Source organism: Niallia sp. MER 6, assembly GCF_023714395.1.
GTDB lineage: Bacteria > Bacillota > Bacilli > Bacillales > Cytobacillaceae > Niallia.
On the sequence record NZ_JAMAUK010000003.1, the window covers coordinates 346029 to 402014 of the forward strand.

65 protein-coding genes, 1 tRNA gene, 1 other RNA gene, 1 pseudogene and 1 riboswitch (2 of these 69 running past the window's edge) are annotated in these 55986 nt (G+C 39.4%); of the genes and pseudogenes, 52 read left to right on the forward strand and 16 right to left on the reverse strand.

Annotated features, from left to right (window positions below):
- The 5 genes from M3600_RS06355 to M3600_RS06375 form a co-directional block, all read left to right on the forward strand.
- On the forward strand, positions 1-587 hold the 3' portion of the coding sequence (locus tag M3600_RS06355) for a hypothetical protein (RefSeq protein ID WP_233313155.1). Its footprint begins 40 nt before the window's first position; only the last 587 of its 627 coding nucleotides appear in the window; the start codon falls outside the window, past its left edge; its stop codon occupies positions 585-587.
- 68 nt (positions 588-655) lie between these two features.
- Entirely contained in the window at positions 656-805 is a 150-nt protein-coding gene (gene rpmG, locus M3600_RS06360; RefSeq protein WP_101175018.1) for a 50S ribosomal protein L33, read from the forward strand.
- Between the two features lie 94 nt (positions 806-899).
- Entirely contained in the window at positions 900-1478 is a 579-nt protein-coding gene (locus tag M3600_RS06365) for a 5-formyltetrahydrofolate cyclo-ligase (protein ID WP_233313156.1), read from the forward strand.
- Positions 1462-2238, forward strand: coding sequence for a DUF92 domain-containing protein (locus tag M3600_RS06370; RefSeq protein ID WP_251644971.1), 777 nt, complete (start codon positions 1462-1464; stop codon positions 2236-2238). Before M3600_RS06365 ends, M3600_RS06370 begins: the two co-directional genes overlap by 17 nt.
- Positions 2239-2299: 61 nt before the next feature.
- A complete protein-coding gene (locus tag M3600_RS06375; protein ID WP_233313158.1) occupies positions 2300-2494 on the forward strand; it encodes a hypothetical protein in 195 nt (64 codons plus the stop codon).
- A gap of 68 nt (positions 2495-2562) precedes the next feature.
- Here the strand turns inward: M3600_RS06375 and M3600_RS06380 are convergent, their stop codons facing one another.
- Positions 2563-3435, reverse strand: a complete 873-nt coding sequence (locus M3600_RS06380) for a hypothetical protein (protein WP_233313159.1) — start codon at positions 3433-3435, stop codon at positions 2563-2565.
- 241 nt (positions 3436-3676) lie between these two features.
- Between M3600_RS06380 and M3600_RS06385 the strand changes: the two genes are divergently transcribed.
- The 6 genes from M3600_RS06385 to M3600_RS06410 all read left to right on the forward strand — a co-directional run bounded on the left by M3600_RS06385 (position 3677) and on the right by M3600_RS06410 (position 8471).
- A complete protein-coding gene (locus M3600_RS06385; protein ID WP_233313160.1) occupies positions 3677-3880 on the forward strand; it encodes a YqgQ family protein in 204 nt (67 codons plus the stop codon).
- Positions 3881-3896: 16 nt separating this feature from the next.
- Positions 3897-4856 carry an ROK family glucokinase gene (locus tag M3600_RS06390; protein WP_233313161.1) on the forward strand — a complete coding sequence of 320 codons (960 nt, stop codon included), beginning with the start codon at positions 3897-3899 and terminating at the stop codon, positions 4854-4856.
- A 147-nt stretch (positions 4857-5003) separates the two neighbouring features.
- Positions 5004-6191: a M14 family metallopeptidase gene (locus M3600_RS06395; protein WP_251644973.1), complete on the forward strand. Its 1188-nt coding sequence runs from the start codon at positions 5004-5006 to the stop codon at positions 6189-6191.
- 108 nt (positions 6192-6299) lie between these two features.
- Positions 6300-7412 (forward strand): YqgU-like beta propeller domain-containing protein, encoded by a 1113-nt coding sequence (locus M3600_RS06400; RefSeq protein WP_251644975.1) that lies wholly within the window; start codon positions 6300-6302, stop codon positions 7410-7412.
- Positions 7413-7492: 80 nt separating this feature from the next.
- On the forward strand, positions 7493-7807 hold the full coding sequence (locus M3600_RS06405; RefSeq protein WP_233313165.1) for an MTH1187 family thiamine-binding protein: 315 nt from the start codon (positions 7493-7495) through the stop codon (positions 7805-7807).
- A gap of 28 nt (positions 7808-7835) precedes the next feature.
- Positions 7836-8471, forward strand: coding sequence for an MBL fold metallo-hydrolase (locus M3600_RS06410; protein WP_237942321.1), 636 nt, complete (start codon positions 7836-7838; stop codon positions 8469-8471).
- 34 nt (positions 8472-8505) lie between these two features.
- On the opposite strand, the gene M3600_RS06415 is transcribed toward M3600_RS06410, so the two are convergent.
- The 4 genes from M3600_RS06415 to M3600_RS28865 form a co-directional block, all read right to left on the reverse strand.
- Complete coding sequence (locus tag M3600_RS06415; protein ID WP_233313166.1) at positions 8506-9225, reverse strand: helix-turn-helix transcriptional regulator; 720 nt, start codon at positions 9223-9225, stop codon at positions 8506-8508.
- Between the two features lie 226 nt (positions 9226-9451).
- Positions 9452-9523: transfer RNA gene (locus tag M3600_RS06420), tRNA-Gln, on the reverse strand.
- 59 nt (positions 9524-9582) lie between these two features.
- Entirely contained in the window at positions 9583-9678 is a 96-nt protein-coding gene (locus M3600_RS06425; protein WP_233313168.1) for a YjcZ family sporulation protein, read from the reverse strand.
- 135 nt (positions 9679-9813) lie between these two features.
- On the reverse strand, positions 9814-9948 hold the full coding sequence (locus M3600_RS28865; RefSeq protein ID WP_282581400.1) for a hypothetical protein: 135 nt from the start codon (positions 9946-9948) through the stop codon (positions 9814-9816).
- Positions 9949-10101: 153 nt separating this feature from the next.
- Between M3600_RS28865 and comGA the strand changes: the two genes are divergently transcribed.
- Genes comGA through M3600_RS06465 form a run of 8 tightly spaced genes read left to right on the forward strand, consistent with a single transcriptional unit; the run spans position 10102 to position 14300 of the window.
- Positions 10102-11163, forward strand: a complete 1062-nt coding sequence (gene comGA / locus M3600_RS06430) for a competence type IV pilus ATPase ComGA (protein WP_233313169.1) — start codon at positions 10102-10104, stop codon at positions 11161-11163.
- Complete coding sequence (gene comGB / locus M3600_RS06435; protein ID WP_251644986.1) at positions 11138-12190, forward strand: competence type IV pilus assembly protein ComGB; 1053 nt, start codon at positions 11138-11140, stop codon at positions 12188-12190. Before comGA ends, comGB begins: the two co-directional genes overlap by 26 nt.
- Before the next feature lie 11 nt (positions 12191-12201).
- Positions 12202-12504, forward strand: a complete 303-nt coding sequence (gene comGC, locus M3600_RS06440) for a competence type IV pilus major pilin ComGC (RefSeq protein ID WP_233313173.1) — start codon at positions 12202-12204, stop codon at positions 12502-12504.
- On the forward strand, positions 12501-12944 hold the full coding sequence (comGD, locus tag M3600_RS06445; RefSeq protein WP_233313175.1) for a competence type IV pilus minor pilin ComGD: 444 nt from the start codon (positions 12501-12503) through the stop codon (positions 12942-12944). Before comGC ends, comGD begins: the two co-directional genes overlap by 4 nt.
- Positions 12928-13248: a hypothetical protein gene (locus tag M3600_RS06450; RefSeq protein WP_233313176.1), complete on the forward strand. Its 321-nt coding sequence runs from the start codon at positions 12928-12930 to the stop codon at positions 13246-13248. The genes comGD and M3600_RS06450 overlap by 17 nt, the downstream gene beginning before the upstream one ends.
- Positions 13202-13684, forward strand: a complete 483-nt coding sequence (comGF, locus tag M3600_RS06455; RefSeq protein ID WP_251645025.1) for a competence type IV pilus minor pilin ComGF — start codon at positions 13202-13204, stop codon at positions 13682-13684. The genes M3600_RS06450 and comGF overlap by 47 nt, the downstream gene beginning before the upstream one ends.
- Entirely contained in the window at positions 13681-14061 is a 381-nt protein-coding gene (gene comGG, locus M3600_RS06460; protein WP_233313178.1) for a competence type IV pilus minor pilin ComGG, read from the forward strand. Before comGF ends, comGG begins: the two co-directional genes overlap by 4 nt.
- Before the next feature lie 59 nt (positions 14062-14120).
- Positions 14121-14300 (forward strand): YqzE family protein, encoded by a 180-nt coding sequence (locus M3600_RS06465; protein WP_233313179.1) that lies wholly within the window; start codon positions 14121-14123, stop codon positions 14298-14300.
- A gap of 47 nt (positions 14301-14347) precedes the next feature.
- Here the strand turns inward: M3600_RS06465 and M3600_RS06470 are convergent, their stop codons facing one another.
- Together M3600_RS06470 and M3600_RS06475 are read right to left on the reverse strand one after the other, a co-directional pair.
- A complete protein-coding gene (locus M3600_RS06470; protein ID WP_251644988.1) occupies positions 14348-15145 on the reverse strand; it encodes a YqhG family protein in 798 nt (265 codons plus the stop codon).
- Complete coding sequence (locus M3600_RS06475; protein WP_233313181.1) at positions 15114-16823, reverse strand: DEAD/DEAH box helicase; 1710 nt, start codon at positions 16821-16823, stop codon at positions 15114-15116. The genes M3600_RS06470 and M3600_RS06475 overlap by 32 nt, the downstream gene beginning before the upstream one ends.
- A 371-nt stretch (positions 16824-17194) precedes the next feature.
- Positions 17195-17285, forward strand: a riboswitch (glycine riboswitch).
- A 275-nt stretch (positions 17286-17560) separates the two neighbouring features.
- Here M3600_RS06475 and gcvT point away from each other — a divergent pair.
- Genes gcvT through gcvPB form a run of 3 tightly spaced genes read left to right on the forward strand, consistent with a single transcriptional unit; the run spans position 17561 to position 21472 of the window.
- Positions 17561-18658 carry a glycine cleavage system aminomethyltransferase GcvT gene (gene gcvT / locus M3600_RS06480; protein WP_237941695.1) on the forward strand — a complete coding sequence of 366 codons (1098 nt, stop codon included), beginning with the start codon at positions 17561-17563 and terminating at the stop codon, positions 18656-18658.
- A 20-nt stretch (positions 18659-18678) separates the two neighbouring features.
- Complete coding sequence (gcvPA, locus tag M3600_RS06485) at positions 18679-20025, forward strand: aminomethyl-transferring glycine dehydrogenase subunit GcvPA (RefSeq protein WP_251644991.1); 1347 nt, start codon at positions 18679-18681, stop codon at positions 20023-20025.
- Positions 20018-21472, forward strand: a complete 1455-nt coding sequence (gcvPB, locus tag M3600_RS06490) for an aminomethyl-transferring glycine dehydrogenase subunit GcvPB (protein WP_285854717.1) — start codon at positions 20018-20020, stop codon at positions 21470-21472. Before gcvPA ends, gcvPB begins: the two co-directional genes overlap by 8 nt.
- Positions 21473-21557: 85 nt before the next feature.
- Here the strand turns inward: gcvPB and M3600_RS06495 are convergent, their stop codons facing one another.
- Entirely contained in the window at positions 21558-21938 is a 381-nt protein-coding gene (locus M3600_RS06495; protein WP_233313184.1) for a rhodanese-like domain-containing protein, read from the reverse strand.
- A gap of 191 nt (positions 21939-22129) precedes the next feature.
- Between M3600_RS06495 and M3600_RS06500 the strand changes: the two genes are divergently transcribed.
- Together M3600_RS06500 and splB are read left to right on the forward strand one after the other, a co-directional pair.
- Positions 22130-22966, forward strand: coding sequence for a lipoate--protein ligase family protein (locus tag M3600_RS06500; protein WP_233313185.1), 837 nt, complete (start codon positions 22130-22132; stop codon positions 22964-22966).
- Positions 22967-23085: 119 nt separating this feature from the next.
- The gene (gene splB / locus M3600_RS06505; protein ID WP_233313187.1) at positions 23086-24111 is read left to right on the forward strand and encodes a spore photoproduct lyase; all 1026 of its coding nucleotides are present in this window, start codon (positions 23086-23088) and stop codon (positions 24109-24111) included.
- Positions 24112-24153: 42 nt separating this feature from the next.
- Here the strand turns inward: splB and M3600_RS06510 are convergent, their stop codons facing one another.
- Complete coding sequence (locus M3600_RS06510; protein ID WP_233313189.1) at positions 24154-24357, reverse strand: spore coat protein; 204 nt, start codon at positions 24355-24357, stop codon at positions 24154-24156.
- 202 nt (positions 24358-24559) lie between these two features.
- Here M3600_RS06510 and M3600_RS06515 point away from each other — a divergent pair, with 202 nt between their 5' ends.
- Entirely contained in the window at positions 24560-25444 is an 885-nt protein-coding gene (locus M3600_RS06515) for a patatin-like phospholipase family protein (protein ID WP_233313190.1), read from the forward strand.
- A 110-nt stretch (positions 25445-25554) separates the two neighbouring features.
- Here the strand turns inward: M3600_RS06515 and M3600_RS06520 are convergent, their stop codons facing one another.
- Complete coding sequence (locus tag M3600_RS06520) at positions 25555-25929, reverse strand: SA1362 family protein (RefSeq protein WP_233313192.1); 375 nt, start codon at positions 25927-25929, stop codon at positions 25555-25557.
- A 171-nt stretch (positions 25930-26100) separates the two neighbouring features.
- Positions 26101-27039, reverse strand: a complete 939-nt coding sequence (locus tag M3600_RS06525; protein WP_251644993.1) for a DUF1385 domain-containing protein — start codon at positions 27037-27039, stop codon at positions 26101-26103.
- Positions 27040-27245: 206 nt separating this feature from the next.
- On the opposite strand from M3600_RS06525, the gene M3600_RS06530 reads away from it, so the two are divergent.
- The 4 genes from M3600_RS06530 (at position 27246) to ssrS (ending at position 29811) form a co-directional block, all read left to right on the forward strand.
- Positions 27246-27794, forward strand: coding sequence for a YqhR family membrane protein (locus M3600_RS06530; RefSeq protein ID WP_233313194.1), 549 nt, complete (start codon positions 27246-27248; stop codon positions 27792-27794).
- A gap of 126 nt (positions 27795-27920) precedes the next feature.
- Positions 27921-28982, forward strand: coding sequence for a M24 family metallopeptidase (locus M3600_RS06535; RefSeq protein WP_233313195.1), 1062 nt, complete (start codon positions 27921-27923; stop codon positions 28980-28982).
- Positions 28983-29003: 21 nt separating this feature from the next.
- Positions 29004-29561, forward strand: a complete 558-nt coding sequence (gene efp, locus M3600_RS06540) for an elongation factor P (RefSeq protein WP_233313196.1) — start codon at positions 29004-29006, stop codon at positions 29559-29561.
- Between the two features lie 57 nt (positions 29562-29618).
- Positions 29619-29811, forward strand: a non-coding RNA gene (gene ssrS, locus M3600_RS06545) — 6S RNA.
- Positions 29812-30051: 240 nt separating this feature from the next.
- On the opposite strand, the pseudogene M3600_RS06555 reads toward ssrS, so the two are convergent.
- A pseudogene (locus tag M3600_RS06555) lies at positions 30052-30450 on the reverse strand (M23 family metallopeptidase); the annotation flags it as partial.
- Between the two features lie 108 nt (positions 30451-30558).
- Positions 30559-31932 carry an alkaline phosphatase gene (locus M3600_RS06560; RefSeq protein WP_251644995.1) on the reverse strand — a complete coding sequence of 458 codons (1374 nt, stop codon included), beginning with the start codon at positions 31930-31932 and terminating at the stop codon, positions 30559-30561.
- 190 nt (positions 31933-32122) lie between these two features.
- On the opposite strand from M3600_RS06560, the gene spoIIIAA reads away from it, so the two are divergent.
- The 20 genes from spoIIIAA to spoIVB all read left to right on the forward strand — a co-directional run bounded on the left by spoIIIAA (position 32123) and on the right by spoIVB (position 50181).
- Positions 32123-33049, forward strand: coding sequence for a stage III sporulation protein AA (gene spoIIIAA / locus M3600_RS06565; RefSeq protein WP_396953786.1), 927 nt, complete (start codon positions 32123-32125; stop codon positions 33047-33049).
- 3 nt (positions 33050-33052) lie between these two features.
- Positions 33053-33568 carry a stage III sporulation protein SpoIIIAB gene (gene spoIIIAB / locus M3600_RS06570; protein ID WP_233313198.1) on the forward strand — a complete coding sequence of 172 codons (516 nt, stop codon included), beginning with the start codon at positions 33053-33055 and terminating at the stop codon, positions 33566-33568.
- 18 nt (positions 33569-33586) lie between these two features.
- Complete coding sequence (spoIIIAC, locus tag M3600_RS06575; RefSeq protein WP_127737492.1) at positions 33587-33793, forward strand: stage III sporulation protein AC; 207 nt, start codon at positions 33587-33589, stop codon at positions 33791-33793.
- An 11-nt stretch (positions 33794-33804) separates the two neighbouring features.
- Positions 33805-34197: a stage III sporulation protein AD gene (gene spoIIIAD, locus M3600_RS06580; protein WP_233314711.1), complete on the forward strand. Its 393-nt coding sequence runs from the start codon at positions 33805-33807 to the stop codon at positions 34195-34197.
- 28 nt (positions 34198-34225) lie between these two features.
- Positions 34226-35443 (forward strand): stage III sporulation protein AE, encoded by a 1218-nt coding sequence (spoIIIAE, locus tag M3600_RS06585; RefSeq protein WP_233313199.1) that lies wholly within the window; start codon positions 34226-34228, stop codon positions 35441-35443.
- A gap of 9 nt (positions 35444-35452) precedes the next feature.
- Positions 35453-36079, forward strand: a complete 627-nt coding sequence (gene spoIIIAF / locus M3600_RS06590; protein WP_311315886.1) for a stage III sporulation protein AF — start codon at positions 35453-35455, stop codon at positions 36077-36079.
- 7 nt (positions 36080-36086) lie between these two features.
- Positions 36087-36761 carry a stage III sporulation protein AG gene (gene spoIIIAG / locus M3600_RS06595; protein ID WP_233313200.1) on the forward strand — a complete coding sequence of 225 codons (675 nt, stop codon included), beginning with the start codon at positions 36087-36089 and terminating at the stop codon, positions 36759-36761.
- 13 nt (positions 36762-36774) lie between these two features.
- On the forward strand, positions 36775-37350 hold the full coding sequence (locus M3600_RS06600) for a SpoIIIAH-like family protein (protein WP_233313201.1): 576 nt from the start codon (positions 36775-36777) through the stop codon (positions 37348-37350).
- A gap of 241 nt (positions 37351-37591) precedes the next feature.
- Positions 37592-38071: an acetyl-CoA carboxylase biotin carboxyl carrier protein gene (gene accB, locus M3600_RS06605; protein WP_233313203.1), complete on the forward strand. Its 480-nt coding sequence runs from the start codon at positions 37592-37594 to the stop codon at positions 38069-38071.
- Positions 38072-38089: 18 nt separating this feature from the next.
- The gene (gene accC / locus M3600_RS06610) at positions 38090-39448 is read left to right on the forward strand and encodes an acetyl-CoA carboxylase biotin carboxylase subunit (RefSeq protein ID WP_251644998.1); all 1359 of its coding nucleotides are present in this window, start codon (positions 38090-38092) and stop codon (positions 39446-39448) included.
- A 14-nt stretch (positions 39449-39462) separates the two neighbouring features.
- On the forward strand, positions 39463-39870 hold the full coding sequence (locus tag M3600_RS06615) for an Asp23/Gls24 family envelope stress response protein (RefSeq protein ID WP_233313205.1): 408 nt from the start codon (positions 39463-39465) through the stop codon (positions 39868-39870).
- Between the two features lie 280 nt (positions 39871-40150).
- Positions 40151-40540: a transcription antitermination factor NusB gene (nusB, locus tag M3600_RS06620; RefSeq protein ID WP_233313206.1), complete on the forward strand. Its 390-nt coding sequence runs from the start codon at positions 40151-40153 to the stop codon at positions 40538-40540.
- 110 nt (positions 40541-40650) lie between these two features.
- A complete protein-coding gene (gene xseA / locus M3600_RS06625) occupies positions 40651-41997 on the forward strand; it encodes an exodeoxyribonuclease VII large subunit (protein ID WP_311315887.1) in 1347 nt (448 codons plus the stop codon).
- Positions 41998-42003: 6 nt separating this feature from the next.
- On the forward strand, positions 42004-42237 hold the full coding sequence (gene xseB, locus M3600_RS06630) for an exodeoxyribonuclease VII small subunit (protein WP_233313209.1): 234 nt from the start codon (positions 42004-42006) through the stop codon (positions 42235-42237).
- Positions 42238-42241: 4 nt separating this feature from the next.
- Positions 42242-43129: a polyprenyl synthetase family protein gene (locus M3600_RS06635; RefSeq protein WP_251645008.1), complete on the forward strand. Its 888-nt coding sequence runs from the start codon at positions 42242-42244 to the stop codon at positions 43127-43129.
- 417 nt (positions 43130-43546) lie between these two features.
- Positions 43547-45439: a 1-deoxy-D-xylulose-5-phosphate synthase gene (gene dxs / locus M3600_RS06640; RefSeq protein ID WP_233313211.1), complete on the forward strand. Its 1893-nt coding sequence runs from the start codon at positions 43547-43549 to the stop codon at positions 45437-45439.
- Between the two features lie 7 nt (positions 45440-45446).
- Entirely contained in the window at positions 45447-46268 is an 822-nt protein-coding gene (locus M3600_RS06645) for a TlyA family RNA methyltransferase (RefSeq protein ID WP_251645010.1), read from the forward strand.
- 256 nt (positions 46269-46524) lie between these two features.
- Entirely contained in the window at positions 46525-46974 is a 450-nt protein-coding gene (gene ahrC / locus M3600_RS06650) for a transcriptional regulator AhrC/ArgR (RefSeq protein ID WP_233313215.1), read from the forward strand.
- A gap of 15 nt (positions 46975-46989) precedes the next feature.
- The gene (recN, locus tag M3600_RS06655) at positions 46990-48678 is read left to right on the forward strand and encodes a DNA repair protein RecN (RefSeq protein ID WP_233313216.1); all 1689 of its coding nucleotides are present in this window, start codon (positions 46990-46992) and stop codon (positions 48676-48678) included.
- A gap of 216 nt (positions 48679-48894) precedes the next feature.
- A complete protein-coding gene (gene spoIVB, locus M3600_RS06660; RefSeq protein WP_396953788.1) occupies positions 48895-50181 on the forward strand; it encodes a SpoIVB peptidase in 1287 nt (428 codons plus the stop codon).
- A 35-nt stretch (positions 50182-50216) separates the two neighbouring features.
- Here the strand turns inward: spoIVB and M3600_RS06665 are convergent, their stop codons facing one another.
- Positions 50217-51134, reverse strand: a complete 918-nt coding sequence (locus tag M3600_RS06665; protein ID WP_237941688.1) for a 1,4-dihydroxy-2-naphthoate polyprenyltransferase — start codon at positions 51132-51134, stop codon at positions 50217-50219.
- Positions 51135-51553: 419 nt separating this feature from the next.
- Between M3600_RS06665 and spo0A the strand changes: the two genes are divergently transcribed.
- The gene (spo0A, locus tag M3600_RS06670) at positions 51554-52351 is read left to right on the forward strand and encodes a sporulation transcription factor Spo0A (protein ID WP_233313221.1); all 798 of its coding nucleotides are present in this window, start codon (positions 51554-51556) and stop codon (positions 52349-52351) included.
- Positions 52352-52466: 115 nt separating this feature from the next.
- On the opposite strand, the gene M3600_RS06675 is transcribed toward spo0A, so the two are convergent.
- Together M3600_RS06675 and M3600_RS06680 are read right to left on the reverse strand one after the other, a co-directional pair.
- Positions 52467-52952 carry a hypothetical protein gene (locus M3600_RS06675; RefSeq protein ID WP_251645015.1) on the reverse strand — a complete coding sequence of 162 codons (486 nt, stop codon included), beginning with the start codon at positions 52950-52952 and terminating at the stop codon, positions 52467-52469.
- A 183-nt stretch (positions 52953-53135) separates the two neighbouring features.
- Entirely contained in the window at positions 53136-53456 is a 321-nt protein-coding gene (locus tag M3600_RS06680) for a winged helix-turn-helix transcriptional regulator (protein ID WP_233313224.1), read from the reverse strand.
- Positions 53457-53696: 240 nt separating this feature from the next.
- Between M3600_RS06680 and M3600_RS06685 the strand changes: the two genes are divergently transcribed.
- Positions 53697-55394 (forward strand): NAD-dependent malic enzyme, encoded by a 1698-nt coding sequence (locus M3600_RS06685; RefSeq protein ID WP_233313225.1) that lies wholly within the window; start codon positions 53697-53699, stop codon positions 55392-55394.
- 203 nt (positions 55395-55597) lie between these two features.
- A protein-coding gene (locus tag M3600_RS06690) for an AEC family transporter (RefSeq protein ID WP_233313226.1) crosses the window boundary here: on the forward strand, positions 55598-55986 show its start. Its footprint extends 568 nt past the window's final position; only the first 389 of its 957 coding nucleotides appear in the window; the start codon lies at positions 55598-55600; its stop codon lies beyond the right edge, outside the window.

Below are 55986 nucleotides of genomic sequence, written 5' to 3' on the forward strand. Positions count from 1 at the left end.
TCGGCAAAGAAATGACAAGAGGAAAATTGGTCAATACTCCAGGCATTTGGATTAACGGCAAAATCTGCTGGCTTCAGAACGGTTATGAGAAATTACTGCCAGAATACGCAGTCTCTGTTCATGTAAAGAGCGTTCAAAAACATTCTAAAGTCCAATATAATGAGATATTTGTAAGAAATCATTCGAAAGAGGCTATAGATGTGAAGGTTCTGCTGCTAAGTTATTACTCCCAATCAAATCAGGACCACCTCGCCTTCGTTTCACCGACAGACAATGTTGTCTTCCATTCTGTCGATGACCAGCTAATACTAGTAAATGGCGAGTTTAATGGGAAGAGCTTGGAACAGAGAACCGTTCAGCCACTATGGAACGTTCATACAGATCTAATTTGGAAGAATCAGCAAAAAGGCAGCTTAAAATACTTACCAATGGGTAAAGGTGGATATGTCAGCATCTGTTCCCTTAACATGAATCTAGCAGCTCAAACCTCGAGTACGAGCAGAGCATGGACTATATATGGGAAAGATAAAGAAGAGCTTATGGATTTAAATCACATTCTATTGAAAAACAGTACTAGCATTTCGTGAAAAAAAATGTTATCATATAAAAGTCGTATGCACGAACTAGTATAGCAATAGTTTGGAGGGAAATAACCATGCGTGTCAACATTACGTTAGCTTGCACAGAATGTGGAGATCGTAACTACATTTCTAAAAAAAATAAACGAAATAACCCAGACCGTCTTGAGCTTAAAAAATATTGCTCAAGAGAAAAACGCACAACAACACATCGCGAAACAAAATAAGACAGAGGGGGGTATCCCTTCTGTTTTTTTTGTATATAAAAAAAATCCTAAAGCATTACATATGAAAAAAGCATAACCAAGGAGTGAAATCAAGATGACGGAGACAAAAAAAGAGATAAGAACAAGAATACTCAAAGAATTGCAGTCTTTATCTAAGCCTGTATATGAGCAGCTATCCTACGAAATTGCCCAAAATTTATACAAGCATCCATTGTTTCAAAATGCTCGTCATATTGGTTTAACCATTTCCAAATCACCAGAAGTGGATACACTGCAAATAATCCGCACAGCCTGGGCCGAAGGGAAAAAAGTCAGTGTGCCAAAATGTCTGCCGAGCACGAAAGAAATGGTATTTCGGCAGTTAGACCGTTTTGACCAGCTTGAAACTGTATACAGCGGGCTTTATGAACCAATTGAATCAGAAACAGCTTTAACAGAAGGCGATGAAATGGATCTGGTGCTTGTACCAGGAGTTGCTTATGCAGCAAACGGTTATCGAATTGGGTTTGGTGGAGGCTACTATGACCGCTATCTCCTAAATTATCATGGAAATACGATTTCATTAGCGATGGATTGCCAATTGGAAGATTCTATCCCGGCAGAAGCTCATGATATTCCTGTACAGCATTTGATTACAAATAAAGGAGTAATTGCTATTGGGACAAATAATTAGCATTCTCATTATCCTTATTGCTGTATACCTAGCATGGAAGGAAGGGTTTCTTAACAAAAGCGGCAGTATTGCAGCCTTTTTTGTCGGTCTAGGTATCCAATTAGGTTTCCACTATCAAGGATTTATCCTCCTAGGTGTTTTTTTTCTTACCTCCAGTCTTTTGTCAAAATATAAAAAAGACAAAAAAGCAAGAGTGGAAGAAATGCATGAAAAAGGCTCTACAAGAGACTATATGCAAGTACTTGCAAACGGTGGTGCAGCAGCACTAGTCAGTCTTTTTTACGGCTGGAGCGGAAGTTATGAGCTGATTATTCTTTTCGCTGTCCTGCTTGCCGCAGCCAATTCTGACACTTGGGCATCAGAAATTGGCCCTCTAAGCAAAAGCAAACCATTCTCGCTTAGAACCTTTAGCAGAGCAAAAGCTGGCACATCTGGGGCAATGAGTTTACTCGGTACAATAGCAGGTTTTTTTGGTTCCTTGTTGATTGGTTTTTGCGCTTATTTGCTATTCCCTATAAGTGTAAATGAATTTCTGCTGATTTCTTTATTTGGATTTATCGGCAATATTATTGACACCTTACTGGGGGCTTATGTTCAAGCAGAATATCAATGTACAGTTTGCGGAGCAAAAGTAGAAAAACGAGTGCATCATGCTAGAGAAGCAAAACAGATAAAGGGTTTTTCTTTTCTTAACAATGATGCTGTCAATATTTTGTCAGGTGTGCTTGCAGCCTGCCTTGCTGCTTTATTTGTTCTTTAAGCAAAAAAGTTTGGATAAAAAAGAGCGGCTTTTCCTAAACTAATCAATAGGAGGGATGAAAATGCCGAAAATTTTATCCATTTTATTGATTGGTATTGGCGGTTATTTTTTGTTAACTAGAAGATACCGAATTATTAACACGGTGTTAAAAAGTCCGATGATTAGACAATATTTAATCAAAATTGTCATGAATCTCCCAGGCTTACGCAACAAAATGATGAGCAATGTTTTCTCAAAACCAACTGTTTATCAATAAAAGACCTATTTAGGTCTTTTTTACTTGCTTAGTTCAACAAGAAAACCCCCATCACAGGGGGCTGAGGACTATAATGTGGAAATTTGCTGTCTTAATAGGACAGGCTGATTATCTCCCGTTGTAAACACTACAAGCAGATGATCTTTTGCTAACAGAATAACTGGAACAGTACTCCCAACAGGTTTTGTCACAGTTCCATCCTCTTTTGTAATTCCCAGGAAATAATTTTTATATAAACCTTCTGTAAGCTGACCGATAATCTTTGCCGTTTGTTCTTGTGTAAAACCTGGAATAGGTTTGTCATTATAGTCTGCAAGCTCTGTTAACAGTATTCTGTTTGGATATTCTGCCAAAGGTATAGAATAATGTTTTACAGCCTCATTTAATTGATACTCAATCACATCTGCTGTTTCGTCATCTAAAGTATTTTTCCATTGTTTTTCTGCCTCTGTCCGCGGTGCTGTAAAGCCGAGAGGGGTTTGGTCGAATTTTGAATTGATGACATACAAATGATTAGCGGAAAGTTTTTGAGAGCTGAAGATATTGTCATTTTCATCATGAATTTCGGCATAATGAAAGGCGACTGCCTGGAACAGGCGGCTGTCTCGTTCGACGACCGTCTTATGCTCTGTCAGCTCCATTGTATTTTGCTTCCACGCTCCCATCGTGTTTATAAGTCGGCCGTTTGCATATAACAACCCCATGTTTTGTCTTAAATAGGCCTTTTTATTTACAATGCTTTTTGTCTCCCATTCGACACTATATTCATCATATCTTTGCTTTCCAAGCTGTAAATTCGTAACTGCTGTCGGAAAGGATACGCTCGGGTCAATTGGAAAATATGTAATGCTCTCTTTTGCAATTTGGTTTTGCTGAAAAAAATAAACGGAACTTATAATGATAACAAGGCAAATGCTTAAAACGATAAAATCTTTTTTCAATAGCAGCACCACTTTTCCTGTTAGATAAACATTTTCAGGACAACCTTATACTCTTGTTCCAATATATGAAGAATCAGGTGCAGAAATTCGTTATTTTTGCAGATTTCCCTAGCAGACATAAATGAAAATGATTAATATCTCGTTCTTGAGTAAATGCGATATTTGAATTATACTAAAAAATGAAAACGATTTAATTAGGAAGGATATTCCCTGATGTTTAGGGAGGTTTTTAGGGATAGAAATGAAGACGATATACGATGTGCAGCAATTTTTGAAAAGGTTCGGTACCATAATATACGTAGGAGACAGATTAGGTGATTTGGAGCTGATGAAAGCAGAATTAGAAGAGCTCCGTCATACAGAAATCATAGAGAAACAAGATTTTGATATGGCTGTTCTACTACTAAATCAAGGAATACAACAATTAAAAGAGAAACAGAAATAGAATGGGGAGAATGCAGATGCAGGAAAAATGGGTGGTTGGAATCGATCTTGGCGGTACGACTGTGAAAATTGCTTTCTTGACAACAGATGGCAATATGATTGATAACTGGGAGATCCCTACAGATAATTCAAATGAGGGTGCGAACATCACTAGTGATATTGCTAAATCTGTTCATGAGAAGCTTGCTGAATGGAATCATAACAAGGAAGATGTGCTTGGTGCGGGTATGGGAGCACCAGGTCCGTTTGATTATAAAACAGGTATCATTTACAATACAGTGAATCTTAGCTGGCCGGATAATTTTCCGCTGAAGGCTAATTTAGAGAGAGATCTTGGCTTGCCTGTCATCCTTGATAATGACGCAAACTGTGCAGCCCTTGGTGAGATGTGGAAGGGTGCAGGTGAAGGTTATAAGAATCTTGTTTGCGTCACATTAGGCACTGGAGTTGGCGGCGGTATTATCGTTGATGGAAAGATTGTTCAAGGGGCCAAGGGAGCTGCTGGTGAAATCGGCCACATTACTTCCATCATCGAAAATGGTGCACCTTGCAACTGTGGAAAAACAGGCTGTCTTGAAACGATCTCGTCTGCAACAGGAATTGTTCGGATTGCCAGAGAGCGATTGAATGAAAATCCTGATAGCAGTCTGCACCAAATCCTAACAAATAACGGTACAATCTCTGCAAAGGATGTATTTGATCAAGCAAATGCCGGAGATGAACTTGCAAATGAGGTAGTTTCCTTTGTAGCTTCACATCTAGGTTTAGCCCTTGCTAATATTGCAAACACATTAAATCCGGAGAGAATTGTGCTTGGCGGCGGAGTGTCAAAAGCAGGAGATATTTTATTAAAGCCTGTTAACGAGTACTTCCAGAAATATTCTTTCAAAGCTGTTGCCCAGTCAACACTTATCGATGTAGCTACATTGGGGAATACTGCAGGTGTCATCGGCGCAGCATGGCTTGCAAATAAATAATATTATTTTGATCTGTTCATATGAACAGATCTTTTTTATGTTACAGTTGGTATAAATTAGGTGTTGTTAGGAAGCGGATGTTTCATGAAGATGAATCGTTTTCTCCTTTTCATCATAAATATAGAGTGATGAAAGGAGTGTATATTTATGGAGGTTATAGCAAGAAACGGTGACACTCTATCGTACTACAGCAGATTGTTTATGATCCCGCTCCAGCTTCTTGCTGACAGCAATCAGCAAAGTGCTAAGGATGCTCTTAAAAAAGGCGATTGCATTCATATTCCAGGCTTTCAAGCAGAAACACTTCAACTGAAGACGGGCGATGCTTTATGGAAAATAGCCGGAAGCAGAAATATCTCTGTCGACTGTCTTCTTTTACTGAATCAAAACAAGAATATAAATGAGCTCCAAACAGGGGATGAAATGATTGCTCCGAAACGAATTATGGAAAGATTAGTGAATGCACGCAAAAAATATGATTCTCAGTCATTGCAAAATGATCTGGAAATTCTAAAAGAAAATTATCCTTTTATTCAAATTAATACATTGGGAAAAAGTGTTCTTGGCAATGAAATTCAAGAAATTCGAATCGGCCGCGGCAGCAAAAAAGTACATATGAACGGAAGCTTTCATGCTAATGAATGGATTACAAGTGCAATCCTGATGTCGTATGTAAATGATTTTCTGCTGGCCATTACAAATGGCGGAAAGATAAACAATATTGACACATTGCCTATTTATAGAAATGTAGACCTATCTCTTGTGCCAATGGTAAATCCTGATGGCGTGGATTTAGTGCTGAATGGACCTCCAGAGCATATGCGGTCGAAAGTGATTGCTATTAATGAAGGCAGCACAGATTTTACAGGCTGGAAGGCGAATATAAATGGTGTTGATTTAAATAATCAATTTCCTGCATTTTGGGAGATTGAGAAAGAGAGGAAGGAGCCAAAAACCCCTGCTCCTCGTGATTATCCTGGAGATGCACCACTTACAGAGCCAGAAGCAGTAATAATGGCACAGCTTGCAAACCAGGAGAAATTCAACAGAATGATAGCATTCCATACTCAAGGCAAGGAATTTTATTGGGGGTATGAAAATTTTGAACCATCTGAATCAGCACTAATTGCAAACGAGTTTTCCCGATTAAGCGGATATAAAGCGGTTCAAAATGTTGACAGCCATGCCGGCTATAAAGATTGGTTTATTCAGGAATTTAGACAGCCAGGTTTTACTCTCGAGTTGGGGAAAGGAATAAATCCTCTGCCATTATCACAGTTTGATGATATTTACAAAGATGTTTTAGGAATATTTGTGGCATCGTTATATTTGTAAAAAATAATGTTCAAGAAAATTAATGGTTTAGCCGATTTAATTCGGCTTTTTTATGTTAATATTCAATATAGTAAACACCAAAAAACATAATAAAAGGGTGTGAAAAGGATGACAGACCTTTCAAAGAGAAATGCGCATGGGTTTTTTCTTCTCTTGCTCATTTTCACACTTGTTTTATCTGGATGCTCCCATAAACAGAAGGAAACAACGAGTAAAGAGGAAGAGAAAGATAATCAAAAAAAAGAGAAAATCCAAGCATTGGCATTGCCGATGGAAGTGGATAATGGGGAATTTGTGGAAGTGTCTGGATGGCTTGATACCCATACAATATGCTATATCACAAGCAAGGGTAACAGCTATTATGTTTATACATTTGATATTTATTCAGGACAGCATAAACTTTTATATACGAGTGATTCTGCTATAACAGCAGTGAAAATAAGCCCTGACTTATCCAAATTGCTCGTATTTACAAATGAAGAGGACTTTCAAGGCAACATAGTGTTAATGAATAAAGAGGGAAAACAGCTATTTTCTAAACAGCTGCAAAGCTATGATGCTGAGTTTGTCTGGAATCCATATGACGAAGATCAAGTGCTTGTTTCCTCTTTTACAAAGGAATGGGCCAGCACCTCCTATCTCTTATCTATAAAGAATGAGAAGCTCCAGGAAGTCGAGCTTGACAATCCGTTTATCGTTTGGGCAGACAAGGAAACAGTCGCCTATTTAGGCTGGAAGGAAGAGACTTCTTTGTCGTCTCCTGTAACAACTAAAAATATAAAAACTGGTGAACAAACAGTAATTAGCGAAAATAACGCCTACTCTATAGGCAGTAATGGCCAAGAGATTTTTACAATTTCCGATGACTCGCAAGATATGCAGATGGCTCAATATACATTCTATGACAAGCTTAATGCCAAAGCTGCTATTTCTCTGCCCCGCTTGTCCAACTACTCGGATTGGCTTATCCCATATAATGATGCAGCAGACGATCAGCTGTTTACATTTTATCCAGAGAGTTCCGGTGATGCGACAAATTATACAGAAGGTTACTCATTTGTCTCCATAGACACGGGTAGTGGAGAAAAGCCTAAAGTGATAAAGGAAGGGTTGGAGAACGAACCAATCAGTATATCACCTGACGGCAAGTGGGCATTGTATGGTTTTTATCTGGAGAAACTGATTAATCTTGAGACAGGGGAAGTTATTCCCCTGTCTTAACTAAATGAAGCAGATGCTTGAGATTCCCAGTAAATTATGACATCATAAAAGAATATGGAAAGCTTTAAGGAGGACTTACAGTGGCAATAGTAGATGTAACAGTTATCCCAATTGGGACGGAGACACCAAGTGTCAGTGCCTATGTGGCAGATATCCAGAAAGTATTAAAAACATACGAAGAAAAAGGGGCAATCAGATTTCAGCTGACGCCGATGAATACGATAATTGAAGGAGAATTACCTGTTTTGTTTGAGGTAATCCAAGCAATGCATGAGGTGCCTTTCTCTAAAGGGCTAGTTCGTGTTGCTACAAATATACGGATAGATGACAGACGGGATGTAAAAAGGAAGATGGAAGAGAAAGTCGACAGAGTGCTTAGCCATCTTAAAGACTAATCATAAAAAGAAAAGTGGTGACATGATGATTCAATATAAGCAGATGCCATTGGGGCCAATTCAGACAAATTGTTATATAATCTGGAATGATAAAAAGGAATGCTTGATTGTAGACCCAGGCGAGAATGGGGGCAAAATTACGAGCACAATCAGCGAAATGGGGCTTCAGCCAATTGCGATTTTGCTGACACATGCTCATTTCGATCATATCGGTGCTGTGGAAACAGTTCGCAATGAATATAACATCCCTGTCTTTATACATAGCAAAGAAGATAAGTGGCTGAGTGATCCAAAGCTAAACGGTAGTTCTGCATTCAGACTGCCAACACCTGTGGTCGCACAGCCTGCAGATCATTTTCTTGACGAAAATCCAGCGATGACTATTGGCGGTTTTACTTTTGCCGTACTGGAGACACCGGGCCATTCCCCTGGCAGTGTTACTTTTTATTTCCCGGAAAGCGGAGTAGCATTTTCAGGAGATGCTTTATTTTATGAAAGCATTGGCAGAACAGATTTGGCAGGAGGTAATCATCGCACCTTGCTTGCAAGCATTCACGATAAACTTCTTACACTGCCAGAGGAAACCGTTATTTTGTCAGGGCATGGCAGAAGTACAACCATTGCCCACGAAATGGATCATAATCCTTATATTAATGGATTTTAATAAATAAGCGGAAAGGGTATCTTTCCGCTTATTTTTACTTAGTTATGTGAGCTGGTTCACATACATACGCCTTATAGGCACATTGTTGGCAGCCTGTAATCATATTTCGCCGCTCTGACAGCAATACATCAGGGAAAACAGCTTCAAACATGCCAATAAAAAACTGCTGGTGCATCATACACACCTTATCCTTATGCTCGTTTGCCGCTTCCTTAAAGGGACAGTTGAAGATTTCAAAATATATGCTTTGTTCGTCGTCATCCCATTCCAATTCTGGTTTTAACCCGGATATGAGGGCAGCTTGCTTTAAAAGGTGCAGCTTATCTTGCTTAGAAAGAGCTCCTGAATTTAGGGGACTGCGGGCAATTTCCTGCTCCATCATCTCTTTACCAAAGGCGAATCCAGTTTCATACAATGCTTTGCTTCCATCTGCTCCGAGCTTTTCTAAAGATTTTAAAAGGATGCTGCTCAGCAGCTGATAGTTGCGGAAAGGAAAACTCAATTGAATAACTTCAGATGAGAGACGGTATAATTTACTTGGCCGGCCGCCTCTGCCGGTTTTTTTCGTCTCAGAATGAAGCATACGAACATCTTCAAGTTTGGAAAGATGAAGTCTTGCGACATTTGGGTGGATGGAGAATTGATCAGCAATCTCCTGAACAGTTACATCGCGGTGGCGGTTTGTTATATATTGATAAATATAAAACCGAGTTGGGTCGGATAATACATTAGTGATTTTTAGTGTCTGTTCCATAAGTTCTTACCTCCGTTTTTTCAGTATTTTTGTTCATTATAATATAGCAATCCACCATAACCACGGTAAGAACTATTTGTTTAGAAAATGTTCACATCTTTTCGACAGGAAAATTCACAAAATATACATTTTTACAGCATAATCACGATTTTCATATTGTTAACTTAGTTAAAACATGATGAATACAGAAAAAAAGCGTGAAAAGGGGATGCTTTTCACGCTAAAACTGGGCTAGCTGGATTCGAACCAACGAGTGACGGAGTCAAAGTCCGTTGCCTTACCGCTTGGCTATAGCCCAAAAATATAATCTTATAATATTATTATGGATATTTATAACTCAAAATATACACTTTTTAATTAATAAACATATGCAGACCCGATAATGATCAAAAGGATAAACAACACAACAAGCAATGCAAAACCGCCGCCAAATTCAAAACCTGCTTCTCCCATTTGTGAGCACCTCCAACTTTAAACATAATGTATCGTATGCCCTTACAGGATAATTGTTTTTTAAATAGGCTTATCTCCCTTCAAAATGGACAGCAGCCCAAGCAAGACTGCTGTTCAACTCAAAGGTCTGCCTTATTATTTATCCTCTTTTTTAATTTTTACATGATCAGGCCGCTTTGGATATGTTGCTTTTCCTGCATCCGGCCCAGTAAGTGTATTCCGCTTATCAAGAACTCTTCCTGAAAATTCAACTGGATCTCTTCTTTCCACAAGTACCACCCCCTTTTCTTAGAATGGTCAGCTAGCAGAAAGGTAATGCATATATTGCTTGAAAAAAAGCTAGAAGAATTGACGAATAATAGAGGGAATAAAAAAAGTCTGTCGAAATATAGAATGAACCAAAAAGAAAGGATGTGCAGACTTTTGATTTCTATTGAAGCTTTAGCGAACCGTATTATTCGGGAAGCTGTAGAAGCGAATGCCACAGATATTCACATTGTTCCGAAAGGAAAAGAATCGCATTTGCAATTTCGTATTTCCCACTCTTTATACCCCAGAATGACACTCCCTGTGAATCAATGCGACAGACTTATTTCCCATTTTAAGTTTACCGCCTCTATGGATATTGGCGAAAGGCGGCGCCCGCAAAACGGTGCTATCCGTACAAGTGCAAACGGGGAAAACATCAGCCTCCGACTGTCCACCTTGCCTGCAAGTCCCCATGAAAGCCTCGTCATCCGTCTGCTGCCAGACAAGAATAGTATACCGCTCACCCGTATATCTCTTTTCCCAAACACCACTAAAAAGCTTCTGTCACTGCTTAAACATGCCCATGGGCTTGTTATTTTCACAGGGCCGACTGGGTCAGGCAAAACAACAACCCTTTATTCTCTTCTCAGCAGCAGCTCCTATCTGTACAAACGAAAAATCATTAGTCTCGAGGACCCAGTTGAAAAGCCGCAGGATAACGTGCTTCAAGTGCAGGTTAATGAAAAAGCAGGCATTACGTATTCAGCGGGGCTAAAGGCAATATTGCGCCATGATCCAGATGTAATTATGGTTGGCGAAATAAGGGATGCAGAAACAGCTCGAATTGCTGTCAGAGCCTCGTTAACAGGGCATCTAGTGCTTGCGACGATGCACACAAGAGATGCGAAAGGGGCAATCTATCGACTCATGGAATTCGGCATCAGCAAGTGTGAGGTGCAGCAAACTTTAATTGCTGTTACAGCGCAAAGGCTTGTCGAGCTTGTTTGTCCTTTTTGCGGTCCTGTTTGTCTGCCCTTTTGCTTTCAGCTTCAAAACCGCATAAACAGAGCCAGTGTTTTTGAAATAATGACAGGGAGGACCATTCAGTCCATTCTCGCTGAAACCTTTGCTGAAAAGCTTAATCCTCGTCCTGATTTAAGAGAGGCTATTAATAAAGGAGTTGCCCTGGGATTTGTAAAGGAGACAGAGTATGGTCGCTGGATTTATGAAGATTAATAAAGACAGCTGGAGCTTACAGGAGCAATCGATGTTTTTGAAAGTTATCGGAGAGCTGCTGACACAAGGATATTCCCTTTCCGAAGGGGTTCGCTCAAGTGTTTACTATTTGCCTGCCAACAAAAAAGAGGATATTATGTCTGTGCTCGGATCTTTAAAAGGGGGAAACTCCTTTTGCGATAACCTGGCAAGACTTAAATTTAATCAGCAGACGATCAGTTATGTATATTTTGCAGAAAAGCATGGCGGCTTTGCAGGTGCGTTTATGGATGCGAGCACTATTATGGAAAACCGGCTGCGAACAATTCAGCAATTGCAGAAAATCCTCTATTATCCTCTTTTCCTCATTATTTTTACCCTAGTTTTATTCTATTTTGTCCACCAAGTGCTGCTTCCCCAATTTTCTTCTCTCTTTTTAACAATGAAACTGGAAACAAATCTGTTTATGGTATTCATTATCGGTGCAGGAAAAGCAATGCCTATTCTGATGTTGTCAGCTGTTTGTTTTGCATTGACTTTAGTGTTTTATTATTTCAAGTTCTTTCGGAAGAAAGATGCACTCGAAAAACTGCGCCTGTTTACAGCCATTCCAATTGCGGGCAAATGTTTTTCCCTTTATTACACCCATGTGTTTTCTCTGCAGCTTAGTCACCTGTTAGCGGGCGGTTTTTCTATTTACGAAGCATTAACATTTTTTCAAAATAATAATCAGCATGCCTATTTTTCTTTGGCTGGAAAGAAGGTCATCGAACAACTGAAGAAAGGGGAAAGAATGGAGCATGCATTTGTTGTGCTAACCTTTATGGAGAAGGAGTTTTGCCGAATATTACAGCATGGACAAGAGAACGGCAAGCTTGACCGGGAGCTTCTCTTTCTCAGCCGTTTCTGTATGGAAAACCTTCAAGACAGGGTTGCTGGACTTTTAAAGAAAATTCAGCCAATCATTTATGGTTTTATTGGCATCCTAGTTATTTCCATCTATCTTGCTGTGCTGCTGCCAATGTTCGAATTATTAAATGGATTATGAAAGGAGAAAAGATGAAAAACGAAAGCGGATTTACGCTAATAGAAATGATGATAGTCCTTTTAATCATCTCGATATTATTGATTATCACACTGCCTAATATTACGAAGCATAACTCAAAAATCAATTCGACTGGCTGTGAGGCCTTTGTGAAAATGGTTGAAGCAGAGGTGCAGGCCTATTATATGGATAAAAACAGTTATCCGCAAAGCATGAATGCCTTGGTGGATGAGGGTTATTTAAAGGAAGGGCAGACGACTTGTCCGAATGGAAAAGAGCTGTCCATCGAGAATGGTGAAGTAGAAGTGCAGAGATGAAAATAAATTCTCAAAGCGGCTTTACTTTGCTGGAAATGCTTGCTGTTCTATCTATAGTACTTGTCCTCCTCGCAGTTACTCCTATTTTATTAAAGCCTCAATCTGAATTGCTTCAGGAAAGAACCTTCTTTACTCAATTGCAAACAGACCTGTTCTACGCACAAAACTATGCGTTAGCTCACCAGAAAACTGTTTACGTCCAAATTAACCCGGCCGATAAAAGATACTATATTCGCGGAGATTTGAAAACAGGGAGAATTGTAGACAGGATTTATCATGACAGCATTAAGATAAACGAGGATGCTGTTCCCATTTATTTTACGATAACACCAAGCGGCAATGTTTCTAAATTTGCGTCCTATCGGATTAGTATTGGCAGCAAGAAATACCTTTTTACCATTCAAATTGGGAGAGGGAGGTTTTATGTTAAAAAACAATAGGGGATTTCTCCTTCCTGAGTTTTTTCTGGCTATTGGTACATGGCTAATTATTGCCTGCTTTTTTATACCTGCATACATTCATTTGCTTCAGCAAATGAAAGCAATCGAACAGGATTTAACAGCACACCAGCTATTATATGAATGCTTGTTGAAATGGAGGGCTGAGGAGTCTGTCCGCCCCTTAACGCAGACAATCGAGAAGGAAAATATCGTTTATAAGATCAGCTGGAAAGACGGAAAGGAGGCGTGTATTGAATATGTGGATGTATTTAAAAAAACACAGGCAATCTGTGAAGATAGTTAAAGGGGAGAAAGGATTTCTGCTAACAGAAATGCTTGTTGCCTTGTCTTTGTTTTTAGTATTTTGTGCTTTTTTTCCCTTCGCTATCAAATTAACAACAGATGGAGCAATCATTTCCAGCAGTCTTCGCAGTCTTGAATGGGATGTGTTTTTGCATCAGTTAAAAAAAGAGGTGCGATTAGCTGAATCTGTCCGCGTAACAGAGCAAAAGCTCCATCTAACTGTTGAGGAAGAGAATATCCACTATGAGTTATATGGAAATAAAATCAGAAGAAGAGTTAATGGAACAGGACATGAAGTATGCCTGCAGGAAGTAAAGGCAGTTAAATTTGAAGCAATCCAAAATGGTGTCATGATAGCTGTGACAGACAGCCTTCAGATTAAACGGGAGGCTGCTGTCTACTCTTTTCTACGGCTGGCAGAGGAAAGCCCATTATGATTAAGACAGAAAATGGCTTTATATATCCTGTTACCTTATCTGTTTATCTGCTAGTGATCTGTTTTTTTCTAGTCATAACAGGTATCTATATCAATGAGAAAAGAATTTACAACGACTCGAAGCTGCTTCTTATTCAAGAATATTATTTTATGAGTACAGTAAAGCAATTGGAGGAAGAGCTAAGGGCAGATCGACATATGTTAACGGGAGAGTTTCATTATCGAACAGGAGAGGTTGCTTATACAGTTGAGCAAGTATCGGACGATGTATTAAAGGTGGAATACCGTTTGTTTGCAGACAAAATGGAACCAATGAAAGCCTACAGCTATTTTGACAGGGGAGAAAACCGCATGACAAAGTGGGTAGAGGTTAAATAAAAAGGTATAGAGTAAAGATAGGTTGGTTAAACTAATCGGTAAAAAGATTAAGGTGAGTTATGAAAACAAATGATTATGTAAAATATTTAACGCAGACATTTGTACAGTACATGGACCAACCGAAAGAGGAACGTCAAAAAATAAAGGCGGCAAAGCGTGGGGAAAAAGAGCCGTTTATGCTGAGATGGTTTGGAATACTTCCGTATGTGTTCGTTTATTTTTTCAGGAAAAAATATTAATAGGCAAAAGGATGAATCCTAAGATGTTTGGGATTCATCCTTTTTATTTATACGGCATCAGAAGCTAAATAAAACAGTCCGCCATTTATGATAGAAACATTGATTTTTGGTTCATATTGTTCTTTTAATGCCAGCCGTTCAATCTCCAAGCTTTCCATCCGGTCTTCTTCTGCGTCTTCATAAAAATGCTCCAGCAGCTTTAAGTCCTTCGACCATCTTCCTTTCGCTTCTTCCGCCCATTGATGATCCTCTTGGAGGATAGTTTGTTTAATTGTGTTCTCAATCCTTATCATCCCGCTTTTAGGCATTATTAACGGTGAAAGTGTGAAGGCATAGTCTGGTATTTTGGCAGAAAGATTAAGCTTATTCACCGTTTGATGAAAGTTATCGACTAGCTGACCGTTAATAAGCTGCAGTCCAATAGAGCGAAACACATCCCTTTTGCGGTCGCATTGGTAAGAAATTTTCACGTTCATAGACAGCCAAGGACGCAGTGGTGTGTGCATATTTTTTTGTCCTGGAATATTCTCATATAAACGAATATATCCAGATAGTCTTTTGGCGCAGGAAAACAATTGATGCAATCTTGGAGACCCAAAATGAATCAGCTCTCCTTTTAAATCCTGTGGTGCTTTATTTGGATCTGTTATTAATGTAAGTCTGGCGGGGTTAGGGACACCGCCAGTTTTTTCTACATAGTGCCAATAAAAGGGGCGGTTCATCAGCTCTTTATCTAAATCAATTGTCAATTGTACAATCATATAGCCCTCATTTTCTTCTATCAGCTCACAATCATTTGCCTGAAAAAACTGTTTAAGAAATTGATGAATTTCTTGCTGCTTCATAGTTGTCACCATCCTTTAGATTTTGCGCAAATTCTATCATACTTGTGAGGTTATCCATCTTAATGCGCATCTCTCCCTCTGAATTTGAATTGGTGAATATATCATCCATATATTCTTCCATATTGCCAAAGTCCAGTTTTGTGAGAATATCGTCCAAATCGCCGATAACTTTTTCAAAAAGATGAATTTTTTCATACAATAATTTAAGAATATGGTCTTCAACAGTATCTCTTATAGCAAAGTTGTAAATCATCACATCCTTTTTCTGACCGAGTCTATGAATCCGGCCAATCCGCTGTTCAAGTCTCATTGGATTCCAAGGAAGATCAAAATTGATGATATGGTTGCAAAATTGCAAGTTAATGCCTTCTCCGCCTGCTTCAGTGGCAATCAACACTTGAGCATGGTTTTGGAACAAGTCACGCATCCAGTCCTTTTTCCCTCTTTTAAATCCGCCTCTAAAAGGAACGGAAGTGATGCCATGCTGCTTTAAGTACCATTGAAGATATAACTGAGTTGCTCTGTATTCTGTAAAGATAATCACCTTATCATCGACATTTTTTATGAGCTCGAGCGCTTTTTCTGCCTTGGAGTTTTTCGTGATTGCCATGATTTTGCTGCCGAGCAGCTGGATTTTATCTTGAAACTCCTGAGTGGGATTTTCGGTTTTTTTCATCATGTTCTGCAATGTATAATACACAGCTTCTCTGCTGCTGCAGGCTTCTCTCTGTAATGTTATCATCGAGAATGGACTTCTTGTGCCCGCTTTCTCATCGTCAGCCTCATAGCCTTTGAGAGATTCAATAGTGTTATAAAGTTCTCTTTCTTCCTCTGTAAAATCAATCGTAACGGCTTCAACAACCCGTTTTGTCCACTCAATTCCCGTATCGCTCCTGCGATTTCGAATCATTACCTTATTAACAAGTTCTTTTAAATGCTCATCATCATTAACAGAGCGTGAATCCTTTTTATATTTTTCGTAAAAGGCGGTTTCACTGCCTAAATGTCCAGGCTTCAATAAGGAAACAAGATTGAAAATTTCACTCACCCTGTTTTGAATAGGGGTTGCTGTCAGTAATAAACAGAATTTCTTTTTAAGATTTTGGACAAATTCATAGTTTTTTGTTTTATTGTTTTTTAATTTATGAGCCTCATCAATGATGACAAGGTCATAGTCCAAATTGTTGATGATACTTCTATGTGGTTCTCTTTTAGCTGTATCAATAGAAGAAACGACAATATCACACTGTTCCCAAACATAGCTTTTCCTTTGCGACACAGCCGGAATGAAAAATTTGCTGTTTAACTCCATTGACCATTGTGTGACAAGGGAGGCAGGAACAAGTATCAGCACTTTTTTTACTAACCCTCGAATCATATATTCCTTTAGAATAAGCCCAGCCTCAATGGTTTTTCCTAACCCGACCTCATCAGCCAGGATTGCTTTCCCGTTCATATCCTCGATTACTTTTTTGGCAACCTCCAACTGATGGGGCAACGGTGTCAAATCAGACAAATGCTTTGGTGCCTGCAAGCCTTCAAATTCAGGAATGATTGTATGCTGTTCTACTTCCAAAGCTAATTGGAACAGCTCCCAATTAGACCATGGACCATCATCATTCATTTTTTTCAGCAATTCTTCCTTCCAGGTTTGGTCGAAGTTGATGTTAATTGTCATATGCTGCCATCCTTTCTGTTATTTACTGGTACGTATGAACGATATAGAACATCTTGAATTATCAAAAAATATTCAAAAATCATAAAAAAGTTATTGCCTTGATATGATTGTAAATGTTAGGATAGTGGTGTAAAAAGTTTTCTGTTTTGTCGTATTTTTGGATATTTTGTCGGTAAAACATGAACGAATTTAGCGTTATTGTATAAAAATAATCGTCTTTACTAAAAAGAACGATTTTTAAGAATTTTTCATAGTTATCTATTAGTATGGCCATATTGAGGCAATCTATCCATTTGAACAGGAGAGCATTGCTAAAAAAACCAATAAAACCTTAGAAGTTTTATTATTTAAATTTTATATATACATAGCGGATGATAAATAGGGGAGAGACTACATTATGTAGCGCCGAAGGAGCAAGCAAATCCTTGTGAATCTCTCAGGCAAAAGAACTCTATTTTGACGCAGCTCTGGAGAGTGCTGAGATTTCAGAAATATTGGAATCAGCTAAAAAGTAAATCTACTTTTTGACAGCCACCAAAGGGGACACCCGATTCATTTCGGTAAACTTTCAGGTGCAAGGACAGAGACCTTTCTTTATCCAAAGGATATTAGGGGAGGTTCTGTCCTTTTTTGCGTGCTTTTACAGTCCCCCCTAAGATAGGATAAACGTAAAATCCGGTTAAGCAGTGGATCTTATCATGCAATAGGAAGATAAATAGTGGAATGGGGATGAGAGGATGAATGAATTAAAACAGACCCCTTTGTATGAACTGTACAAGGAGTATGGAGGCAAAACGATTGATTTCGGCGGATGGGATTTGCCTGTTCAGTTTTCCAGTATTAAAGAAGAGCATGAAGCAGTTCGCACAAAAGCTGGATTATTCGATGTTTCTCATATGGGAGAGATTGAGGTAAAAGGTAAAAACAGCTTAGATTATCTGCAAAAAATGCTGACAAACGATGTCTCTAAAATCCAAATCGGCAAAGCGCAATATTCAGCGATGTGCTATGAAAACGGCGGAACAGTCGATGATCTTCTCACATACAAGCTTGGCGAAAACCACTATTTGCTCGTGGTTAATGCATCCAATATCGATAAGGACTTCGCATGGCTTGCAAGCCATGTAGAGGGAGAAGTAGAGCTGTCAAATCTATCAAGCGATTATGCTCAATTGGCTCTGCAAGGCCCGTTGGCAGAAGAGACGCTTAAGAAAATCAGCAGCGCTAATATAGCTGAACTCGGTTATTTTCAATTTCAGCATACAACTGTCAGCGGCAAGGAGGTACTGTTGTCAAGAACAGGCTATACAGGCGAGGATGGTTTTGAACTATACTGCAACAAAGAGGATGCTGCCCATCTGTGGAGAGAGATTTTAGATGCTGGGAAGGATTCCGGTGTTATTCCATGCGGTCTAGGTTCAAGAGATACGCTTCGCTTTGAAGCGACTTTAGCTTTATACGGCCAGGAGCTTAGCAAGGATATTTCTCCATTGGAAGCAGGGATTGGATTTGCCGTAAAGCTGAATAAAGAAGCTGACTTTATCGGCAAAGCTGCCTTGAAAGAACAGAAAGAATCTGGATTGCAAAGAAAGCTTGTTGGGATTGAAATGATAGATAGAGGGATTCCACGACATGGCTACAAAGTCTATGCAAACGGTGCTGCTATCGGTGAAGTAACAACAGGAACACAATCACCGACATTAAAGAAAAACATCGGTCTTGCGCTGATTTCCAGCAATTATGCAGAAGTCGGTAAGGAAGTGGAAGTGGAAATAAGAGGGAAGCTTGTAAAAGCACAAGTGACAGCTACTCCATTTTATAAAAGGAACAAGTGACAATGACAGGAGGAATAAGAATGAAACACCGCTATTTGCCAATGACTGAAGAAGACAGAAATGCCATGCTTAAAGCAATTGGGGCAGATTCTGTTGATGAGCTGTTTTCTGATATCCCTGAAAGTGTACGGTTTAAAGGGGAATACAATATTAAAAATGCGAAAAGCGAATCTGCACTATTAAAGGAACTAAGCAAGCTGGCTTCAAAAAATGCAGACAGCAAGTCAAATGTCTCCTTTTTAGGTGCAGGAGTTTACGATCATTATGCTCCTGTTATTGTCGATCATGTTATTTCAAGATCGGAATTTTACACAGCATATACGCCGTATCAGCCAGAAATTTCCCAAGGGGAATTACAGGCAATCTTTGAGTTCCAGACAATGATTTGTGAGTTGACAGGCATGGATGTTGCCAATTCCTCCATGTATGATGGTGCAACTTCACTTGCAGAAGCTGGAATGCTCAGCGCCGGTGCAACAAAAAGAAAGAAAATTCTCCTGTCAAGCTGTGTTCATCCTGAAGCAAAAGAAGTCGTAAAAACTTATGCAAAAGGCCAGTATATTGAAGTGATTGAAGTGCCGCATAAGGATGGAATTACAGATGTGGAAGTGCTGAAAACTCATATGGGTGATGATGTAGCAGCAGTTATGATTCAATATCCTAACTTCTTTGGCAGAATCGAGCCTTTGAAGGAGCTCGAAGAAGTCATCCATGCCAATAAAGCAATGTTTGTTGTATCAAGCAATCCGCTAGCTCTTGGAGCATTAACACCACCTGGAGCGTTTAAGGCAGACATCGTCGTTGGTGATGCGCAGCCTTTTGGAATCCCACAAGCATTCGGCGGACCGCACTGTGGATATTTCGCTGTTACTTCTAAATTGATGAGAAAGGTGCCAGGAAGACTTGTCGGACAAACGGTTGATGAGAACGGAGCTGTCGGTTTTGTTTTGACACTTCAGGCTCGTGAGCAGCATATTCGCCGTGATAAAGCGACGTCCAATATATGCTCCAACCAGGCGCTGAATGCTTTAGCTGCGTCTGTGGCAATGACTGCACTTGGAAAACTTGGGGTTAAGGAGATGGCATTGGCCAACATTCAAAAAGCTCATTATGCAAAGATGAAATTGAAGGCAGCTGGCTTTGAGATTCGCTTTGAGGGACCTTCTTTTAATGAATTTGTAGTAGATTGCAAGTCTCCGGTTGCTGCTATTAACAGAGCATTGCTGAAAAAAGATATAATTGGCGGTTATGACCTCGGCAGGGACTATGAGGGAATGGATCATTGCATGCTGGTTGCTGTAACAGAGCTGCGTACAAAAGAAGAAATCGACGAATTTGTCAAGGAATTGGAGGATTATCATGGATAAACATCAACCCCTCATTTTTGAAAACAGCACACCCGGGCGAATCGGTTACAGCCTGCCAGAAATGGATATCCCAGAACTAGACGTAAACGAGCTGATTCCAGCAGAGTATATTCGCACGGCACCGCCAGAACTTCCAGAGGTTTCAGAGCTGGATATTATGCGTCATTACACCGCTCTTTCTAAACGAAATCATGGGCTTGATTCCGGATTCTATCCACTAGGTTCATGCACGATGAAGTATAATCCGAAAATCAATGAAAATGTAGCAAGGTTCAGCGGATTTGCTCATATCCATCCATTGCAGGATGAAAGCTCTGTTCAAGGTGCACTGGAGCTGATGTATGATCTCAAGGAGCATTTAATGGAGATTACAGGTATGGATGAAGTGACACTTCAGCCTGCGGCAGGTGCTCATGGAGAATGGACAGGATTAATGATGATTCGTGCATACCATGAAGCAAATGGAGATACATCTCGCACAAAGGTAATCGTCCCAGATTCTGCACACGGAACAAATCCTGCATCTGCGACAGTTGCCGGCTTGGAAACAATCACAGTAAAATCGGATGAAAATGGTCTTGTTGATTTGGAGGATTTGCGGAGAGTGGTCGGTGAGGATACAGCAGCACTTATGCTGACAAATCCAAACACACTAGGGCTATTTGAAGAAAATATTCTCGAAATGGCCAAAATTGTCCATGACGCAGGCGGCAAATTATACTATGACGGGGCAAACTTGAATGCTGTTCTTTCTAAAGCAAGACCTGGCGATATGGGATTTGATGTTGTTCATTTAAATCTTCACAAAACATTTACAGGACCTCATGGCGGCGGCGGACCAGGTTCAGGTCCAGTTGGAGTAAAGTCTGATTTGATTCCATTTCTTCCAAAGCCAGTCATTCAAAAGGTTGGAGAGGAATATGTATTTGACTATGATCGTCCATTATCTATTGGAAGGGTTAAGCCTTTTTACGGGAACTTCGGAATTAATGTCCGTGCATACACATATATCCGCTCCATGGGACCAGACGGCTTAAAAGCAGTTACGGAAAACGCAGTTCTTAATGCGAACTATATGATGAGAAGATTAGCGGAATTTTATGATCTGCCATTTGACAAACACTGTAAGCATGAGTTTGTATTAAGCGGGCGCCGTCAAAAGAAACTCGGTGTTCGTACATTGGATATTGCGAAAAGACTGCTTGATTTCGGCTACCATCCGCCGACAATTTATTTCCCGCTTAATGTAGAGGAATGTATTATGATTGAGCCAACAGAGACAGAATCAAAGGAAACATTGGATCAATTCATTGATGCAATGATTCAAATTGCTAAAGAAGCAGAAGAGACACCAGAGGTTGTTCAGGAAGCACCGCATACCACAGTAATCGGACGTCTTGATGAGACGCTTGCTGCGAGAAAGCCAGTTCTTCGCTATCAAAAATAAATAAAGTAGGATTCCCCCCCGTTGTCATAGAAGCAATGGGGGGAATTTATGTACATAAAAAAGGACACTAAAAAGTGTCCTTTCATCATTTTGTTTTTACTTTTCCAGACCATTTTTTAAAGCCGCCTTGCAGCTGTGTAAGCTGTCTGTAGCCTTTACGGTGTAAAAATTGAGCGGCTCTTCCGCTTCTCATCCCGTTTTGGCAATATAAGTAAACAGGCTTGTCCGAACGAATTTCCCCTTTTCTCATTTTTAATTGAGATAGAGGAATGTTTCTTGCCCCAAGTACGTGTCCAGCATTAAATTCATTTGGTTCTCTGACATCAATCAGCTGGGCTTTTCTGTACCCTTGGCGGAACTCCTCTTCTGAAATCGTTTTAACTATCTTGCGTTGATAGAGGTATACGATTATAGAATAGATAGCAAAAATTGCTATCGCAATTAAAAGAGTATATACTGCTTGCAATTCTCATTTCTCCTTTCGAATACATGTTGCTCTACTTCTATTATATAAGTGAAACCTTATTGTAGTAAAGCAATAGTTTACAGGGAATGCTGGCAAGTTTTTTTACAGCTTGTTTCTTTTCAACTATTGATGTTTTTGATAGACTTAATCACGTGCATAATACATATTTTAACGTAAAAGAGGGTTTACTTATGATGAAAGAAACATGGAGATTTATTGATTCTGGCAACTGTTCCCCTTCTTTTAATATGGCATTAGATGAGGCGCTGCTAGATTGGCATTCTGCTGGAGATTTTCCTCCTGTTATTCGCTTTTATGGATGGAATCCGGCAACATTATCTATCGGCTATTTTCAAAGAGTAGAAAAAGAAATTGACATGGACGCTGTAAAGGAATTGAACTTAGGGTTTGTGAGAAGGCCTACAGGGGGAAGAGGCGTGCTTCATGAGCATGAGTTAACATATAGTGTTATTGTGTCTGAGGAGCATCCGGATATGCCGAAAACAGTAACAGAAGCATATCGGGTTATTTCAGAAGGTATTCTGCAAGGCTTCCAGCTTCTCGGCCTTGATGCGTATTTTTCCGTTCCGAAAACAGAAGAGCAAAAAGCTTCACTAAAGAATCCGCGCTCTGCCGTATGCTTTGATGCGCCAAGCTGGTATGAGCTTGTAGTGGAAGGCAGAAAGGTTGCAGGCAGTGCTCAAACTAGACAAAAAGGCGTAATCTTACAGCATGGCTCTATTTTGCTTGATCTTGATGAAGACAAGCTGTTCCGTCTGTTTAAATATTCGAGTGAACGAATTAAAGAGAGGATGCAGGCGGCTTTTAAGGAAAAGGCAGTAGCAATCAATAATTTGACAGACAAGAAAATTACAATTGAGATGGCAAAAAAAGCATTTAAAGAAGGATTTGAGCGAGGTCTCAATATTGACTTGCAGGAATATGAGCTTAACCAACAGCAGCTGGACTATGTAGAAAAGCTCGCTAAAGAAAGATATGAAAACAATGAATGGAACTTTAAAAGATAAAAACAAGCTAAACGGCTTATATCGATTGAGGATGGGGATAATTCCCTGTCCTCTTTTTTTTGTTTTGGCAAACATTAAACATATAGCCATAATAAATTACGAAAGGGCGAAATTTTACTATGAAGCCGTTTGTTCCCCAATTAGTTTATATAGAACCGAAAGCATTAGAATACCAGTTAGGAAGAGAACTAAAGGAAAAATTTGAAAAGATGGGTCTTGAAATAAGAGAAACGACCTCGCATAACCAGGTGAGAGGCATTCCAGGTGAAACAGAGCTTCAGCAGTACAGAAATGCTAAATCTACTCTTGTTGTCGGCATCAGAAAAACATTAAAGTTTGATACGTCAAAACCATCAGCAGAATATGCCATTCCGCTTGCGACTGGCTGTATGGGGCATTGTCATTATTGTTATTTGCAGACGACGCTTGGAAGCAAACCGTATATACGGACATATGTCAATCTGGAGGAAATATTTGATCAAGCGCAAAAATACATGGACGAACGAGGCGACCAAATTACAAGATTTGAGGCTGCATGTACATCAGATATTGTAGGACTTGATCATTTAACGCATTCTTTGAAAAAAACAATTGAATATTTCGGACAGCAAGACAGAGGCCGTCTGCGTTTCGTAACAAAATATCACCATGTCGACCATTTGCTTGATGCAGAGCATAACGGCAGAACAAGATTCCGGTTCAGTGTGAATTCCCGTTATGTAATAAAAAATTTCGAGCCTGGGACTTCTACCTTTGATGAACGGCTAGAGGCTGCCAGAAAGGTAGCTAATGCAGGCTATCCACTTGGCTTTATTGTCGCGCCTATTTATTTGCATGAAGATTGGAAGGAAGGCTATTACGAGCTGTTTGAAAGGTTGTCCGAAAGTCTGCAGGGCGTCAATCTCTCTAATCTGACATTCGAGCTTATTCAGCATCGCTTCACAAAGCCAGCTAAAAGAGTCATTGCAAAAAGATACCCGAAAACTAAGCTTGAGATGGATGAGGAAAAAAGAAAATATAAATGGGGCAGATACGGCATAGGAAAGTATGTTTATCAAAACGATGAAGCAAAAGATATGGAGGATACAATCAGAGGCTATGTATCTCAGTTCTTTCCTGAAGCAGAAGTTGCTTACTTCACATAAAGATGATGCGCATAACAAGAGTTATGCGCATTTGTCATTATATTAATAATAATATCCTCCGTAAGGGTAGCCGAAGCCGCCATAAGGATAACCGTATCCTCCATAAAGGGCAGGGCCAAGCAGAGCTCCTGTCGCAAGTCCGCCTAAAACACCAAGACCAAATCCTGCTCCTCCAAATCCAGGTCTTCCATAACCAAATCCAGGTCTGCCAAATCCATAAGGTCTGCGAACATCGTGATGCTTCATGATGAAATACCTCCATTTTTTTTATCTATACGCTTTTATTTTATGTGCAGCAACCTATAAAAGATTGGATGAATGTCCCAGCATGTAAATAAATCAATAGGGAATTGTGGATTTACGTAAATAAATGGCTTGCCTGCTGTACTATTTTTCTGTTTTCGATATTAAAGTGTAACAATGCTGCAATAAAAGGGGAGAAGGCATTATGCACATAGATGGAGTGTTTTCAGGCGGTGGCATAAAGGGTCTTGCCTTGATCGGGGCATGTGAAGTGCTGGAAGAAAAGGGATTTGAGTTTGTTAGAGTGGCAGGGACAAGTGCTGGTTCTATTATTGCCGCGTTTGTTGCTGCGAAGTATACGAGTAAAGACATTGCGAAAATGCTGGAAGAACTCGACTTGTCCACACTTCTCGATGAACGCAAGCTTCTCGTTCCATTTCCATTTGCGAAATGGCTGTTTCTTTATTGGCGACTTGGCTTATATAAAGGCAATGCATTAGAAAGGTGGCTGGAGGAGAAGCTTGCTTATAAAGGGATTAGGACATTTGCAGATTTGCCTCCAAACTCACTGCGGGTGATTGCATCTGATATTACAAATGGTGTGATGGTTGTTCTTCCAGATGACTTGCCTAAGTATGGAATTGATCCAGGCAGTTTCTCTGTTGCAAAGGCCATTAGAATGAGCTGCAGTCTTCCTTTCTTTTTTGAACCAGCAACCCTTGGAACAAAACAAAATAAAAGCATTATTGTAGATGGTGGCGTTCTCAGCAATTTTCCGATGTGGCTTTTTGATAAAGAAAATGTAAAAAAAATCAGACCGGTTATTGGGCTAAAGCTAAGTCATAAACAGTCAGAGCATCCAAAACATATGATAAAAAACGCTTTTCATTTGTTTGGTGCAATGTTTGAGACAATGAAAGATGCTCATGATTCCAGGTATATTTCGCGCAAGCATGAAAAGAATATCATATTCATTCCCTCTGAAGGAGTTATGTCTACTGAATTCACCTTAACGAAAGAAAAACAAGTTGAAATAATTCAGATGGGCCGAGACTATGCCAATAAATTCCTACGCTCATGGACTTATTAATAAAAAAAGTCGAACCTGCCTTTAGGATAAGTTCGACTTTTTTTACATAGAACAAAAATATTTATAAATGGCAAAAAGGAGGCAGGGAATTTGCCTTCTTTAAAAACAGGTCAAAAAGTTGCCCGATTTTTCTTTTTGCTTTTTTTTCCTTCAATGACAGTCAAGTGTGCACTGCTCGCGCTTCTCTTCTTGCCTTTGAAGGATGCAGGTTTTGCTTGGACGCCTTGCTTTGGCAAGGTTTTCCCTTTTGTATGTTGTCTTTTTTTCGATCTTTTTGCTGCTTTGACAAAAGCCTTCTGCTCTTTTCTTTCAGGGCTAGCTTTGGAAAAACGTCGCACGATAAACCAGATGAGAAGTCCAACAACAACTAAAGAGAGTATGTTTTGCATAAACCCAACAGGATTGGAAACAACAGACGATACCAAACCTATTAAAGCAAGTAAGCAGACGATTCCAATAACAAAAAAAGGAATTCGATTCTTCAAGAAAAAGCCACCTCCCTAAAAGCATGATGAGCATTTTTTACAACTTTTAAACTCGTATTAAAAAAAGTTTATTCACAGCTACGAAAATTGTTGCTTTGGTGAAGCGCTGTACAAAATAATTTTTTTTGGTGTCCTATAATATGCAATATCCCCTAAATATAAGAATATTAATCAGCTGCTAACTAAAATTGTATTTTCTGTTTCTTCTTCTCTGCGCTTTAATTCCTTAAAGGAATAAATGGCTACTTCTACTTGTTCGTCTGTCGGCTCTTTTGTTGTCAAAAGCTGCAGCCAAAGACCTGGCAATCCTAAGTATTTTAAAACCGGGATATTTCTCAATTTATTTGTAAATTGCAGCACCTCAAATGAAATTCCAAGCACGACAGGAATTAAAGCAATTCTGCTTACTATCCGTTCAACAAATGAATCTGTCGGGAACAGCAAATATAGAAAAAGACCAACAAATACGGTAAACAAAATAAAGCTGCTGCCGCATCGATAATGGAGCCTTGATTGAGCTTGAACATTTTCTACGGTTATTTCTTTGCCATTTTCAAAAGCATTGATCACTTTATGCTCCGCACCGTGGTATTGAAAGACCCGCTTTATAAGAGGGGTTAAGGAAACAAAGTAAATATAGCCAAGCAAAAGCAGCAGTTTAATGAAGCTTTCAAGCAAAATTTGAGCAACATGTCCGCTTATAACAGGCTTGAAAAACTCAGCCAAAAAGGCAGGAACTAACGTGAAGATAAATTTGCCGAACAGAAAGGAAAGTATACCGATTGCTGCTACCCCTAAAATCATTGTCATTTTAGAAGGTTCCTTTTCTTCAATTACATTATCGTCGGCAGGGTCTACGTCATAGCGATCTGTGGAGAAATTTAAATGCTTTGTACCATTTCCGCTTGATTCAATGATGGCTACAATCCCTCTGATAAAGGGGATTTTTTTTAATTTAGCCAGCTTCGGATTATGTTTTCTCGGCAAATGGAAGTAATCAATCGATTGATCTTTACGTCTTATAGCAGTCACATAATGATGTTTTCCGCCAAACATAACACCTTCTACAACTGCCTGTCCTCCGAATACTGGTTTTTGCTTATTTGACATGAATATTTACACCAACCTCAGGTTAAATTAGGGTGGAAAAGCAAATGCGTAATTGTTTTCTCTGTTGGATGTGAGAGGTTGTCTCAAATCACTGTAAAACCCCTAATTACATATTACTAAAAATTTAGAGAAACAACTAGCCTGATGAATTAGGAGCATTTGCAAAAAGGAAGGTATGGAAGAATCTTTTGCAGGAGGCATAGGAAATGAATAATGAAAATGAAAGAGAAGCGGAAAATATCAGCGGAATTTCAAAGGAGCCATCCATGCATTTCATCAGCCTTGTTGTCTGGACAGGATTATTTGGCGGAATTTTTTGGGCGTTCATCGGATTCATCGCTTATTATTTTCATATGACAGAAATAAGGCCGAATGTCATCTTGGAGCCATGGGCATTAGGAAGCTGGAAGACTAGCTGGCTTGGAACCATTATCAGCATTTGTGCTATCGGATTTTTTTCTTTAATGGCTGCTTTCGGCTATTATCTTTTGCTGAGAAGATTCAAGTCCTTCTATATAGGTTTAGGATTTGGCATAATGGTTTTTGGTGTGGTCTTTATTATCTTAAATCCTATTTTTCCGAGTATAAAGCCATTTTTGCAGCTCAGTCTGAATACCATTATTACGTCAGTTTGTCTGTATATGCTGTGGGGGGTATTTGTCGGTTATACGATTTCTTATGAGGAAAGCGAAATACGGACAAAAAAACAAAAAGAAAAGAAGAGTGAGGCGAACATTTCGGGTAGTGAAGGATAATTAATATATGATAGAATGTTCTACATGAGCATTCTTTTTTTATAGCAGGCAAAATTTTTAAATTATTTATCAATGAGTTTGCACATTCGGAAAAAAACGAAACTAGTAATCGGGGAGAGAACCTTAATGGAGAAATTAAAAAAATTACGAGAAGCTTTGGCAGCTGCAGGTGTTGACGGAATTGTAATAGCAAGCAATTTTAACCGCCGTTACATCTCTAACTTTACAGGCTCAGCAGGTGTTGTGTTAATCAGCGGGGAAGAAGCTAAGTTCATTACAGACTTCCGTTATACAGAACAAGCAGCCAGCCAATGTGTTGGTTTTGACATTGTTAAACATACAGGCCCAATTCAAAAGGAAGTGGCAGAACAAGCAGAAAAGCTTGGTATAAAAAAATTAGCTTTTGAACAGGACTATATGACTTTTACAGAATACAGGCTGTATGAAACAACGTTTAAAGGAGAACTTGTACCAGTTTCAGGCATTGTAGAAAAGTTACGCTTGATTAAGAGTAGTGAAGAGATTAAGATATTAAAGGAAGCAGCGGAGATTGCAGATGCCGCTTTTGCCCATATCCTTAAATTTATTACGGTTGGGAAAACAGAATTGGAAGTTTCGAATGAATTAGAGTTTTTTATGAGAAAAGCAGGTGCAGTATCATCATCCTTTGATACAATTGTCGCTTCTGGAACAAGATCTGCATTGCCTCACGGTGTGGCATCAGAAAAAGTGATTGAAGCCGGTGATTTTGTGACAATGGATTTCGGAGCATATTATAAAGGGTATGTTTCTGATATTACGAGAACAATTGCTGTTGGCAAACCAGACGATAAGCTAAAGGAAATATATGATATTGTCCTCCAAGCTCAGCTTAAAGGAATGGAAGGAATCAAGCCGGGTCTTACTGGCATTCAGGCAGATGCGCTGACTCGTGATTACATAAGTGCACATGGGTATGGTGAATATTTTGGCCACTCTACAGGTCATGGAATCGGTTTAGAGGTCCATGAAGGTCCTGGACTATCCTATAAATCGGAAACAGTCCTTGAGCCCGGCATGGTTGTAACAGTTGAACCAGGCATCTATATTCCAGGTCTGGGTGGGGTTCGCATAGAGGATGATACCATCATAACAGATGATCATAATGAAGCTTTAACCCATTCACCAAAAGAATTGATTATTTTATAGGACTTAACAGGAGGATCTTTTATGATTTCAGTAAACGATTTTAAAACAGGTTTAACAATTGAAGTGGATAACGGAATTTGGCGTGTCTTGGATTTCCAACATGTTAAACCAGGAAAAGGCGCTGCATTCGTGCGTTCTAAATTAAAGAACTTACGTACAGGAGCAGTTCAAGAAAAAACATTCAGAGCTGGCGAAAAGGTTGGAAAAGCACAAATCGACAACCGTAAAATGCAATACTTGTATGCAAGCGGCGATCAGCATGTATTCATGGACCAAGAATCATATGATCAAATCGAGCTATCTGCTGATGCGATTGAATATGAATTAAAGTTCTTGAAAGAAAACATGGAAGTTCATATCATGATGTACCAAAGCGAAACACTTGGCGTAGAGCTTCCAAATACAGTTGAGCTTGAAGTGACAGAAACAGAGCCTGGCATTAAAGGGGACACAGCTTCTGGCGGTACAAAGCCTGCAATCTTAGAAACAGGTCTTTCTGTGCAAGTTCCTTTCTTTATTAACCAAGGCGACAGATTGATTATCAATACAGCTGAAGCGAGCTATGTTTCCCGCGCGTAATTAGTTTACGGTTTTTACCATTTGCGTTTCAGGATGGGATGCTGTATTATATAAATATAAACGCTGCGTTGTACGTTATCGTATGAAGTTTCAACCTTTATCGTTAATTAGGGAGTTCTATATTAAAGAAGGATCAGCATGCCTTTATGACATGTTCCTAAAGGACATATGAAGAAATCTTTTGCGAACACCCACCTGGTGGAGCAGGTTTTGAAACTCCATACACCTAAGCGGCAAATGCGGCAAAAAAGAAGAGAACTTTGTTCTCTTCTTTTTTTTTGTATCTGCAGGGACAAAATTAAGAATTACTTGGAATGACAAGCTTTTGACCTACATAGATTTGATTGATGTTTCCGATATTGTTGGCCTCTGCAATGGCTCCGACAGACACGCCATACTTCTGGCTGATTTCAGAAAGCGTATCACCGGCAACAACAGTATAAGATTTAGCAGGCGTGGCAGGAGCGGTAGTTGTTTGCTGGTTTTCCTCCAAGTAAGGAAGGGGATTGACAGCATTGGACTTGGCACTGTTCCATCTGCCTTTGTGAAGTTCAAAATGCAGATGTTGCCCAGTAGATTGCCCTGTACTGCCCATAATGCCAATTGTTTGTCCAGCTTTCACTCGCTCACCGACAGATACTCTTCTGGAACCTGCGCGCAAATGTGCATAAACAGTTTCCCAAATTTGCCCGCCGAGCTGATGGACAATCATAATGCACTCCCCATAGCTTGAAGAAACATAAGAGCGGGAAACAGTTCCGTCAGCAGCAGCTGCAATTGGATTTGTCCCGGATTTCGCAAAGTCTATCCCGAAATGCTTGTTTGATCCAGAGTAGCGAAAAGGATTGCTCACATTGGTAACGGATGTTGGCCGCCTAAACATGGATATCACCTCCATGATAGGATATTCAAAACAGAAAGTAAAAGTTTGGACAAGTATTGTCCATTTTCAAGGAAAAAGGCAGAGCAACTAAAGAAGCTCTGCCTTTTTTCTTATTTACTTAACAAAATCATAGCCTTTTAATTTGGCTATAATTTTTGGAATATCTGTATTTTCAATCACACCATGAAATTCCTCTGCACCTTTGCCAACTGCGAACAAAGCAATCATATTGCCTGTATGACCGCCTGTTGTGCTGCTGAGCTGCTGGGTTGGTCTATCCATTAAGCCGGCGTGAAAATGAGAGGCGATCATTCTCCCGATTTCTCTGCCGACCTTTTGTTCAGGGTAGAGTTTGCCATTGTCCTTTTTAATTTTTTTATTAAAGTCAGCTAATTGTTCCTCTGTTAGCGTGATGTGTGCATATGTTTGGAATACAAAAAGAATGCTTTCTTTCGTGTAGGTGCCCGTTTTTTCGTCTTTTTGTAATTTTTGGGCCATTAATTCAGGACTTATAGAAATGTTCTTCAACCCTTTTATGTCTAACGGCTCTGTCAACGATAAACCCATCGTTTCGTGATCTGCAGCGACAAGTACTAATGTGTCGTTTCTTTTTTGCGCCCACTCCACACAATATTTAACAGCTTCATCAAATTCAACCGTTTCCTTCCAAATGCCAGTTAAATCGGCGGAGTGAGCGGCATGGTCAATTCTTGCACCTTCAATTACTGCAAAAAAGCCTTTATCTCCCTTTGCGAGAGTTTCTAGCGTCTTGTTCGTCATTTCTGATAAAGTAGGTTCTTTGCTTTTTAGTTCTTCCCGATCTTGTTTATAGGAGAGATGTTTGCTGGCAAATAGACCTAATAACTTACTTCCTTTCATTTTGGCAAGCTCCTCATTCGTAGTGGCAATAGAATATCCGAGGTCTTTATATTTTCTTACGAGCGCTTCGTCTTTTCCAAAATACATAGAACCGCCGCCCATAATTACGTCAATCTGATTTTTTAACTGTTGTTTGGCAATTTCCTCTTGATCTGCCCACCTGTCTTTAACACTAGCTGTAAAGCTGGCAGGAGTTGCATCTGTCACACTATTAGTCGTAACAATTCCTGTCTTGCTCCCATTTTCCTTAAAAACATCCAGTATGCTTGGGTGTTCTTTACCGTCTGGGGTGAGACCGATCATTCCGTTGTTTGTTTTTTTGCCAATGGCGATTGCTGTTCCTCCTGCAGCAGAATCGGTCACATTATTGTTGGCAGAATATGTTTTAACTAAAGCTGTGTATGGCAGGGATTGTAAAAACAAACCGCCACTTTTCCCATGCTCAAAAACACTGGCAATCTCCATTTGACCCATTCCCATTCCGTCTCCAATCAGAAGAATCACATTTTTAGGGCCGCCGTTTGCTGGCTCTGCTGAACAAGCAACGCTCCCGGAAATGGTACATATGGCAATCACGATACAAATGCAGCGAATTATTGTGTTTTTCATCGTTTAGTCCCCTTTTATAAGAATTGTTTCTTATATCTTTTGGAATCAATCTTCATTTTAGTCGCCAGTTAAAAGAATAGGCAGGCATATTATGGTTTTTGTTTTCATACATTCTAGTAAGTGGCATAGTAAGCCATCCGTTTTAATGATTTAGGATTGATGGACAACCTTTATAAAGGAGAAAAGCGCTGTGAAAACACTCTATTCATTTTTGCCTAAAAAAATTGCCGATTCTATACTCACACTTACTCCTGCTGAACGAGAGCAACTAGAAGAAATCAGAATCCGTATTGGAAGGCCTTTGGAGGTTTCCTTCCATGACGGCGTACGGTTTATTGATATGGATATGACGCGTGAGGATGCCCTCCAGCTTCTCCATAAACTAAGCCATTATTCGGTTTATACACTAGAAGAAGAGCTTAAGAGAGGTTATATCACTATAGAAGGCGGTCATCGCGTTGGGCTTGCAGGCAAGGTTATCCTCGAAGACAGTGCAGTCAAGGCGATTCGGGATGTCGCTTCCTTTAATATTCGGATTGCAAAGGAAAAAATCGGTGCGGCTGAGCCTTTTGCTCCGTTTTTATATAACGGCTCGCGTTGGATGCATACGATGATTATCGGACCCCCGCAAACTGGAAAAACAACAGTATTACGCGATATTGCCAGAATCATTTCAACAGGGAACAGCAAGGCTGGTATCGGACCGCTAAAGGTCGGGATTGTCGACGAGAGATCGGAAATCGCCGGGTGCATGGATGGAATCCCGCAGATGACCTTCGGGACGAGACTAGATGTGCTTGATTCCTGCCCAAAGGCGGAAGGAATGATGATGATGATCCGCTCGATGAGCCCTGATGTGCTAATCGTTGACGAGGTTGGGCGCAAAGAGGATGGAGAGGCGATTCTGGAAGCGGTGAATGCAGGTATCCAGCTGATGATGTCAACACATGGAACTTCATTTGATGAAATTAAAAACAGACCAACATTAAAGCCGATTATCGAAACAGGAATTTTTGAACGATATATTGAGCTGAGCAGAGCAAACGGTCCAGGGACGGTCAGTGCAATAAAGGATGGACAAGGTAGGGCTCTTGTGCAGGAAATGAAGGTGATGTAATAGATGATGAAAATAGTTGGAGCAATTATTATTCTTGCCTCCACAAGCTTTGGCGGCATGGAACTAGCCAAGACATTTAGCGAGCGGCCGAAGCAGCTAAGACAGCTTAAATCGGCATTGCAGTCATTGGAGGCAGAAATTATGTACGGCCATACACCGTTACATGAAGCAGCACGCCGGTTATCTGAGCAGCTTCAGCAGCCTTTAAGTCATTTCTTTGCGAGCTTTTCCGAAAAGCTGATGACGGAAGATACAACAGTAAAGGATGCTTGGACAACCTGTCTTGATGATATTTGGAAAAGAACAGCGATGAAAAAGCCTGAACTGGAAATCATGAAGCAATTCGGTGAAACACTGGGCAGACATGACAGAATCTCACAGCAAAAACAAATCCTGCTCACATTAACGCATATCGACAGAGAAGAACAAGAGGCAAGAGATATTCAACTGAAATATGAAAAGATGATAAAAAGCTTAGGCGTGCTCTCAGGGTTATTAATTGTCATTTTATTGATGTAGGTTTAGGAGGAGACATACATGGGTTTAGAGGTGGATATTATCTTCAAGATTGCAGGTGTCGGCATCGTAGTCGCCTTTTTGCACACGATACTGGACCAGGTAGGTAAGAAAGAGTATGCACAATGGGTTACATTATTTGGCTTTATCTATATTTTATTCATGGTTGCCAACATCGTAGATGACTTATTTCAAAAAATTAAATCGGTATTCTTATTCCAGGGATAAAGGGGGATACGATCATTGAAATACTTCAAATAGTCGGAGTAGCCTTAATCTCGACATTCTTAGCCCTAATTATAAAAGAGCAAAAACCTAATATCGCCTTTTTGTTAGTTGTATTTGTCGGCTGTGTGATTTTTCTGTTTCTTGTGGATCAAATCGCATCCATCATTGAAATGGTAGAAAGAATTGCCTTGAACGCAAAGGTGAATACCGTTTATGTGGAAACGATTTTAAAAATAATCGGCATCGCCTATATTGCTGAATTTGCCGTGCAAATAACAAAGGATGCTGGTCAAGGTGCGATTGCCTCTAAGATAGAACTTGCCGGAAAAATACTGATTCTCGCCATGGCCGTGCCGATTTTAACTGTTCTTGTAGAAACAATTATTAATATGATTCCTAATTAGTAAGACGCTTTAATCTCGAGGTGGACTGATGAAAACGAAACTAAAAGTTGCGCTACTATTCCTATTCACATTCTTTTTTGTATTTAATCCAGTTGTACAAGCAGCACCTCAAGAAGCTACAGAAGAAGAACCAACTGAGCAAAATGCAGCATTAAGCGCGGAAGAGGTCGTTCAAACTCAAATAGATAGCTTGGACTTATCCGAATTAAAAGGTTTCTGGGAAAGTATCACATCCGAGTATGGAGGGTATTTGCCAGAGATTCAGAAAGGGAGTCTATATGATTTTCTTAAAGGAGAAAAAGATTTTGATTACAGCATGTTTTTCTCTGGATTAGTTAAGTTTATTTTTCATGAAGTTGTCGTGAATGGCAAGCTCCTTGGTTCTCTTATTCTATTAACTGTTTTCAGCATGCTGTTGCAAATGCTCCAAAATTCATTTGAAAAGAGCTCCATCAGCAAGGTTGCTTATGCGATTGTATTTATGGTGATTATCATACTAGCATTGAACAGCTTTCATGTAGCTATAACATATGCCAATGAGGCGATTGGCACGATGACAAGCTTTATCCTTGCTTTGGTTCCGCTCCTGCTGGGATTGATGGCAGCATCTGGAGGAGTAATTTCAGCGGCGTTTTTTCATCCGGTAATTCTGTTTCTTATGAATACAAGCGGTATGCTGATCTCCTATATTGTGCTGCCCTTGCTGTTTTTAGCTACCTTGCTGCATATTGTCAGCAGTTTGTCAGAGCAGTATAAAGTCACACAGCTAGGTAATTTGTTGCGCAATATCTCTATCGGAATTCTTGGGTTATTCCTAACAATATTCTTAGGTGTTATATCTGTTCAAGGGATATCAACTGCTGTTACGGACGGGGTTACATTGCGAACAGCGAAATTTGTGGCAGGCAATTTCATTCCAGTCATTGGCAGAATGTTCACAGACACAGCAGATACAGTTATTAGCGCATCCCTTTTGCTTAAAAACACAGTTGGGATTGCAGGTGTTGCCATTCTGCTGTTAATCGTTGCTTTTCCTGCATTGAAAATTCTAGTGATTTCCATCATTTATAAATTTGCCGCAGCGCTTCTTCAGCCACTTGGCGGAGGTCCTGTCATCAACTGTCTAGATATTATCAGCAAAAGTGTTCTGTATGTATTTGCTGCCTTGGCGATCGTTTCCTTCATGTTCTTTTTAAGTCTTACAGTCATTATCGCTGCAAGCAATGTGACGATGATGATGAAATAAGGTAGGTGAGTGAATATCAGTTATATAACAGAATGGGTCACCAATATAATTCTTTTTGTACTGCTTGCAACAGTCATCGATATGCTGCTGCCGAATTCAACATTTCAGAAATATGCGAAGCTCGTTTGCGGTCTGCTGTTGATCACGGTTATCTTAACACCTGTGTTCAAGCTTGTTTCCGGTGACTTTGAACAAGTGCTCAAAGCAGCTACTATCAATCTTCCAGAAGAAAAAAATATAGAAAATTCGATAGAATCGCAAAAAAAAGAAATACAAGCATCACTTGATGAATATACATTAGAAAAAATGGCTGTCCAACTGAAGGAGGATGCCAACAAGGAGTTGATAGCAGATTACGGTGTCGAAATCGATTCGATTAAACTATCGCTGAATGACCAAACAGAGCAAAGCTTTCCAGAGAATTTAGACAAACTTGTCCTCGTCTTGAAAGAGGCAGACGAAAACAATCAGGGGGCAGTGGAAGCAGTCAGCCCAGTATCTATTGACACACAGCAACCCCTTCTTGCAAGCAGTGACAAGGAACAAGTAGATAATGCAGATATTGTTTCATTTCTATCGGGAAAATGGGATGTACCACAAGATAGCATTGACATCCTAGCTAAAGGAGGGGAATAGTGCAGATATGGGAAAAGACAATGAAAATGACCACGAAAAGGACAAGACGCAAGGCCCGATCACCTTTTTGAAAAAGCTGATGTCTGGCAATAACAACAAGAAGCAAAACAAGGCTCAATACTTGATAATAGTCGTCCTGTTTGGAGCGGGAATCATGCTTTTAAGCAATATGTTCTTTAAAAACGACAACTCCGATGTATCTGCATTCAGCCAGAATGCGGAAAACACGTCCGAGCAGGCTGAAGAAGTTTTCGGACAGAAATCAAGCGGTTCATCTGATATTACTGATTACGAGAAACTATATACAGAAAAAATCAAAGAGGCAGTCAATTCAATGGCTGGCGTGAAAGACGCCGTTGTTTATGTGAACATTGATGGCTCTGAGAAAAAAGTATATGAGAAAAATCAGACAACTTCAAGTCAAACAACTGAAGAGGAAGACCCGCAGGGCGGGAAACGAACTGTGGAGGAAAACTCTTCAGAAGAGACGCTCGTTACTGTACCAAATGGAGATAAACAAGTTCCGATTGTGGTGGAAACAAAGAAGCCGACTATTAGAGGTGTTCTCGTCATCGCAAAAGGAGCTGAAAATATAAAAGTAAAAAGCATGATAGTCGAGGCTGTAACAAGGGCTTTAGATGTCCCAAGCCATCGGGTATCTGTTCAAGCAAAACAAAACTAAGGGGGATTCATAAATGTTATTGAAAAAACAAACTGTATGGTTATTGACAATGTTAAGCTTAGTGGTTGTATTGACTGTGTACTACACAACATCACCAGAACAGACAAATGAATTTGCTGCTACAGAAAGTAAGCAAACAGAAGATACAGCCAAGGAAAATGCAGCTGGAACTGAAAATGCTGAGCAAAGTGCAGAAACAAAAGGAGCAGAGGATGGCAGCTCTGTATCTACAGTCGCTTCAGATGAAGTGTTTGAAGAAATGCGCCTGCAACTTGATGAACAGCGCAGCAAGGAAGAAGAACAGCTGACAGAGACAATTTCAGAGGCGAAAACAGCAGAAGAGAAAAGTGCAGCTCAAGACAAAATTGATGAAATAAGAACACTTTCCGATAATGAAAAAATGGTGGAAACACTGATTAAAGCAGAAAATTATGAGGATGTACTTGTCCGCACTGTTGACGGCAAAGTTAATGTCACTGTAAAAGCAGAAGAGCTTTCTGCAGAAGCTGCAAATGATATTGTTCAGTTAGTAAGAGAAAACTTAAATCAGCCGAACGCATTTGTAGCAGTTACATTCGATCCAAAATAAGAAATTGCCGGCAAAAAGGAAAAGGCGACTTTTCCTTTTTGCTCTTTTTATGTCAAAACAGAAAATATGCTGTGAATAGTTATTTTCAGCAGAAAATGGTATGATAATTCAGCAGAAGGAATAAAAAACTGCAAGAAAAATGATACTGAATGATAGAAGTGGTTGAACTATTAGAAGGTCTTATCGTATGATATTAGTAGCTAGTCATAAAGAAATGTAATTAAAGGAGTGCAAGAATAGCATGTTGAAAATAGAAGAAATTAAGGATTTAATCAACCTAATCAATGATTCAAACATCAGCGACTTTGTATATGAGAACGAAGGAGCAAAGGTAGAAATCAAAAAAAATCGCCCTGAAGTGCAAGCAGTAGCAGCTGTAAGTGCACCAGCACCAGCACCAGTACCTCAAGTTCAAGCAGTTCAGCCTCAAGCTGTGCAAGCTGCTCCAGAAGCTAAGCAAGCAGATGTAGCAGCAGAGAACCTACATAAGGTAACTTCTCCGATGGTAGGGACATTTTATCAATCAGCAACACCAGATGCTGCTGCATATGTTTCAGTTGGAGATAAAGTGTCAAAAGATACAGTAGTATGTATTGTGGAAGCAATGAAGCTATTCAATGAAATCACGGCTGAGGTTGAAGGGGAAATTGTCGAGATTCTTGTTAAAGACGGCGAGCTAGTAGAATATGGTGAACCTTTATTCTTAGTGAAGGCACTGTAAGAAGAGAGGGTTTAACATATGATTAAGAAACTGTTAATCGCAAACAGAGGAGAAATTGCGGTCCGCATTATTAGAGCGTGCCGTGAAATGAATATTGAAACAGTAGCAGTCTACTCAGAAGCAGACAGAGAAGCGCTTCATGTCCAGCTTGCAGACGAAGCTATCTGCATTGGGCCGACTTCTTCAAAGGAAAGCTATCTAAACTTTACAAACATCATCAGTGCAGCAATGCTGACTGGCAGTGATGCCATCCATCCAGGCTACGGATTTTTGGCAGAAAATGCTGACTTTGCGGAGCTTTGCCGTGACTGCAATATCACCTTCGTTGGACCAAGTCCAGAGGCGATCAATAAGATGGGAACAAAAGACATTGCCAGAGAAACAATGCGTGAAGCTGGTGTGCCGATTGTACCAGGCTCACAAGGTATCATTAAAGATTTAGAAGATGGTATCAGCTTAGCAGAGAAAATCGGCTATCCTGTTATTATTAAAGCAACTGCAGGCGGCGGTGGTAAAGGTATCCGTGTTGCCAGAACAAAAGAAGAGCTGATTAGTGGAATCAACATTACTCAGCAGGAAGCTTTGACAGCTTTCGGTAATGCTGGTGTATACTTGGAGAAGTTTATTGAAGACTTCCGCCATGTAGAGCTGCAGGTACTTGCTGATAACTATGGCCATGTTATTCACTTAGGTGAAAGAGACTGCTCTATCCAAAGAAGACTGCAAAAGTTGCTGGAAGAGACGCCTTCTCCTGTTTTGACAGAAGAAATTCGCAATAAAATGGGAGCTGCAGCAGTTAAAGCGGCAGAGGCAGTACAATATTCTGGTGCAGGTACAGTTGAGTTCATTTATGATTATCAAAACGAACAATTCTATTTCATGGAAATGAATACACGTATTCAAGTGGAACATCCGGTTACAGAAATGGTCACAGGTATTGATTTGATAAAAGAGCAAATACTAGTAGCATCTGGAAAACCATTGGCTATTACGCAAAAGGATGTAGAATTTAACGGATGGGCAATCGAATGCCGCATCAATGCTGAAAATCCAGCTAAGAACTTTATGCCTTCTGCCGGGAAAATCAATATGTACCTTCCGCCGGGCGGTTTAGGTGTTCGTGTTGATTCAGCAGCGTATCCTGGTTATACGATCCCGCCGTATTATGACAGCATGATTGCTAAAGTTATTACATATGGCGCAACAAGAGAAGAAGCAATATCACGTATGAAGCGTGCTCTTAGTGAATTCGTCATTGAGGGTGTTCATACGACAATCCCATTTCACTTGAAACTCCTTAATCATGAAAAATTTGAGGAAGGAAACTTCAACACAAAATTTTTAGAGATGTATGATTTGATGAAATCTGAAGATTAAAGGGAGGAACCAATATGAGCGAATCAACTATTTTAGATATGAACCAGGAATTTAACGGCTTAGGAAAAGTTGAAATTGCCCCTGAAGTCATAGAAGTAATCGCTGGAATTGCCGCATCTGAAGTGGAGGGCGTAGCCCAAATGAGAGGAAACTTTGCCTCTGGTGTTGTAGAAAAGCTTGGGAAAAAGCTGCACAACAAAGGAGTTAAGGTAGAACTTGCAGATGAAGGTATCAAGGTGGATGTTTATTGTGTCATGAATTTTGGCGTTTCCATCCCGCAAGTGGCACAGCAAATACAAGATAATATTCGCCAAACACTGATCAATATGACGGCGTTAGTGGCTGAAGAAATAAATATACATGTGGTTGGCGTTCAGTTTGAGAATGCTAAGCAAGATACAGAAACACAGCAAGAGATGTAAAAAAATAAGCTGCTATTAGGATATGCTTAACTTTCTATACATTTAGCGTTCCAAACTATGTGTAGAGAAGTAGCTATCCATGGCAGCTTTTTTCTTTGTCTGATTCATTCGTGAATAGCAGTTTCAAGCTATATATGCTATTATCTTTTTAGCAATGTTTGCAAAAATAGCATGAATGAGATCAAATAGTATAAAAATAAGAGTCCATGACAGGATTTTTTAGAGAAAAACATGACAAGCATGCAAATTACATGCAAGTGTTTAAAGGAGCATAAAGGAAATGAAAAGAAGAACGGCAAGAGAAAAGGCGCTTCAAGCATTATTTCAAATTGACCTGAGCGATATAGACAAAAATGAGGCAATCATCCATGCATTAGACGGAGAAAAGCCGGATGCCTATTTGTCTGCACTGGTGAATGGTGTGCTGGACAACCAGTTATCTATTGACGAGCATATTAAGAAGCACTTGGAAAATTGGACGATTGAAAGAATTGCCAATGTCGACAGAAATCTGCTTCGCATAGCTGTTTATGAACTTGTTTACAATACAGAGGAAGTGCCGCAAAATGTAGTAATTGATGAAGCGGTAGAAATTGCAAAAGCATATGGTGATGATAAATCAAGCAAGTTTGTTAATGGCATCCTTTCTAAAATTAAAAACAGTTTGTAAGGCTTGACTAAAGGGAATAAAAGAGTGCATGCCAAATAGGGCTTACTCGTCATTCGAAAGGGAAAAGCAGGACTTCTGCCATTCCCTTTTATCCTGTATAGGAGCGTTATATAATGGAAAATAGATATTTAACAATACAAGCATTAACAAAATACATAAAAAGAAAATTTGATGCAGATCCCCATTTGCAACATGTCCATGTCAAAGGAGAAATATCCAATTTTAAACAGCATAGCAGCGGGCATATGTACTTTACATTAAAGGATGATAAAGCAAGAATTCTTGCCGTTATGTTTTCAAGAAACGCACAAGGCATGAAATTCAAGCCTGAAAACGGCATGAAGGTACTTGTAAAGGCATCTGTTACCGTATATGAGCAAAGCGGTCAATACCAAATGTATGTGCAAGAAATGAGGCCAGACGGTGTCGGCGACTTGTATTTGGCATATGAACAGCTAAAGAAAAAATTGGAGGCAAGTGGACTGTTTTCTCCTACATATAAACAAGCAATCCCAAAATATCCTGATACAATCGGGATTATCACTTCTCCTACAGGTGCAGCCATCAGAGATATACTCATCACCATCAAAAGGCGTTATCCAATCGCTAAAATCATCATTTTTCCTGCACTAGTTCAAGGAGAGGCAGCAGCACCTTCTATTGTAAAAGCAATTGAAAAAGCTAACAATCTAACGGGCCCATCCATTGATGTATTGATTGTCGGAAGAGGCGGCGGTTCGATTGAGGAGCTTTGGGCATTTAATGAAGAAGCTGTTGCTAATGCTATATTTGCATCGAAAGTTCCGATTATATCTGCTGTAGGGCATGAAACAGACTTCACGATCGCTGACTTTGTTGCAGATTTGAGAGCTCCAACGCCAACTGGAGCAGCCGAAATGGCAGCACCGCATATGGAAGAGCTTATGGAAAGAGTGCTGACCCGTAAGGCAAGGCTCATTCGCGGAATGAAAGAAAGGGTCGACAAGGAAAAGCACAGACTCGGAAAGATGGAAAAATCATATGCCTTTCGTTATCCAAAGTTACTCCTTGACCAAAAGATGGAACAATTGGATAGGCAAAATGAATTATTGCAGCGCAATATTAAAAAGCTGCTTGCATCAAATGAAGAGAAGCAGGAAGTTCTGGCACGCCGCCTTCTCAGACGTCATCCACAAGAGCTGCTGAGTCTTGCAGAAAAGGACCGAATCAGCCTAGAAAAAAACCTTGTTCGAAATATGAGTTTAATATACCAGAACAAAGCACAGATGTTTCATTCCATCATTGGCAAAATGGATGCATTGAGTCCATTGAAAATCATGGAAAGAGGCTATAATCTTGCTTATTCAACTGAAGGGAAATTAATTTCCAGCATAAAACAAGTAACCAAAAATGAAAAAATAGAACTGCGGCTTTCGGATGGAACAGTAAAAGCTCAAGTGACATCTATTAAGGAGTGAATAAATATGTCTAAAATAACCGGCTTATCCTTTGAAGAAGCGATGGAAGAGCTAGAAAAGATTGTGGAAAAGCTTGAGGAAGGCGATGTGCCTCTTGAGGAAGCAATCAATACTTACAAAAGAGGGATGGAACTATCGAAGTTTTGTCATGATAAACTAAAAAATGTGGAAGAACAGCTTGCAGAAGTTGTCCTCGATAATGGACAAAAAGAAGCATTTTCCATAGGCGAGGAGGAATAAGCGCTTGTCCGGACTTTCTTTAGCAGCTTTTACAGAAAAATATAAAAAACTAGTTGAACAGCAATTAAAAGACAGCGTTTCACAACTGGCAGCCCCGGAAGTTATTCTAAATTCCATGCACTATTCTCTTTCTGCCGGCGGCAAGCGCATCCGCCCGTTGCTCACTTTCGCCACAATGGCGGCTTTTGGGAAAGATCCCGAATCTGGACTTATACCCGCTGCGGCAATTGAAATGATACATACATATTCATTGATTCATGATGATCTGCCAAGCATGGATGATGATGATTTGCGAAGAGGTATTCCTACTAACCATAAAGTCTATGGTGAAGCTATTGCCATTCTTGCAGGAGACGCCTTGCTTACATACAGCTTTCAGCTTGTAACAAGCATGAAAGACACTGACGCAGATAAAAAAATTAAAGTGCTGGAAATTATTGCGAAGGCTGCAGGTGCTGAAGGTATGGTCGGCGGTCAAGTCGGCGATATTGAAGGGGAAGGAAAACAGCTTTCTAAACAAGATCTTGAATATATCCATGTCCATAAAACAGGCAAAATGCTCGAGGCAAGTGTCTTAGTCGGCGCTCATCTTGCAGACGCAAAAAGCGAGCAGATTGAGCTTTTAACAGCTTTTGCTTATCACTTAGGTCTAGCCTTCCAAATCAGAGATGATATTTTAGATGTAGAGGGCGATGAAGAACTGATCGGCAAGCCTCTTCGAAGTGATGAAGATAATCATAAGAGTACATATCCCGCTCTCCTGACAATGGACGGGGCAAAAAAAGAGCTCGCTTATCATATTGCTGCCGCTAAGGAAAAGCTCGCCGGTTTATCGCTGGAAACTAAACTGTTGGAGGAAATGACAGATTTAGTCGGTAATCGTAACAGCTAAAAACATGTTTAACTAATAATTGAATTAGGGTATATTTGGGAGAAGACACTTCTTTTTTTAAGGACAAGTTAACCCTGCTACGTAAAGAATATACGTAAATACGACCGTTATCACTTTGTGTTAGCGGTTATTTTTAGGAGCTTTATGTTAAAATAAACATGAATGGTACTTTTTATGTGAAAAAGGTGTTCGGATTTAAGTTTTCTTTTTTAATATATATTTACCACTTAGTAAGAACTATATAGAATTACTTCCTATTAAGGATGTTTGAATGGTATAATACATATTTAATATGTATAGCTAATAATAAAGGTTAGATGATAATAAAGCATACATAATTTTAATTTATTTATAAAAAAGGAAATAAACACGGTTTTTTATATAAGGTTTAAATTGAAGGAAAGAGAGTTGTTAACGATGGATTTATCGTCAATAAAGAATCCAGCCTTTCTCAAAGACCTATCGATCGAAGAACTTGAGAAGTTGAGTGAAGAGGTTCGTCATTTTTTAATAAATAAACTGTCGGATAAGGGCGGACATCTCGGTCCGAATTTAGGTGTAGTCGAGTTGACAATTGCATTGCATAAATGTTTTGATAGCCCGAAAGATAAGTTTATTTGGGATGTAGGACATCAAGCATATGTGCATAAAATCTTGACAGGCAGAGCGAAGGATTTTGATACGCTCAGACAATATAAAGGGTTATCAGGATTTCCAAAAATGAATGAAAGCGAGCATGATGTTTGGGAAACTGGTCACAGCTCTACCTCTTTATCAGCGGCAATGGGTATGGCAGTTGCTCGTGATTTGAAGAAGGAAGACTCTTATGTTGTGCCAATCATTGGTGATGGTGCTTTAACAGGCGGAATGGCGTTAGAAGCTTTAAACCATATTGGCGATGAGAAAACTAATATGATTGTGATTCTTAACGACAATGAAATGAGCATTGCACCAAATGTTGGAGCATTGCATCATGTGCTTGGAAGACTGCGGACAGCCGGTAAATATCAATGGGCGAAAGATGAACTGGAAATGCTCATGAAAAAAATCCCCGCAGTTGGCGGGAAGCTGGCAGCGACAGCAGAAAGAATTAAAGACAGTCTAAAATATCTGCTTGTTTCTGGTGTGTTCTTTGAAGAGCTTGGCTTCACATACCTAGGTCCGGTCGACGGCCATAACTATGAAGATTTAATGGAACATTTGAATTATGCAAAGAAAACGGAAGGCCCGGTCCTTTTGCATGTATTGACGAAAAAAGGCAAAGGCTTTTCACCTGCTGAGAAGGATAAGGTCGGCACATGGCATGGAACAGGTCCATATAAAATTGAGACAGGTGCTCTAGTGAAGCCTGCCAATACTGCCCCAGCATGGAGCAAACTTGTCAGTGATACGGTGCTTAAGCTTGCTAGACAGGATGAAAGAATTGTCGCCATTACGCCTGCCATGCCTGTTGGGTCTAAACTTGAAGCCTTTGCGCAAGAGTTTCCGGACAGAATGCTGGATGTGGGAATTGCAGAACAGCATGCAGTTACACTTGCAGCAGGGCTTGCAACCCAAAACATGAAGCCGTTTTTGGCGATTTATTCTACTTTTCTGCAAAGAGCATATGACCAGATGCTTCACGATGTATGCAGACAAAATCTGAACGTCTTTATTGGTATTGACCGCTCAGGACTTGTAGGTGCAGACGGAGAGACACATCAAGGTGTGTATGACATTTCCTTCCTTCGCCATATGCCGAATTTAGTAATAATGATGCCGAAAGACGAGAACGAAGGTCAGCATATGGTTCATACAGCGCTTAGCTACAATGATGGACCGATTGCAATGAGATTCCCTCGAGGCAACGGGCTTGGTGTTCCGATGGACGAAACATTACAGTCAATTCCAATTGGAACTTGGGAAGTGCTGAGAGAAGGCACAGATGCAGCTATTTTGACATTCGGTACAACAATCGGAATGGCGATGAAAGCTGCTGAAATTCTTGAAAAGCAAGGAACATCTGTTAAAGTCATTAATGCAAGATTTATCAAGCCATTGGATGAGCAGATGCTAAATGAATTGTTCAAACTCCAAATGCCAATATTAACAATAGAAGAAGCAGTATTGCAAGGCGGTTTTGGCAGCTATGTTCTTGAATATGCACAAGGAGCTGGCTTTGGGTCTACTGTTATTGACAGAATGGGAATTCCTGATCAATTTATAGAGCATGGAGATGTTGATTCCTTGTTGGCAGAAATTCACTTAACAACAGAAGAAGCGGTTAAAAGAATTAACTCGATTGCGAGAAAAAAACAAAAAAGGGCTTAGATAATAGATGAAGAAAGAACGCATTGATGTTTTATTAGTCGAGCAAGGATTATTTGAAACGAGAGAAAAAGCAAAGAGAGCCATCATGGCAGGAATTGTGTATTGTGATGAGGAGAGACTGGATAAGCCGGGCGAAAAAATCCCGGCAGAATCCAAGCTTACTGTCAAAGGAAAAACGCTGAAATATGTGAGCCGCGGCGGCTTGAAGCTGGAAAAAGCACTGGAAGTCTTTGATTTAACAGCTCGAGACAAAGTTCTGCTCGATATAGGCGCGTCAACAGGTGGTTTTACAGATTGCGCCTTACAAAATGGTGCGAAAATGTCCTATGCACTTGATGTGGGCTATAACCAGCTTGCCTGGAAGCTTAGACAAGATGAAAGAGTAGTTGTAATGGAGCGCACTAACTTCCGTTATGTTACTCCTGCAGATTTAGAAGGAGAAATGCCGAATTTTGCATCCATCGATGTTTCTTTCATTTCTTTAAAGCTGATTCTTCCTGTGTTGAAAACCTTGCTGGTTTCTGGCAGTGATATTATTGCATTAGTTAAGCCGCAGTTTGAGGCAGGCAGAGAGCAAGTCGGCAAAAAGGGAATTGTCCGCGATAAAAAGGTTCATATGGATGTACTCGAAACGATTATTGAGTTTTCGAAGAAGGAAGGCTATCAAATCAAAAACCTGTCCTTTTCACCGATAACAGGCGGAGATGGGAACATTGAATTCCTTCTCCATTTATATTGGTCTGAAAATCAAGACGGAACAGATGCACAAATCCACATAAAAGAAGTCGTAGATTCTGCACATGAGGAACTGAAAAAAGCAAAGCAGTAAGTTAATAGGGACTCTTCTGAAAGGAATAAGTTCACACTTATTCCTTTTTGGATTGCAAAAGAATACATACAAATTATAGAATAAAGATACAATGAGAATACAAGGATTAAGAAGGTTTTTGTCAAACGATGGCGAAATATAGGAGTATAGACTTTAAAGTCTGCATAATGCAGACAAAAAAATGTACTTAACTAAAAACTTTTTAAATCACCACTCTAAAAAAAGTGGACAAATTGTCCATAAAGGAATGATAGATATGAATAAAGGCCAAAGGCATATAAAAATAAGAGATATTATTGCCAATAATGAAATAGAAACACAGGATGATCTTGTAGATGAGCTGAAGAATGCTGGTTATAATGTGACACAAGCAACTGTTTCAAGAGATATTAAGGAGCTTCATCTTGTAAAGGTGCCGTTGCAGGACGGCCGCTACAAATACAGCTTGCCGGCAGACCAGCGCTTTAATCCGCTGCAGAAACTAAAAAGAACGCTAATGGATGCATTCGTAAAAATTGATTCTGCAGGAAATTTGCTCGTATTGAAATCACTTCCTGGCAATGCACAAGCAATCGGTGCGCTGATCGATAACCTTGATTGGGATGAGATTTTAGGGACCATTTGTGGAGATGACACATGTCTTATTATTTGCCGTACTGCAGAAGACGGACAAACGATTACAGACCGCTTTCTTGATATGTTGTAAAAGAGGTGACATATTTTGCTTAATGAATTATCAATTAAAAATTTTGCCATAATAGAATCCTTATCCGTCTCCTTTCAAAAAGGATTGACCGTTCTAACAGGGGAAACAGGTGCTGGGAAATCCATTATTATTGATGCGATAAATTTGCTTGTAGGCGGCAGGGGTTCTGCTGAATTTGTTCGCCATGGGGAAGAAAAGGCAGAAATAGAAGGGCTTTTTTATATTGAAAATGGCCATCCTTGCTTTCAGAAAATGGAAGAGTTCGGAATAGATATCGAGGAAGGAACCATTATCTTGAGAAGAGATATCTCCGTTTCAGGCAAAAGTGTTTGCCGAATAAACGGAAAGCTTATAACGATATCCACATTGAGGGAAATCGGCTCAAGCCTTATCGATATCCATGGCCAGCATGAGCATCAGGAATTGATGGATGAAACAAAACATCTCATGCTTCTGGATACGTATGCTCATACAGAACTCGCCCCTGTGCTAAAGGAATATGAAGCATTATACCGTTCGTATACTCAAACACAAAAAAAGCTTATGAACTTGACTGAAAATGAACAGCAGATGGCTCATCGTTTGGATTTATTAACCTTTCAGCATCAGGAAATTATTAATGCCAATCTGCAAAAGAATGAAGATGAAGAATTGCTGGAGGAAAGAAAAAAGCTCGGCAATTTTGAGAGAATCTTCGAAAGCATTCAAACAAGCTATACTGCCTTAAAGGGAGAACAAAAGGGGTTAGACTGGCTTGGTGAAGTGATGGGGCATATGGAAGAAGCAGCAAGCCTTGATCCAGAGTATAAAGAGATTGCAGATTCTGTATCTAACAGTTTTTACATACTGGAGGATGTTGCAAGCAGGCTTCGAAACAGTCTTGATTATCTTGAATATGACCCTGAACGGCTCAATAGTATAGAATCCAGACTGAATGAGATAAATTCACTAAAACGTAAATATGGAAAATCCGTTGACGAAATATTGGAATATGCCGCTAAAATTGAAGAGGAGCTCGAAACACTCCAAAATAAAGAAACACATATTGATATGCTTGAAAAAGAATTATTAAGCATCAAAAAGGATTTGTTAGTAGAAGCAAATGAGCTTAGTTCTCTTCGCAAAAAAGCTGCACTCCGATTGACAGAAGACATTCATCAAGAACTGAAACAGCTGTATATGGAAAAGACAGTGTTTGAAGTCAGAATTAATGCGGATGATGATAATGTAACTAAATCTGGTATGGATGATGTGGAGTTTTATATTTCAACAAATCCGGGCGAGCCGCTTAAGCCATTGTCTAAAATTGTTTCAGGCGGTGAATTGTCGAGAATGATGCTTGCATTAAAGAGTATTTTTTCTAAGCATCAAGGCGTGACGTCGATTATCTTTGACGAAGTGGATACAGGTGTCAGCGGTAGAGTTGCACAAGCGATTGCTGAAAAGATATCCAAAGTTGCAGCAGGTTCACAGGTGCTTTGCATATCCCATATGCCGCAAGTGGCCGCCATGGCAGATACCCATCTTTATATTGCTAAAGCCATTCATGATGGAAGAACTTCGACGACTGTCACTCCATTGGCAAAACAAGATAAAGTAAAAGAAATTGCCCGAATGATATCCGGAACAGAAATTACCGATTTGACAAAAAAACATGCAAAAGAGCTGTTAAAATTAGCCCAAAAGGTCAAGAATAATGGATAGAACAAGGAAAACCTCTGTTTAACAGGGGTTTTCTATTTTTACTAAGGAACTTTTGAGTATGCTTTTAGCTATTCAAGTTTTACAAAATTACTATTACTAACCAAAGTGTGCAGGTTTTTTATAGTTTTTACAGTAATAAATGACCGCCATGCAGGCAAACTTATATATAAGCCACAAGTTTGGTGACAAGAAGCGAGGAGAGTGAATGATTTGAAAATGGATTTCCTTAGAAAAATAATTGGTGGAATTCTCCTTGTTTCATTAATATCTTTAAGTTTCAATAAACCCTTTCAACAATATCTTCATATCCCAAAAAGCGTCACTATCTTTGAAGGCCAAAATACAGTGATAAACAGTTCATCGATACCTGCATCAAGCATGATGACAGAGGACAATTCAGTCGTTGCCTTAAGTCAAGATGAAGGGAAGTATTCGCTGCATGGTGAAGAGAATGGTAAAAACGAAATGGTTTTAGAGCTGGCAGGCTTTCCGATAAAAAAAGTTGATGTGAATGTTTTAAAAGACTTTAAAATTATCCCAGGCGGACAATCCATCGGGGTAAAATTAAATACAGTTGGCGTATTAATCGTCGGCCATCATCAGGTGAACACGGAAAATGGCAAAGCTTCCCCTGGTGAAAAGGCTGGCATAAAAGTTGGAGATATGATTACAGAAATCAATGGCAAACAAATCGAAAAAATGGCGGACGTAGCACCATTTGTCCAAAGTGCAGGCGAAACTGGAGATCCGCTTAACTTAACAATAATGAGAGAAAAAGAAAAAATCAAAACAAAATTGGTTCCTTTAAAAGAAAAAGGATCAAGCACATATAAATTGGGGTTATATATTAGAGATTCAGCAGCTGGAATTGGAACGATGACGTTCTATCATCCGCAATCAAAAAAATATGGAGCTTTAGGCCATGTCATTTCTGATATGGATACGAAAAAGCCAATAGTTGTCGATGACGGAGAAATTTTGCGATCGACTGTTACAAGCATAGAAAAAGGGGAAAATGGCAATCCAGGTGAAAAGCTGGCGAGATTTTCTTCCGATAAAGAAGTAATTGGTAATATTACAACAAACAGCCCATTCGGAATTTTTGGTGAACTAAATAGAGGTATCTCCAATGGAGTGATGGATAAAGCAATGCCGATTACCTTATCCGACCAAGTGAAAGAAGGACCGGCACAAATTCTTACTGTTGTTGATAATGACGAAGTGAAATTGTTTGATATAGAAGTGGTCAGCTCTGTGCCGCAGAAATTCCCAGCAACAAAAGGGATGGTTATCAAGGTAACAGACAAGGAGCTTCTGAAGAAAACAGGAGGAATTGTGCAAGGAATGAGCGGCAGCCCTATCATTCAGGACGGTAAGCTTATCGGAGCAGTTACCCATGTTTTTGTTAACGACCCGACTAGTGGATATGGTGTTCATATTGAATGGATGCTGAATGAAGCTGGAATTGACATTTATGAGGAAAACAAGCAGAAGGCTTCCTAAATGAAAAGAAGCGCACCAATTAGGTGCGCTTTTTTTTATAGGTTTGAAAAGATAAATTCAAGCAGCAAACCAATTCCTAGGAACAATCCGAAGAATGTATTTGTTTGGGCTGTTGATTTCATCGCAAGTGGTGTTTCACTGCGGCTGCCTTTAAAGCCTTTGATTGCTTGGATTGGTTTAGCAATACTTAAGAATACAATTAAGAGCCATGGACTGCTTACACCAAATAGGATAATTCCGATAACCCAAATATACGATATGGCAAATAATGCAGCAAGGAGCTGGACAGCTCTTTCAAATCCCATTAAAATCGCAATTGTTTTTCTGCCCCCGAGAGTATCCTCTTCAATATCTCTTATATTGTTAGACAGGTTAATGCAGCCGATTAAAATCGCGATTGGCACAGAAATCAAAATGCTTTGTTCATTAACAAAACCTGTTTGAATATAGAAAGAAATAAGGATGAAAATCGTTCCCATGCAAATGCCAGAAAACAATTCACCAAATGGAGTGTAGGCAATAGGAAGCGGTCCTCCTGTATATAGGTAACCAATTGCCATACCAAGCAGGCCGACAAGAGCAATCCACCAGCTTGTGCTCATACAAATATAAACACCTAAAAGGAGCGAAACAGCATAAAGGCCGACTGCCAAGTTCATAACTGTTTTCGGCTTCATCCCGTGTCTGACAATAGCACCGCCAATCCCAACAGAATCGGCAGTATCCAATCCGCGAATGAAATCATAATATTCATTGAACAAATTCGTAGCTATTTGAATAAACAAACAAGCAAACAGCATCGCCAAAAATAAACCTGGATGAATCTGTTCATATTGTAATGCTAAAACTGTTCCGATAAATACAGGAACAAAAGAAGCAGTTAACGTGTGTGGTCTTGTCAGCTGCCACAATACTTTATGTGTAGGCTGATCGTTCTTTGCAACATTTTCCATAAAAAAAATCCTTTCTGTAAAACCATTCTAAAAAATAATACGATATGCGAAAGTCCATCTTTTATAATAACTTAAATTTCCCGTCAGCAACAAGAGCGTATTCATAAAATCGCCATATTTTTTTAGTTATAAAATACTTATTTTTTTAATGGGGTAAAATTATCAGCTTTAATAACCATTAAAAGCTTTATTCTCACCTTATAAAGGTTGTATAATAAATACATAAAGATTATTCGACAAACACGCACAGAAAGCAGTTAAATGGCGAAAGTGGTCGAAAATAAGAGAATACATGAGAAAAAACGAGTTTTTCTATATTTTTTTATAAAATCAAAGGATTTTTAGTTACTTTGTCGAAATTGTCATTTAGAATAAAAGTAGAAATAGAGAGATATTGGATATTGAGGAGGAAACTATCATTGAAGAAAATACAAGTATGTGTTGTTGATGACAATAGAGAACTTGTTGGATTGCTGGAGGAATACATAAATTCCCAGGAAGATATGGAAGTCGTCGGTGTAGCCCATAACGGTCAGGAGTGTTTGGATCTTCTGGAGGATATACAGCCTGATGTTATGGTATTGGATATAATCATGCCTCATTTAGATGGTTTGGCCGTTCTCGATAGAATGAAGCAATTGAGTATTCCATCCATGCCAAATGTCATTATGCTGACAGCCTTTGGTCAAGAGGATGTCACAAAAAAAGCTGTTGACCTTGGAGCATCTTACTTTATTTTAAAGCCATTCGATATGGATTATTTAGCTAGCCATATCCGCCAGGTGAGCGGCAAATCAAACGGTTTTGTCCGCAAACAAACATCCTCAACATCTTACAGATCACAGCAGCAAGAACAAAAACCAAGAAATCTTGATGCAAGCATCACGAGCATCATCCATGAAATCGGTGTTCCTGCCCATATTAAAGGCTATCTTTATTTAAGGGAAGCTATTTCAATGGTGTATAATGATATTGAATTATTAGGCTCGATTACAAAAGTTCTTTACCCTGATATTGCTAAAAAATATAATACCACTGCGAGCCGTGTAGAGCGGGCAATTCGTCATGCGATTGAAGTGGCGTGGAGCAGAGGCAACATCGATTCCATCTCCACTTTGTTCGGCTACACTGTCAGCATGTCCAAAGCAAAACCAACGAACTCAGAATTTATCGCGATTGTGGCAGATAAGCTGAGATTGGAGCATAAGGCTTCCTAATAAAGATTGTCACTAATCTATTAGGTAAATGAAGAAAAGCACTTCCTATTTATTAATGGGAAGTGCTTTTTTCTGAAATAAAATAGTCAAGTAAGACACAAGAATACTTCTTGTTCTAATAATTCCGCTCATTTTCTAATACTTCAATAATTGCCTCAAGATTATAAATGGTTTGATCGAGCATGTTAAGCAGTTCTTCCTGCTTTTTAGTATCTTTCGTATGTAGGCTTTCTTGCGTTAATGAATTGATGGTTTCGACCTCTTCTAGTGCACCGTCCATTGCGAGCATAGTACTGCTGTATTGGAATCTTTGTTTATCTGTCAGCAAATCTTCTTTTTCCTTATAGATTGTTGGCAAAGTTTCTAAGTCACTAGACAGGATACTTTCTTCATTATTCCTTTTTAACGCAGTTAATTCATCAATCAAGCCATCGATTGTTTTATGGGTCGTGTCAATATAATCCATTTCCTTTATTTCATCAGCATTGCTTTTTTCTTCATCATCTGTAATCTTAAATTCTTCTGATCGCTTTACTTCAAGTGAACATCCTGCCAACAAAAATAAGCTTAAGACAAAAAAAACAGCAATTCTAATCTGCATATTATCTTTATTTCCTCCAGACCATTTAATGAGTATAAGTTATATACGGGTTATGATTCAGAATTGTTTCAAAATCTGAATATGTTCTTTTCGTGCAAGTAAATTTGTAAAAAAATCAGCCGAATATCTTTATGTAAATAAAAAAAGTAAAAAAAGAGACCGTGTTGAAAACCCGGTCTCTGTTCACATCCATTTTTTAGCCCATAATTCCACTGCATCCAATGCTTTGCCGAGTTCATGGCCTTTTTTTGTCAAAGAATATTCCGTTCGTATCGGTCTCTCTGTAATAACATTGCGTATGACGATGCCGTGATGCTCAAGATCCTTAATTCTTTCATTCAGCATGCGTTTGCTGAGATCTGGAATAAAGCTGTGAATTTCACTAAATCGCTTCGGTTCATCCATTAATGCGTGAATAATAAGTCCAGTCCACTTTTTGCTGATGAATTGATACAGCTTCTCCACCTTTTCGCTTAAGTTGCGCGGAGTCTTTTCTTCGCTCATTTCCTTCATCCTCATTTTTTTAGTTATTAATGATAACCAATATATTATAAATAACATAGTTAAATAATTAAAAAAATCAGCCTTACTTACATAATATCATATAAAACGTTTTCAATAAATGGTTTTGTGACAATTGTGTGGCAGTGACCGTTGACGAAGAAAAAATAGGGGAGTAGAATCTGTAACGTAAATTAACCAGTTAACTTTTAGTAACCAAGTTAAAGGAAGAAGGAATAGAAGATGAGCAAAGTTATTTTCTTAGAAAAAGACGGTTCGATTCATACAACATTAAAAGGTAAGGATGTCCTTGCAAATCCATTGCTTAATAAAGGAGTTGCCTTTACAGAAAAAGAAAGAGAGGAGCTTGGCCTTAACGGTATCTTGCCTCCAGCGGTCTTGACGCTTGAAGAGCAAGTAAAAAGAGCATATGAGCAATTTGCTTCCAAATCAAGTAATCTGGAGAAAAACAATTCATTAAATGATTTGTTCAACCGCAACGTGGTTTTATATTACAGATTGTTAACAGATCATTTGAGCGAAATGCTGCCGATTGTTTACACACCGACTGTTGGTCAATCCATCCAAGAATACAGCCACGAATATCACCGTCCAGGTGGTGTTTACCTGTCTGTTAATGATTTAGATGGAATTGAGGAAGCACTTGCGAATACTGGTGCTTCAGCAGACGATATTGATTTAATCGTTGCAACAGACTCTGAGAGCATTTTAGGTATTGGTGACTGGGGTGTCGGCGGAATCAATATCGCAATTGGAAAACTGGCTGTATATACAGCAGCTGCAGGTATCCACCCAAAACGTGTATTGCCAGTAGTGCTTGATGCAGGTACAAACAATGAAAAGCTAATTAACGATCCATTATATATCGGTAACCGCCATGAAAGAATTCGTGGTGAAAAGTATAATCAGTTCATTGATGCTTATATTGAAAAAGCACTTGACATGTTCCCGAATGCATTGCTGCACTGGGAGGATTTCGGTAATGTGAACGCACGCCATATTATTGAGAAGTATAAAGATAAAGTTTTAACATTCAATGATGACATCCAAGGTACTGGAGCAGTAACGTTAGCAGGTATTCTTTCAGGATTAAAAATCAAAAATGAATCATTAAAGGATCAACGTGTATTAGTGTTTGGACCAGGAGCTGCCGGTATTGGTAACGCAGACCAAATGAAAGATGCGATGGTTCTTGAAGGTTTGACAGAAGAAGAAGCATGTGCAAGATTCTGGGCTGTTGATCACAGAGGTCTGTTGACAGATGGCATGGACGGTATTTTGAGCTTCCAAAAACCATATGTACGTTCAGAAGCAGAAGTTGCAGGCTGGGAAAAAGAAAATGGCATTATTTCATTAATGGAGACAGTTAAACAAGTGAAGCCGACCATTTTGATTGGTACTTCAGGTGTTGCAGGTGCTTTCACAGAAGCAATCATTAAAGAAATGGCAAAACATGTTGAGCGTCCAATCATCATGCCGATGTCAAACCCAACGCATCTAGCCGAAGCAGTTCCTTCAGACCTGATTGAATGGACAGACGGAAAAGCGTTAATCGCTACTGGAAGCCCATTTGAGCCTGTTGAATATAAAGGAATTAGCTATGAAATTGGTCAATCAAACAATGCCTTTGTATTCCCAGGCCTTGGTCTTGGTTCGATTGTAGTAAAAGCTAAATTAATTACAGACAGCATGTTCATTGCATCTGCAGATGCAGTTGCAAAGCTTTGTGATACTAGCAAAGATGGAGCTTCATTGCTGCCAAGTGTTTCTCAGCTTCGTGAAGTTTCCTATGAAGTAGCAGTTGCTGTTGCTAAAGCAGCCATTGAAGATGGAGTTGCACAAGATATTCCTGCAAATGTGGAGGAAGCTGTGAAGGATGCTATGTGGTATCCAGTATATAAAGATATTGAAGCAATGTAAGTATTGTTGAAAGAAATAAGGCTTTAAAGAGGGAGGCTTTTAATCTTAGTAATACGGATTAAAAGCCGGATTTACCCTAAAGAGCAGTCTCACTTATTTTTTGAAGAATTAAAACCTACTTAATAAATAGGTTAAGTAGAGTTTATTAGCACAATTTTTGAGCGTATTGATACGCTTTGGATAACATTTGGGGGATTTAAATTATGGGTATAGGTCAAATATTTATTATATTAATACCAATTTTCTTTGTCATTATTTTAGGTTATTTGGCAGGGTATTTTAAAAAGTTCGATGCTGCTTCATCTAAAGGCTTGAACACACTTGTTACAAAGTTTGCGTTGCCAGCACATTTATTTGTCGGAATTACAACAACTTCTAAACAAACACTTATCGATAAATGGCCTTTCTTTGTCACAATGTTCATAGGTATTATCGGTTTCTATGTAGTTCTTTTACTGATTTCACGTTTTGTATTTAAAACATCAACAACTCCAGCATCTATGTTTGCATTAAATTCTACGCAGCCATCATTTGCATTTATGGGTATACCAGTATTAGGAAGTATATTTGGGGCGGATGCAGTTGCAATCCC

What these genes read in the sequence shown, in the direction of transcription:
- M3600_RS06375 (WP_233313158.1), top strand. Translation starts at nt 2,300, where the DNA reads ATGCCGAAAATTTTATCCATTTTATTGATTGGTATTGGCGGTTATTTT.
- comGG (WP_233313178.1), top strand. Translation starts at nt 13,681, where the DNA reads ATGATTAAGACAGAAAATGGCTTTATATATCCTGTTACCTTATCTGTT.
- efp (WP_233313196.1), top strand. Translation starts at nt 29,004, where the DNA reads ATGATTTCAGTAAACGATTTTAAAACAGGTTTAACAATTGAAGTGGAT.
- M3600_RS06385 (WP_233313160.1), top strand. Translation starts at nt 3,677, where the DNA reads ATGAAGACGATATACGATGTGCAGCAATTTTTGAAAAGGTTCGGTACC.
- M3600_RS06515 (WP_233313190.1), top strand. Translation starts at nt 24,560, where the DNA reads ATGCACATAGATGGAGTGTTTTCAGGCGGTGGCATAAAGGGTCTTGCC.
- splB (WP_233313187.1), top strand. Translation starts at nt 23,086, where the DNA reads ATGAAGCCGTTTGTTCCCCAATTAGTTTATATAGAACCGAAAGCATTA.
- M3600_RS06415 (WP_233313166.1), bottom strand. Translation starts at nt 9,225, where the DNA reads ATGGAACAGACACTAAAAATCACTAATGTATTATCCGACCCAACTCGG.
- M3600_RS06390 (WP_233313161.1), top strand. Translation starts at nt 3,897, where the DNA reads ATGCAGGAAAAATGGGTGGTTGGAATCGATCTTGGCGGTACGACTGTG.
- spoIIIAC (WP_127737492.1), top strand. Translation starts at nt 33,587, where the DNA reads ATGGGTTTAGAGGTGGATATTATCTTCAAGATTGCAGGTGTCGGCATC.
- M3600_RS06425 (WP_233313168.1), bottom strand. Translation starts at nt 9,678, where the DNA reads ATGGGAGAAGCAGGTTTTGAATTTGGCGGCGGTTTTGCATTGCTTGTT.
- M3600_RS06685 (WP_233313225.1), top strand. Translation starts at nt 53,697, where the DNA reads ATGAGCAAAGTTATTTTCTTAGAAAAAGACGGTTCGATTCATACAACA.
- M3600_RS06395 (WP_251644973.1), top strand. Translation starts at nt 5,004, where the DNA reads ATGGAGGTTATAGCAAGAAACGGTGACACTCTATCGTACTACAGCAGA.
- M3600_RS06645 (WP_251645010.1), top strand. Translation starts at nt 45,447, where the DNA reads ATGAAGAAAGAACGCATTGATGTTTTATTAGTCGAGCAAGGATTATTT.
- comGF (WP_251645025.1), top strand. Translation starts at nt 13,202, where the DNA reads ATGTGGATGTATTTAAAAAAACACAGGCAATCTGTGAAGATAGTTAAA.
- M3600_RS06365 (WP_233313156.1), top strand. Translation starts at nt 900, where the DNA reads ATGACGGAGACAAAAAAAGAGATAAGAACAAGAATACTCAAAGAATTG.
- xseB (WP_233313209.1), top strand. Translation starts at nt 42,004, where the DNA reads ATGTCTAAAATAACCGGCTTATCCTTTGAAGAAGCGATGGAAGAGCTA.
- M3600_RS06470 (WP_251644988.1), bottom strand. Translation starts at nt 15,145, where the DNA reads ATGAAGCAGCAAGAAATTCATCAATTTCTTAAACAGTTTTTTCAGGCA.
- dxs (WP_233313211.1), top strand. Translation starts at nt 43,547, where the DNA reads ATGGATTTATCGTCAATAAAGAATCCAGCCTTTCTCAAAGACCTATCG.
- M3600_RS06665 (WP_237941688.1), bottom strand. Translation starts at nt 51,134, where the DNA reads ATGGAAAATGTTGCAAAGAACGATCAGCCTACACATAAAGTATTGTGG.
- M3600_RS06400 (WP_251644975.1), top strand. Translation starts at nt 6,300, where the DNA reads ATGACAGACCTTTCAAAGAGAAATGCGCATGGGTTTTTTCTTCTCTTG.
- comGC (WP_233313173.1), top strand. Translation starts at nt 12,202, where the DNA reads ATGAAAAACGAAAGCGGATTTACGCTAATAGAAATGATGATAGTCCTT.
- spoIVB (WP_396953788.1), top strand. Translation starts at nt 48,895, where the DNA reads ATGGATTTCCTTAGAAAAATAATTGGTGGAATTCTCCTTGTTTCATTA.
- M3600_RS06450 (WP_233313176.1), top strand. Translation starts at nt 12,928, where the DNA reads ATGTTAAAAAACAATAGGGGATTTCTCCTTCCTGAGTTTTTTCTGGCT.
- accB (WP_233313203.1), top strand. Translation starts at nt 37,592, where the DNA reads ATGTTGAAAATAGAAGAAATTAAGGATTTAATCAACCTAATCAATGAT.
- spoIIIAB (WP_233313198.1), top strand. Translation starts at nt 33,053, where the DNA reads ATGATGAAAATAGTTGGAGCAATTATTATTCTTGCCTCCACAAGCTTT.
- gcvPA (WP_251644991.1), top strand. Translation starts at nt 18,679, where the DNA reads ATGAAACACCGCTATTTGCCAATGACTGAAGAAGACAGAAATGCCATG.
- M3600_RS06560 (WP_251644995.1), bottom strand. Translation starts at nt 31,932, where the DNA reads ATGAAAAACACAATAATTCGCTGCATTTGTATCGTGATTGCCATATGT.
- spoIIIAE (WP_233313199.1), top strand. Translation starts at nt 34,226, where the DNA reads ATGAAAACGAAACTAAAAGTTGCGCTACTATTCCTATTCACATTCTTT.
- M3600_RS06600 (WP_233313201.1), top strand. Translation starts at nt 36,775, where the DNA reads ATGTTATTGAAAAAACAAACTGTATGGTTATTGACAATGTTAAGCTTA.
- M3600_RS06530 (WP_233313194.1), top strand. Translation starts at nt 27,246, where the DNA reads ATGAATAATGAAAATGAAAGAGAAGCGGAAAATATCAGCGGAATTTCA.
- M3600_RS06525 (WP_251644993.1), bottom strand. Translation starts at nt 27,039, where the DNA reads ATGTCAAATAAGCAAAAACCAGTATTCGGAGGACAGGCAGTTGTAGAA.
- M3600_RS06510 (WP_233313189.1), bottom strand. Translation starts at nt 24,357, where the DNA reads ATGAAGCATCACGATGTTCGCAGACCTTATGGATTTGGCAGACCTGGA.
- M3600_RS06500 (WP_233313185.1), top strand. Translation starts at nt 22,130, where the DNA reads ATGATGAAAGAAACATGGAGATTTATTGATTCTGGCAACTGTTCCCCT.
- M3600_RS06680 (WP_233313224.1), bottom strand. Translation starts at nt 53,456, where the DNA reads ATGAGCGAAGAAAAGACTCCGCGCAACTTAAGCGAAAAGGTGGAGAAG.
- comGB (WP_251644986.1), top strand. Translation starts at nt 11,138, where the DNA reads ATGGTCGCTGGATTTATGAAGATTAATAAAGACAGCTGGAGCTTACAG.
- M3600_RS06675 (WP_251645015.1), bottom strand. Translation starts at nt 52,952, where the DNA reads ATGCAGATTAGAATTGCTGTTTTTTTTGTCTTAAGCTTATTTTTGTTG.
- gcvT (WP_237941695.1), top strand. Translation starts at nt 17,561, where the DNA reads ATGAATGAATTAAAACAGACCCCTTTGTATGAACTGTACAAGGAGTAT.
- nusB (WP_233313206.1), top strand. Translation starts at nt 40,151, where the DNA reads ATGAAAAGAAGAACGGCAAGAGAAAAGGCGCTTCAAGCATTATTTCAA.
- spoIIIAG (WP_233313200.1), top strand. Translation starts at nt 36,087, where the DNA reads ATGGGAAAAGACAATGAAAATGACCACGAAAAGGACAAGACGCAAGGC.
- gcvPB (WP_285854717.1), top strand. Translation starts at nt 20,018, where the DNA reads ATGGATAAACATCAACCCCTCATTTTTGAAAACAGCACACCCGGGCGA.
- M3600_RS06535 (WP_233313195.1), top strand. Translation starts at nt 27,921, where the DNA reads ATGGAGAAATTAAAAAAATTACGAGAAGCTTTGGCAGCTGCAGGTGTT.
- ahrC (WP_233313215.1), top strand. Translation starts at nt 46,525, where the DNA reads ATGAATAAAGGCCAAAGGCATATAAAAATAAGAGATATTATTGCCAAT.
- comGD (WP_233313175.1), top strand. Translation starts at nt 12,501, where the DNA reads ATGAAAATAAATTCTCAAAGCGGCTTTACTTTGCTGGAAATGCTTGCT.
- M3600_RS06615 (WP_233313205.1), top strand. Translation starts at nt 39,463, where the DNA reads ATGAGCGAATCAACTATTTTAGATATGAACCAGGAATTTAACGGCTTA.
- M3600_RS06465 (WP_233313179.1), top strand. Translation starts at nt 14,121, where the DNA reads ATGAAAACAAATGATTATGTAAAATATTTAACGCAGACATTTGTACAG.
- rpmG (WP_101175018.1), top strand. Translation starts at nt 656, where the DNA reads ATGCGTGTCAACATTACGTTAGCTTGCACAGAATGTGGAGATCGTAAC.
- accC (WP_251644998.1), top strand. Translation starts at nt 38,090, where the DNA reads ATGATTAAGAAACTGTTAATCGCAAACAGAGGAGAAATTGCGGTCCGC.
- M3600_RS06475 (WP_233313181.1), bottom strand. Translation starts at nt 16,823, where the DNA reads ATGACAATTAACATCAACTTCGACCAAACCTGGAAGGAAGAATTGCTG.